Origin of the sequence: Tabrizicola oligotrophica (genome assembly GCF_011008935.1) — a bacterium.
Classification (GTDB): domain Bacteria; phylum Pseudomonadota; class Alphaproteobacteria; order Rhodobacterales; family Rhodobacteraceae; genus Tabrizicola_A; species Tabrizicola_A oligotrophica.
This window is the reverse complement of record NZ_JAAIVJ010000009.1, coordinates 1-55,831: the sequence shown is the minus strand read 5'-3', so window position 1 is coordinate 55,831 and position 55,831 is coordinate 1. Positions and strand designations below refer to the sequence as shown.

General features: G+C 65.1%; 54 protein-coding genes (1 of these 54 cut by a window edge). 18 read left to right on the top strand and 36 right to left on the bottom strand.

The window, feature by feature from the left end:
* From G4Z14_RS14350 to G4Z14_RS14335, 4 genes are all read right to left on the bottom strand, one after another.
* Positions 1 to 162, bottom strand: the 5' portion of a protein-coding gene (locus G4Z14_RS14350; RefSeq protein WP_164626907.1) for a biotin transporter BioY. It extends 381 nt beyond the left edge of the window; 162 of the gene's 543 nt are visible here — the first part of the coding sequence; its start codon is at positions 160 to 162; the stop codon falls past the left edge of the window.
* Positions 163 to 191: 29 nt separating this feature from the next.
* Entirely contained in the window at positions 192 to 794 is a 603-nt protein-coding gene (locus tag G4Z14_RS14345) for an energy-coupling factor transporter transmembrane component T (RefSeq protein ID WP_164626905.1), read from the bottom strand.
* 9 nt (positions 795 to 803) lie between these two features.
* A complete protein-coding gene (locus G4Z14_RS14340; RefSeq protein ID WP_164626903.1) occupies positions 804 to 1,523 on the bottom strand; it encodes an energy-coupling factor ABC transporter ATP-binding protein in 720 nt (239 codons plus the stop codon).
* A gap of 141 nt (positions 1,524 to 1,664) precedes the next feature.
* A complete protein-coding gene (locus tag G4Z14_RS14335; RefSeq protein ID WP_164626901.1) occupies positions 1,665 to 2,942 on the bottom strand; it encodes a 4-aminobutyrate--2-oxoglutarate transaminase in 1,278 nt (425 codons plus the stop codon).
* A 231-nt stretch (positions 2,943 to 3,173) separates the two neighbouring features.
* Between G4Z14_RS14335 and dprA the strand changes: the two genes are divergently transcribed.
* Positions 3,174 to 4,310 carry a DNA-processing protein DprA gene (gene dprA / locus G4Z14_RS14330; protein ID WP_407703837.1) on the top strand — a complete coding sequence of 379 codons (1,137 nt, stop codon included), beginning with the start codon at positions 3,174 to 3,176 and terminating at the stop codon, positions 4,308 to 4,310.
* Positions 4,311 to 4,451: 141 nt separating this feature from the next.
* Positions 4,452 to 7,064 carry a type I DNA topoisomerase gene (gene topA / locus G4Z14_RS14325; RefSeq protein WP_164626897.1) on the top strand — a complete coding sequence of 871 codons (2,613 nt, stop codon included), beginning with the start codon at positions 4,452 to 4,454 and terminating at the stop codon, positions 7,062 to 7,064.
* A gap of 51 nt (positions 7,065 to 7,115) precedes the next feature.
* On the opposite strand, the gene choV is transcribed toward topA, so the two are convergent.
* The 3 genes from choV to choX all read right to left on the bottom strand — a co-directional run bounded on the left by choV (position 7,116) and on the right by choX (position 10,008).
* Positions 7,116 to 8,144 (bottom strand): choline ABC transporter ATP-binding protein, encoded by a 1,029-nt coding sequence (choV, locus tag G4Z14_RS14320; protein ID WP_164626895.1) that lies wholly within the window; start codon positions 8,142 to 8,144, stop codon positions 7,116 to 7,118.
* Complete coding sequence (gene choW, locus G4Z14_RS14315) at positions 8,141 to 8,974, bottom strand: choline ABC transporter permease subunit (protein ID WP_164627083.1); 834 nt, start codon at positions 8,972 to 8,974, stop codon at positions 8,141 to 8,143. The genes choV and choW overlap by 4 nt, the downstream gene beginning before the upstream one ends.
* A gap of 92 nt (positions 8,975 to 9,066) precedes the next feature.
* Positions 9,067 to 10,008, bottom strand: a complete 942-nt coding sequence (choX, locus tag G4Z14_RS14310) for a choline ABC transporter substrate-binding protein (protein ID WP_164626893.1) — start codon at positions 10,006 to 10,008, stop codon at positions 9,067 to 9,069.
* A gap of 88 nt (positions 10,009 to 10,096) precedes the next feature.
* Here choX and betI point away from each other — a divergent pair, with 88 nt between their 5' ends.
* From betI to G4Z14_RS14290, 4 genes are all read left to right on the top strand, one after another.
* Positions 10,097 to 10,681 carry a transcriptional regulator BetI gene (gene betI, locus G4Z14_RS14305; protein ID WP_227751756.1) on the top strand — a complete coding sequence of 195 codons (585 nt, stop codon included), beginning with the start codon at positions 10,097 to 10,099 and terminating at the stop codon, positions 10,679 to 10,681.
* The gene (gene betB / locus G4Z14_RS14300) at positions 10,678 to 12,132 is read left to right on the top strand and encodes a betaine-aldehyde dehydrogenase (RefSeq protein WP_164626889.1); all 1,455 of its coding nucleotides are present in this window, start codon (positions 10,678 to 10,680) and stop codon (positions 12,130 to 12,132) included. The genes betI and betB overlap by 4 nt, the downstream gene beginning before the upstream one ends.
* Before the next feature lie 63 nt (positions 12,133 to 12,195).
* Positions 12,196 to 13,857, top strand: coding sequence for a choline dehydrogenase (betA, locus tag G4Z14_RS14295; RefSeq protein WP_164626888.1), 1,662 nt, complete (start codon positions 12,196 to 12,198; stop codon positions 13,855 to 13,857).
* Positions 13,858 to 13,940: 83 nt separating this feature from the next.
* Positions 13,941 to 14,174 carry a YdcH family protein gene (locus G4Z14_RS14290; RefSeq protein WP_164626886.1) on the top strand — a complete coding sequence of 78 codons (234 nt, stop codon included), beginning with the start codon at positions 13,941 to 13,943 and terminating at the stop codon, positions 14,172 to 14,174.
* Between the two features lie 61 nt (positions 14,175 to 14,235).
* Here the strand turns inward: G4Z14_RS14290 and G4Z14_RS14285 are convergent, their stop codons facing one another.
* From G4Z14_RS14285 to G4Z14_RS14275, 3 genes are read right to left on the bottom strand one after another with little or no spacing between them, the layout of a single operon-like run.
* The gene (locus G4Z14_RS14285; protein ID WP_164626884.1) at positions 14,236 to 15,633 is read right to left on the bottom strand and encodes a helix-turn-helix domain-containing protein; all 1,398 of its coding nucleotides are present in this window, start codon (positions 15,631 to 15,633) and stop codon (positions 14,236 to 14,238) included.
* 48 nt (positions 15,634 to 15,681) lie between these two features.
* Positions 15,682 to 16,899 carry a multidrug effflux MFS transporter gene (locus G4Z14_RS14280; RefSeq protein WP_164626882.1) on the bottom strand — a complete coding sequence of 406 codons (1,218 nt, stop codon included), beginning with the start codon at positions 16,897 to 16,899 and terminating at the stop codon, positions 15,682 to 15,684.
* A gap of 32 nt (positions 16,900 to 16,931) precedes the next feature.
* Entirely contained in the window at positions 16,932 to 17,285 is a 354-nt protein-coding gene (locus G4Z14_RS14275; protein WP_321573057.1) for a DMT family protein, read from the bottom strand.
* Positions 17,286 to 17,456: 171 nt separating this feature from the next.
* Here G4Z14_RS14275 and G4Z14_RS14270 point away from each other — a divergent pair, with 171 nt between their 5' ends.
* The 8 genes from G4Z14_RS14270 to scpA all read left to right on the top strand — a co-directional run bounded on the left by G4Z14_RS14270 (position 17,457) and on the right by scpA (position 25,410).
* A complete protein-coding gene (locus G4Z14_RS14270; protein WP_164626878.1) occupies positions 17,457 to 18,983 on the top strand; it encodes an acyl-CoA carboxylase subunit beta in 1,527 nt (508 codons plus the stop codon).
* 12 nt (positions 18,984 to 18,995) lie between these two features.
* Positions 18,996 to 19,400, top strand: coding sequence for a DUF6497 family protein (locus G4Z14_RS14265; RefSeq protein ID WP_164626876.1), 405 nt, complete (start codon positions 18,996 to 18,998; stop codon positions 19,398 to 19,400).
* 202 nt (positions 19,401 to 19,602) lie between these two features.
* Positions 19,603 to 19,740, top strand: coding sequence for a hypothetical protein (locus G4Z14_RS14260; protein ID WP_164626873.1), 138 nt, complete (start codon positions 19,603 to 19,605; stop codon positions 19,738 to 19,740).
* A 162-nt stretch (positions 19,741 to 19,902) separates the two neighbouring features.
* Positions 19,903 to 20,031, top strand: a complete 129-nt coding sequence (locus G4Z14_RS19110; RefSeq protein WP_265331860.1) for a hypothetical protein — start codon at positions 19,903 to 19,905, stop codon at positions 20,029 to 20,031.
* Between the two features lie 81 nt (positions 20,032 to 20,112).
* Complete coding sequence (locus G4Z14_RS14255; protein ID WP_164626871.1) at positions 20,113 to 20,505, top strand: hypothetical protein; 393 nt, start codon at positions 20,113 to 20,115, stop codon at positions 20,503 to 20,505.
* Positions 20,506 to 20,851: 346 nt separating this feature from the next.
* The gene (locus tag G4Z14_RS14250; protein ID WP_164626869.1) at positions 20,852 to 21,055 is read left to right on the top strand and encodes a hypothetical protein; all 204 of its coding nucleotides are present in this window, start codon (positions 20,852 to 20,854) and stop codon (positions 21,053 to 21,055) included.
* A 129-nt stretch (positions 21,056 to 21,184) separates the two neighbouring features.
* Positions 21,185 to 23,188, top strand: a complete 2,004-nt coding sequence (locus G4Z14_RS14245) for an acetyl-CoA carboxylase biotin carboxylase subunit (RefSeq protein WP_164626868.1) — start codon at positions 21,185 to 21,187, stop codon at positions 23,186 to 23,188.
* Between the two features lie 95 nt (positions 23,189 to 23,283).
* The gene (gene scpA / locus G4Z14_RS14240; RefSeq protein WP_164626866.1) at positions 23,284 to 25,410 is read left to right on the top strand and encodes a methylmalonyl-CoA mutase; all 2,127 of its coding nucleotides are present in this window, start codon (positions 23,284 to 23,286) and stop codon (positions 25,408 to 25,410) included.
* A gap of 365 nt (positions 25,411 to 25,775) precedes the next feature.
* On the opposite strand, the gene G4Z14_RS19105 is transcribed toward scpA, so the two are convergent.
* From G4Z14_RS19105 to G4Z14_RS19180, 12 genes are all read right to left on the bottom strand, one after another.
* Positions 25,776 to 25,901: a hypothetical protein gene (locus G4Z14_RS19105; protein ID WP_265331859.1), complete on the bottom strand. Its 126-nt coding sequence runs from the start codon at positions 25,899 to 25,901 to the stop codon at positions 25,776 to 25,778.
* Positions 25,902 to 25,961: 60 nt separating this feature from the next.
* A complete protein-coding gene (gene nhaA, locus G4Z14_RS14235) occupies positions 25,962 to 27,146 on the bottom strand; it encodes a Na+/H+ antiporter NhaA (RefSeq protein WP_227751755.1) in 1,185 nt (394 codons plus the stop codon).
* 19 nt (positions 27,147 to 27,165) lie between these two features.
* Positions 27,166 to 27,558, bottom strand: coding sequence for an AAA+ family ATPase (locus G4Z14_RS14230; RefSeq protein ID WP_164626864.1), 393 nt, complete (start codon positions 27,556 to 27,558; stop codon positions 27,166 to 27,168).
* A gap of 31 nt (positions 27,559 to 27,589) precedes the next feature.
* Complete coding sequence (locus tag G4Z14_RS14225; RefSeq protein ID WP_164626863.1) at positions 27,590 to 28,633, bottom strand: endonuclease/exonuclease/phosphatase family protein; 1,044 nt, start codon at positions 28,631 to 28,633, stop codon at positions 27,590 to 27,592.
* Positions 28,630 to 29,334, bottom strand: a complete 705-nt coding sequence (locus G4Z14_RS14220; protein ID WP_164626861.1) for a molecular chaperone DjiA — start codon at positions 29,332 to 29,334, stop codon at positions 28,630 to 28,632. Before G4Z14_RS14220 ends, G4Z14_RS14225 begins: the two co-directional genes overlap by 4 nt.
* A 31-nt stretch (positions 29,335 to 29,365) precedes the next feature.
* Positions 29,366 to 29,842 (bottom strand): GNAT family N-acetyltransferase, encoded by a 477-nt coding sequence (locus G4Z14_RS14215; protein WP_164626859.1) that lies wholly within the window; start codon positions 29,840 to 29,842, stop codon positions 29,366 to 29,368.
* Positions 29,839 to 30,453, bottom strand: coding sequence for a VOC family protein (locus tag G4Z14_RS14210; RefSeq protein ID WP_164626857.1), 615 nt, complete (start codon positions 30,451 to 30,453; stop codon positions 29,839 to 29,841). Before G4Z14_RS14210 ends, G4Z14_RS14215 begins: the two co-directional genes overlap by 4 nt.
* The gene (locus tag G4Z14_RS14205) at positions 30,453 to 31,997 is read right to left on the bottom strand and encodes a Ppx/GppA family phosphatase (RefSeq protein ID WP_164626855.1); all 1,545 of its coding nucleotides are present in this window, start codon (positions 31,995 to 31,997) and stop codon (positions 30,453 to 30,455) included. The genes G4Z14_RS14210 and G4Z14_RS14205 overlap by 1 nt, the downstream gene beginning before the upstream one ends.
* 7 nt (positions 31,998 to 32,004) lie before the next feature.
* Positions 32,005 to 34,167 (bottom strand): RNA degradosome polyphosphate kinase, encoded by a 2,163-nt coding sequence (locus G4Z14_RS14200; protein WP_164626854.1) that lies wholly within the window; start codon positions 34,165 to 34,167, stop codon positions 32,005 to 32,007.
* A 45-nt stretch (positions 34,168 to 34,212) separates the two neighbouring features.
* Entirely contained in the window at positions 34,213 to 34,875 is a 663-nt protein-coding gene (locus G4Z14_RS14195) for a P-loop NTPase family protein (RefSeq protein WP_164627079.1), read from the bottom strand.
* A gap of 11 nt (positions 34,876 to 34,886) precedes the next feature.
* On the bottom strand, positions 34,887 to 35,969 hold the full coding sequence (locus G4Z14_RS14190) for an AI-2E family transporter (protein WP_164626852.1): 1,083 nt from the start codon (positions 35,967 to 35,969) through the stop codon (positions 34,887 to 34,889).
* 120 nt (positions 35,970 to 36,089) lie between these two features.
* Positions 36,090 to 36,935, bottom strand: coding sequence for a calcium-binding protein (locus tag G4Z14_RS19180; RefSeq protein WP_321573053.1), 846 nt, complete (start codon positions 36,933 to 36,935; stop codon positions 36,090 to 36,092).
* A gap of 286 nt (positions 36,936 to 37,221) precedes the next feature.
* Here G4Z14_RS19180 and G4Z14_RS14180 point away from each other — a divergent pair, with 286 nt between their 5' ends.
* A complete protein-coding gene (locus tag G4Z14_RS14180) occupies positions 37,222 to 39,207 on the top strand; it encodes an AsmA family protein (protein ID WP_164626848.1) in 1,986 nt (661 codons plus the stop codon).
* Positions 39,208 to 39,281: 74 nt separating this feature from the next.
* Here the strand turns inward: G4Z14_RS14180 and G4Z14_RS14175 are convergent, their stop codons facing one another.
* Positions 39,282 to 39,914, bottom strand: a complete 633-nt coding sequence (locus G4Z14_RS14175; protein ID WP_164626846.1) for a GcrA family cell cycle regulator — start codon at positions 39,912 to 39,914, stop codon at positions 39,282 to 39,284.
* Between the two features lie 93 nt (positions 39,915 to 40,007).
* Here G4Z14_RS14175 and G4Z14_RS14170 point away from each other — a divergent pair, with 93 nt between their 5' ends.
* On the top strand, positions 40,008 to 40,325 hold the full coding sequence (locus G4Z14_RS14170) for a hypothetical protein (protein WP_164626844.1): 318 nt from the start codon (positions 40,008 to 40,010) through the stop codon (positions 40,323 to 40,325).
* A gap of 91 nt (positions 40,326 to 40,416) precedes the next feature.
* Here the strand turns inward: G4Z14_RS14170 and guaD are convergent, their stop codons facing one another.
* Complete coding sequence (guaD, locus tag G4Z14_RS14165; protein ID WP_164626842.1) at positions 40,417 to 41,703, bottom strand: guanine deaminase; 1,287 nt, start codon at positions 41,701 to 41,703, stop codon at positions 40,417 to 40,419.
* A gap of 117 nt (positions 41,704 to 41,820) precedes the next feature.
* On the opposite strand from guaD, the gene mgtE reads away from it, so the two are divergent.
* Together mgtE and G4Z14_RS14155 are read left to right on the top strand one after the other, a co-directional pair.
* Entirely contained in the window at positions 41,821 to 43,191 is a 1,371-nt protein-coding gene (gene mgtE, locus G4Z14_RS14160; RefSeq protein ID WP_164626840.1) for a magnesium transporter, read from the top strand.
* Positions 43,191 to 43,739, top strand: a complete 549-nt coding sequence (locus G4Z14_RS14155) for a 5-formyltetrahydrofolate cyclo-ligase (RefSeq protein WP_164627076.1) — start codon at positions 43,191 to 43,193, stop codon at positions 43,737 to 43,739. The genes mgtE and G4Z14_RS14155 overlap by 1 nt, the downstream gene beginning before the upstream one ends.
* An 82-nt stretch (positions 43,740 to 43,821) precedes the next feature.
* Here the strand turns inward: G4Z14_RS14155 and G4Z14_RS14150 are convergent, their stop codons facing one another.
* The 12 genes from G4Z14_RS14150 to G4Z14_RS14095 all read right to left on the bottom strand — a co-directional run bounded on the left by G4Z14_RS14150 (position 43,822) and on the right by G4Z14_RS14095 (position 55,522).
* A complete protein-coding gene (locus G4Z14_RS14150; protein WP_407703836.1) occupies positions 43,822 to 45,147 on the bottom strand; it encodes a P-loop NTPase family protein in 1,326 nt (441 codons plus the stop codon).
* A gap of 51 nt (positions 45,148 to 45,198) precedes the next feature.
* Positions 45,199 to 45,717 carry a prepilin peptidase gene (locus tag G4Z14_RS14145; protein ID WP_321573052.1) on the bottom strand — a complete coding sequence of 173 codons (519 nt, stop codon included), beginning with the start codon at positions 45,715 to 45,717 and terminating at the stop codon, positions 45,199 to 45,201.
* A 1-nt stretch (position 45,718) separates the two neighbouring features.
* Positions 45,719 to 46,567: a tetratricopeptide repeat protein gene (locus tag G4Z14_RS14140; RefSeq protein ID WP_164626839.1), complete on the bottom strand. Its 849-nt coding sequence runs from the start codon at positions 46,565 to 46,567 to the stop codon at positions 45,719 to 45,721.
* 44 nt (positions 46,568 to 46,611) lie between these two features.
* Positions 46,612 to 47,178 (bottom strand): tetratricopeptide repeat protein, encoded by a 567-nt coding sequence (locus G4Z14_RS14135; protein ID WP_321573051.1) that lies wholly within the window; start codon positions 47,176 to 47,178, stop codon positions 46,612 to 46,614.
* 15 nt (positions 47,179 to 47,193) lie between these two features.
* A complete protein-coding gene (locus G4Z14_RS14130) occupies positions 47,194 to 48,177 on the bottom strand; it encodes a type II secretion system F family protein (RefSeq protein WP_164626837.1) in 984 nt (327 codons plus the stop codon).
* Positions 48,178 to 48,186: 9 nt separating this feature from the next.
* Complete coding sequence (locus G4Z14_RS14125) at positions 48,187 to 49,158, bottom strand: type II secretion system F family protein (RefSeq protein WP_164626834.1); 972 nt, start codon at positions 49,156 to 49,158, stop codon at positions 48,187 to 48,189.
* Positions 49,159 to 49,170: 12 nt separating this feature from the next.
* Positions 49,171 to 50,634 carry a CpaF family protein gene (locus tag G4Z14_RS14120; RefSeq protein WP_164626832.1) on the bottom strand — a complete coding sequence of 488 codons (1,464 nt, stop codon included), beginning with the start codon at positions 50,632 to 50,634 and terminating at the stop codon, positions 49,171 to 49,173.
* Between the two features lie 23 nt (positions 50,635 to 50,657).
* A complete protein-coding gene (locus G4Z14_RS14115; protein WP_164626831.1) occupies positions 50,658 to 51,938 on the bottom strand; it encodes an AAA family ATPase in 1,281 nt (426 codons plus the stop codon).
* Between the two features lie 218 nt (positions 51,939 to 52,156).
* Complete coding sequence (locus G4Z14_RS14110; protein ID WP_164626829.1) at positions 52,157 to 52,834, bottom strand: OmpA family protein; 678 nt, start codon at positions 52,832 to 52,834, stop codon at positions 52,157 to 52,159.
* 5 nt (positions 52,835 to 52,839) lie between these two features.
* Entirely contained in the window at positions 52,840 to 54,246 is a 1,407-nt protein-coding gene (locus G4Z14_RS14105; RefSeq protein WP_164626827.1) for a type II and III secretion system protein family protein, read from the bottom strand.
* A gap of 206 nt (positions 54,247 to 54,452) precedes the next feature.
* Positions 54,453 to 55,289 carry a Flp pilus assembly protein CpaB gene (gene cpaB, locus G4Z14_RS14100; RefSeq protein ID WP_164626825.1) on the bottom strand — a complete coding sequence of 279 codons (837 nt, stop codon included), beginning with the start codon at positions 55,287 to 55,289 and terminating at the stop codon, positions 54,453 to 54,455.
* Positions 55,290 to 55,333: 44 nt separating this feature from the next.
* Complete coding sequence (locus G4Z14_RS14095) at positions 55,334 to 55,522, bottom strand: hypothetical protein (protein ID WP_164626824.1); 189 nt, start codon at positions 55,520 to 55,522, stop codon at positions 55,334 to 55,336.
* Positions 55,523 to 55,831 lie beyond the last annotated feature (309 nt).

The window sequence follows — 55,831 nt, the reverse complement described above, 5'->3', positions numbered from 1 at the left end:
GGCAAGTCCGCCCAGCCGCGCGCCAAGGATGGTGCCGCAGAGCATGACGCCCATGGATTGGGCGGTGATGCCAATGCCCGGCACGATTTCAAAGCGGGGAATCAGGCCAAGCGCCGCGATCATGGCAGCAAAAAGCGCGATGTGGGTCAGGTTGCGTTCCATAGGTCTCTCCTGTTTCTGCGCGGCGCACCCTATAGGGCGCCGCCGCGGGCGCGCAAGGCTTCTGCCACATGGTCTGCGTCGTCAAGCGCCGAGACGAGAAGCGGCGCCACGAGCCGCGCGCGGGGCCGGCGCGGCGAGCGGGCCGACCAGGCGGTGGAAAGCTGCGCCGCACGGTCGGCCATGACGGGGATGAAGCGGATCATCAGCGCAATCGCAAGGCTGAGCGGTTTCGCGGGCAGAAGCTTCGCCAGCGGGCTGAGCGCCCAAAGCACCAGCGCCTGCAGATCGGCAAGCCGCGTCGTCATCGTCATCAGGTTGGCTGCCCCCACGGCAGCAGCCATGCGGGCAAGGATCACCGCACCCTGCAGTGGCGTCGCGGTGACGGCGTGCCAGACGATCAGCAGCACCACAAAGGGCCAGAGCGGCCGGAAGAGCCGCGCCCAGGGGGAAAGGATGCCCCAGCCTCCGGCGGTGATTGCCGCCGCGGCCAGAAGCGCAAGCGCAAAGGCCAGCGCGGGCCAACCGGGTGCAGGCAGGAACAGCGCGAAGGTCAGGCCGGCCAGCGCCGCGAGCTTTGGCCCGGCACGCCAGCCATGGGCCGGGGTCTGGATCGGCGAGGTCAGGCTGAGCATGGCGGACGATCAGGGCTCATCTGCGGCCCCCATATCTTCGGCCCCCAGCCTGGCCATTTCGGCGCTGAAGGCGGGCAAGACCTGATCCGGCGGGCCAAAGCCTTGCACGCGGCCCTGGTCCAGCCACAGCACCTCGTCACAGCCGATCAGGTCGTCGGGGCGGTGCGCGATGGTGATGAGCCGCTGCGGCAGGGCGTCGAGATGCCGGCGCAGCCGGATTTCGGTCGGCAGGTCCAGCGCGGCAAAGGGCTCGTCCAGAAGCAGCGTCTCGGGCTGCATCAGCAGGATCGCCTGCAGGCACAGCCATTGCTTCTGCCCGTGGCTGAGGGTCCAGACGGCGGCCTTGGCCCAGTCGGCCCGGCCATGGGCGGCCAAGGCGTCACGGGCGCGGGCAAGGGCGGCGTGCTGCGGGTGGCCCATCTGGGTCAGCCCGAAGGCCAGCTCTTCTTCGACGGTTGGAAACAGGATCTGGTGGTCGGGGTTCTGAAACAGGATGCCGATCTTTGCCAGCGCCGCCTTGCGGTCGGTGAACGGGTCGGTTGCGCCAATCCGCAAGCGGCCCGAACTGGGCGCCACGAGCCCCGCGATCAGCCGCAGCAGCGTGGTCTTGCCCGACCCGTTGCGCCCGATCAGGCCGACGCGCCGGCCGCTCAGCGTGACCGTCAGCCCCTGCAAGAGCGTCTTGCCCGGCACGGCGTAGCTGAGGTCGGAAAGGCAGATCGGCTCCATGTCTTGCGGCTTAAGCCATGGCGGGCAGGAAGGGCAAGGGGCAGGGCAGTCCTGTACGGCCTTGCGCCGGGCATTGGCTGGAGCCGGCGGAATGGAAAAGGCCCCCGGAATACCGGAGGCCTTGTGCCGTAATCCCAGCAATCAGCCTTGGCGCGCGGCGGCGACCGAGGCTTCCAGAATGTCCATCGCCTCGGCGAAATGGGCGTCCGGGATGGTGATCGGGGCAAGGAAGCGCACCACGTTGCCATAGACGCCGCAGGTCAAGAGGATCAGGCCGCGCTTTTGCGCCTCGTTCTTGACGCGGTTGGTGAAGCCGGCATCGGGTTCCTTGTTCGACGGGTTGGCGAATTCCACCGCGACCATAAAGCCCGGGCCGCGGATGTCGCTGATTTCCGGCGTAGTGGCGCGGATCGATTCCAGCTTCTGCTTCAGACGCGAGCCAAGCTCATTGGCGCGGGCGCAGAGCTTTTCCTCTTCGATCACGTCCATGACCGCATGGGCCGCCGCAATCCCGATCGGGTTGCCGCCATAGGTGCCGCCAAGACCGCCGGGATTGGCCGCGTCCATCAAGCTGGCCTTGCCGGTCAGCGCCGCCAGCGGCAGGCCGCCAGCCAGACCCTTGGCCATGGTGGTGATGTCGGCGGCGACGCCGTATTGCTCCATCGCAAAAAGCGTGCCGGTGCGGGCAAAGCCGGTCTGCACCTCATCGGCGATCATCACGATGCCATGCTCGTCACAAAGCGCGCGGATGGCCTTCACCAGATCCTTCGGCGCCGGATAGAAGCCACCCTCGCCCTGCACGGGTTCAAAGATGATCGCGGCAACGCGGCCGGGGTCGATGTCGGCCTTGAAGAGCTTGGTCAGCCCGGCCATCGCCTCGGCGGTGGTGATGCCGTGGACTTCCTGCGGGAAGGGGACGTGGAACACATCGGGCATCATCGCGCCAAAGCCCTTCTTGTAGGGCTCGACCTTGCCGGTCAGGGTCATGCCCATGAAGGTGCGGCCGTGGAAGGCGCCGCCAAAGGCGATGATGGCCGAGCGGCCGGTGGCGATGCGGGCGACCTTGATGGCGTTTTCGACGGCTTCCGCGCCAGTGGTCACGAAGACGGTCTTTTTCGGGAAATCGCCCGGCACGGCGGCGTTCAGACGCTCGGCCAGACGGATGTAATGCTCATAGGGCAGCACCTGATGGCAGGTGTGGGTGAATTTCGCCATCTGCTTGGCCACCGCATCCATCACCTTGGGGTGGCAATGGCCGGTGTTGACCACGGCGATGCCGGCGGCGAAGTCGATGTAGCGGTTGCCCTCGATGTCCCAGACTTCCGAGTTCAGCGCGCGGTCGACGTAGATCTGGGTCTGCATGCCCACGCCACGGGAAATCGCCTCGTCACGGCGCTTGGCTACATCTGCGTTTTTCATGGTCAGCATCCTTCTTGCGCCGGGATGGCGCGGCTTTGGTTCGCTTGGCAATTGATCAAATCTGGCACGGGTTTCAATGGGCAGTGGCATGTTTTCGATAAGTCCAGTTTGGAAAACATAAGGCCAGAGAAAACGGCAGTTTGCCGGCCTGCTGCGATTCACCTTGCGTTAACTAATGCCGGGCAGAGTGGCGGCAAGAGGTTCGGGGGTTTCATGGCCGGGGCGGCACAGATGGCGGCACCAATGGCGGCAGGCGGCGCGGCGGAACGCGATGATCCGCTGGACTGGCTGCGGCTGATCCGCTCGCGCCGGGTGGGGGCGGTGACCTTTCACCGGCTGGTGGCGGAACACGGTTCGGCCCGCGCGGCCCTGGCGGCCTTGCCCGAGATTGCCCGCGCGGCAGGGGTGGAAGACTATGCAGTCTGTCCGGTCGAGGTGGCGCAGGCCGAACTGCGCAGCGGCCGCGCCTTTGGCGCGCAGCTCCTGCTGTGGGGCGGGCCGGACTATCCGGCCGCGCTGATGGACCTGCCCGACGCGCCACCTGTCCTGTGGGCACGGGGCCAGACGGCACTCTTGGCGCGGCCGATGGTGGCGATGGTGGGCGCGCGCAATGCCTCGTCCCTGGGCCTGCGCATGGCACGGCGGCTGGCCGAAGGGCTGGGGCAGGGCGGGCAGGTGGTGGTGTCGGGCCTTGCCCGCGGCATCGACACCGCGGCGCACGAGGCGGCGCTGGCCAGCGGCACGGTGGCGGTGATGGCGGGGGGCGTGGATGTGACCTACCCCGAGGAAAACGCCGACCTGGCCCGGTCGATTGCCGCCACGGGCTGCCTTGTGTCGGAGCAACCGATGGGCTGCGTGCCGCAGACCCGGCACTTTCCGCTGCGCAACCGCATCATCTCGGGGCTTTCCCGGGCGGTGGTGGTGGTTGAGGCCGCCGCGCGCTCGGGCAGTCTCATCACTGCGCGCGACGCGGCCGATCAGGGGCGCGAGGTGATGGCGGTGCCGGGCCATCCGTTCGATGCCCGCGCGGCCGGCTGCAACATGCTGTTGCGCGACGGGGCGACGCTGGTGCGCCATGCCGGCGACGTGGCCGAGGCGCTGGGGCTCTCGGCGCCGAACCTGCCCGAGACGGCGCAGCCGGAGACCGGGATTCTGCCCGGCCCCACGGCGCCGCGCCGTCCCTTGGGCGATATTGCCGCGGTGCATGGGCAAATCCTTGCCCGGCTTGGCCCCAGCCCGCTGGCCGAGGATCAGTTGATCCGCGATCTCGCCCTGCCGCCTTCGGTGCTGACGCCGGCGCTGGTATCGCTGGAACTTGAGGGCCGCATCACCCGCGCGCCGGGGGGGCTTTTGTCGCGGGCGGACTGAGGTCGATGCCCCTGGGGCCAGTGGCGCAAGGCCGGGTATTTGCAAAGGCGCAAGTTGCCGCGCCGTTCGCAGGTTGACAAGGCTCACCCTTGGCCCCCATGGTGCGGCCCCGTCCGAAAAGCTTGTCGAAAGTTCATTCCCATGCCCGTCGTCGTCGTCGAATCCCCCGCCAAGGCCAAGACGATCAACAAATATCTTGGCCCCGATTTCACGGTTCTGGCCAGCTATGGCCATGTCCGCGACCTACCGGCCAAGGACGGCTCGGTGAACCCCGAGGACGGGTTTGCGATGTCGTGGGAGGTGGCGACCGACAGCAAGAAGCACGTCCGCGCCATCGCCGAGGCGCTGAAGACCGACGACACGCTGATCCTGGCCACCGACCCCGACCGCGAGGGCGAGGCGATTTCCTGGCACCTGCAAGAGGCGCTGGCCTCATCCCTGAAGAAGGGCAAGAAGGTAGCCCGCGTCACCTTCAACGCCATCACCAAGGATGCGGTGACCAAAGCGATGAAGGAGCCGCGCGAGATCGACCGGCCCTTGGTCGAGGCCTATCTTGCCCGCCGCGCGCTGGATTATCTCGTCGGCTTCACCCTGTCGCCGGTCCTCTGGCGCAAGCTGCCGGGGGCGAAATCGGCGGGGCGGGTGCAGTCGGTCTGCCTGCGCCTGATCGTCGAGCGCGAGATGGAGATCGAGGCCTTCCGCGCCCGGGAATTCTGGACTGTGGGGGCGACGTTCAAGACGCCGAGGGGGCAGGAATTCGACGCCCGTCTCACCACGCTTGGCGGCAAGAAACTGGACAAATTCGATCTGCCGACTGCGACTTCGGCAGAAATGGCGGTGCAGGCTGTCACTTCTCGAACATTTGCGGTGCAAAGCGTCGAGGCCAAGCCGGCCAGTCGCAACCCCTATGCGCCCTTCATGACCTCGACCCTGCAACAAGAGGCCAGCCGCAAATTCGGCTTTGGCGCCAAGGCGACGATGAACGCGGCGCAGCGGCTTTATGAGGCCGGCCACATCACCTATATGCGGACCGACGGCATCGACATGGCGCCCGAAGCGGTGGCCGCCGCGCGGGCCGAGATCGGCAAGCGGTTCGGCGCGGCTTATGTTCCCGACAGCCCGCGCATCTACAAGAACAAGGCCAAGAACGCGCAGGAAGCCCACGAATGCATCCGCCCGACCGAGATGTCGGCCGACCCCGAAAGCCTGCGGCTGACCGATGCCGACCAGCGCAAGCTTTACGATCTGATCTGGAAGCGCACGATCGCCAGCCAGATGGCAGCGGCGCGGATGGAGCGGACGACGGTCGACATCGTCAGCCCCGATGCCCAGGTCGGCTTCCGCGCCACCGGTCAGGTGGTGCAGTTCGACGGCTTCCTCAAGGTCTATGACGAGGGCCGCGACGACGAGGAGGAAGACGACGCCCGCCTGCCGCAACTCGCCAGCGGCGAGGCGCTGGACAAGCGCAAGGTGACGCCCGACCAGCATTTCACCCAGGCGCCGCCGCGTTATACCGAGGCGACGCTGGTGAAGCGGATGGAGGAGCTTGGCATCGGGCGGCCCTCGACCTATGCCTCGGTGCTGACCACCATCGTTGACCGCGAATATGTGAAAAAGGACAAGAACCGCCTGATCCCCGAGGACAAGGGGCGACTGGTGACGGCCTTCCTTGCCAATTTCTTCCACAAATATGTGGAATATGACTTCACCGCCGATCTGGAGACCGAGCTTGACGATGTCTCGGCCGGCGAGCGGGATTACAAGGACGTTCTGGCCCGGTTCTGGCGCGATTTTTCCGCAGCCGTTGCGGAAACCGCTGATCTGCGCATTGGCGAAGTGCTGGAAAAGATTGACGACTTTCTGGCGCCGCATCTTTACCCGCTGCGCGCCGATGGTTCGGACCCGCGGGTCTGCCCGACCTGCGGCTCGGGCCGGCTGCATCTGAAGACCGCGCGTTCGGGCGGCGCCTTCATCGGCTGCGGCAATTACCCCGAATGCCGCTACACCCGCCCGATTTCCACCGGTGACGAGGCCGCGGCGGCGGTGGATGGCAAGGTGCTGGGGCAGGACGCCGCTGGCAATGACATCAGCCTGCGCGCCGGGCGCTTCGGCCCCTATGTCCAGCGCGGCGAGGCCACCGAGGCGCAGCCGAAGCCCGACCGCGCCAGCCTGCCCAAGGGCTGGGACGCGGGCAGCCTGACGCTGGAGCGGGCGCTGGAGCTTCTCAGCCTGCCGCGCATCCTTGGTCCGCACCCCGCGGATGGCGAGACCATCGAGGCGGCGATCGGCCGCTTCGGGCCCTACGTCAAGCATGGCAAGACCTATGCCAACCTGCCCGATGTCGAAGAGGTTTTCACCATCGGCATGAACCGCGCCGTCGAGGTTCTGGCGCAAAAGCTGGCCCGGGGTCCGGGCCGTGGAGCTGCGGCAGAGCCCTTGCGGGTGCTGGGCGATCATCCCGATGGCGGCCCGGTGCAGGTGATGCCGGGCAAGTTCGGGCCCTACGTCAAATGGGAAAAGGTCAACGCGACGCTGCCCAAGGACATCACGCCCGAGGCGGTGACGATGGAACAGGCCTTGGCGCTGATTGCCGAAAAGGCCGGCAAGTCGGGGGGCAAGACGAAGGCCGCCCCGAAGAAGGCGGCCGCCAAGACGGCGGCCGAGAAGAAGGCCCCGGCCAAGACGGCAACCAAGACGGCCGCCAAATCGGCGGCGAAAAAGCCTGCAACGAAGAAGGTGGCGGCCAAGGCCTGAGCGGCCAAGGGCCGTCTCGGGGCAGGGCGCTTGCACGCCCCGCTCGCGCCCTCAGGCCGCGCCGCGCGGGTTCAGCAGTTTCGACAGCACATCGGTCGCCTGAACCCGGCCGATGGCCTGGCCGTTCTCGGTCACGGTCACATCCGACGCCCCGCCCTGCAGCATCTGCATCAGCGCCTTGACCGGGGTTTCGGCATCCACCGCCAGCCCGTTGCCGCCCGCCCCCGTGACCATCACATCGCGCGCGGTCAAGACACCCAGCGGGTTCATATGGGCGACAAATTCGGCGACGTAATCGCTGACCGGATTGGCGATGATCTCGCGCGCGGTGCCGACCTGCACCAGACGCCCGCCCTCCATCAGGGCAATGCGGTTGCCGATCTTGAAGGCCTCATCAAGGTCATGGCTGACGAAAACGATGGTGCGCTTCAGGCGCTTTTGCAGGTCCAGAAGCTCGTCCTGCAACTTGGCGCGGATCAGCGGGTCAAGCGCCGAGAACGGCTCGTCCATCAGAAGGATCGGCGCTTCGGTGGCAAAGGCGCGGGCCAGCCCGACGCGCTGCTGCATGCCGCCGGACAATTCGCCCACCTTGCGCTCGGCCCATTGCGTCAGGTTCACCAGCGCCAACTGCTGGTCCACCTTCTCGCGCCGCTGCGCCGGGGTCTGGCCGGCAAGCTCCAGCCCGAGACCGACATTCTCGCGCACGGTGCGCCAGGGCAGAAGGCCGAACTGCTGGAACACCATGGCGATGGTCGACAGCCGGAGGCCGCGTAGCGTTTCGGGATTGGCATGCGTGACCGACACCATCTCGCCGCCGGCGCGCACCCGTACCTCGCCGCGCACCACCGGGTTCAAGGCATTCACCCCGCGCAGGAGCGTCGACTTGCCCGAGCCGGAAAGCCCCATAAGAACAAGGATTTCGCCCTCGCCCACAGTCAGCGAGCAATCATGCACGCCAAGGATCTGGCCGGTCTTTTCCTGAATCTCGCCCCGGCTCAGCCCCTGATCCATCAAGGGCAGGGCGGCGGCAGGGTTGTCGCCGAAGACGATGGAGACCTTGTCAAACTCGACAGCATTCATTTGGTGTTCACCCTCAGCGAGCGGTCCAGAAGGATGGCCACAACGACGATGATGAAGCCAGATTCAAAGCCAAGCGCGGTGTTCACCGAGTTCAGCGCCCGGATCACCGGCACGCCAAGGCCATTGGCACCGACCAGCGCCGCGATCACCACCATCGACAAGGACAGCATGATGGTCTGGTTCAGCCCGGCCATGATCTGCGGCAGGGCATAGGGCAATTCCACCTTCCACAGCCGCTGCTTCGGTGTCGCGCCAAAGGCGGTGGCCGCCTCCAGAAGCGCAGTCGGGGTCGAGGACACGCCAAGATAGGTCAGGCGGATCGGGGCGGGCAGCACGAAGATCACGGTCGCAATCAGGCCCGGCACCATGCCGAGGCCAAAGAACACGATGGCCGGGATCAGGTAGACGAAGGTCGGCAGGGTCTGCATCAGGTCGAGAACCGGCACCATCGCGGCGTAAAGCCGGGGGCGGTGGGCGGCGGCGATGCCGATCGGCACGCCGACCCCCATGCACACCACGCAGGCCGACAGGATCAGCGTCAGGCTTTCGGTCGTCTCCTCCCAATAGCCCTGGTTCAGGATGAACAGGAACCCCAGAAACACCCCGAGGCAGACCTTCCACGAGCGCTGCAGATACCAGGCCAGCGCCATGAAAATCGCCACGATCACCAGTGGATGCGGCGTCTGCAAGAGCCACAGGATCGCTTCGATCAGGCTTTCCATCACCAGCGCAATGGCGTCAAACAGGCCGCCCAGATTGTCGCTCATCCAGTCGTTGATGGTCTTTGCCACCTTCCCGACCGGGATCTTGTTATCGGTCAGCCACTCCAAAGGCGTTCCTCCCCCGTTCATCTGTTCTCAAATATCCCACGGGGGTCCGGGGGTGTGAAACCCCCGGAGGCCGTCCGCAGGCGCGCGGCCGGTTATTGCAGCGCAGCGGTCACCGCCGCCTTGGCATCGCTGCCGTCCTTGGCCGTCACGCCGTCCAGCCAGGCTTCCCAGGTGCCGGGGTTGGCAGCGAGCCAGGCCTTGGCGGCCTCGCGCGGGTCGGCGCCGTCATTCAGGATCGCGCCCATGATCTCGTTCTCCATCTGCAGCGAGAACACGAGGTTCTGCAAGAGCTTGCCCTGGTTCGGGCATTCCGCCGCATAGCCCTTGCGGGTGTTGGTGTCCACCACCGCGCCGCCGAAGTTCGGCCCGAAGATGTCATCGCCGCCCGACAGATAGGTCATCTTGAAGTTGGCGTTCATCGGGTGGGGTTCCCAGCCGAGGAAGACGATGGGCGTGCCGGCGTCGGATTTGTTCTTCACTTCGGCCAGCATGCCGGCTTCCGAGCTTTCCACCACTTCAAAGCCATCCAGACCGAAGGGGCCGCCGGCGATCATGTCGATGATCAGGCGGTTGCCGTCATTGCCCGGCTCGATGCCGTAGATCTTGCCTTCCAGCGCGTCCTTGTGGTCCTTGATGTTGCCGAAATCGCTGATCCCCAGCGCGGCGCCCGCCTCGTTGGTGGCCAGCGTGTATTTCGCGCCTTCAAGGTTGGTGCGGATCACTTCGACAGTGCCGGCGTCGCGGTAAGGCGCAATGTCGGCCTCCATCGTGGGCATCCAGTTGCCAAGGAACACGTCGATATCGCCTTCGGCAAGGCCGGTATAGGTCACCGGAACCGACAGCACCTTGGTTTCGGTCTCATAGCCCAAGGCCTCGGCGACAAGGCTGGTCGCGGCGGTGGTGGCGGTGATGTCGGTCCAGCCCACATCCGAGAAGACGATCTTGTCGCAGCCTTCGGCAAAGGCCGAACCCGCAAGGGCGAAGGTGACGGCGGTGCCCAGCAGGGCGGTGCGGAGGTTCAGTCGGGGGGTCATCAGGAGGCTCCCTGTTTTTGTTGATTGACGAGTCAATAAACTTCACGCTTTATCGGTTTGGCAAGCAGAATCTTGGAGCCAGACCGAAATGCCCAAAGTTGGGATGGAGCCTATCCGAAAGGCGGCCCTCGTCAAAGCTACGATCGTCGAGATCGGGCGGGCGGGGTCTTTGGACGTGACGGTCAGCCAGATCGCCAAACGGGCCGGCATGTCGAGCGCGCTGGCGCATCATTACTTCGGCTCGAAAGAAGAAATTTTCCTTGCGGCAATGCGACATATCCTGTCGCTCTACGGTGCCGAGGTGCGCGGCGCGCTGCATCTGGCGCAAGGCCCGGAGGCGCGGCTGAAGGCCATTCTGTCGGCCAGTTTCAGCGCCGCGAACTTCCGGCGCGAGGCGGTCGGGGCCTGGCTGAACTTCTGGGTCCTGTCGCAGACCGTGCCCGAAGCCAAGCGGCTTCTGGCGGTCTATCAGCGCCGGTTGCGGTCGAATCTCCTCGCCGCGCTGCGCCCGCTCGCCGGCGAAAGGGCCGATTCTGTGGCCGAGGGTCTGGGGGCGCTGATCGACGGGCTTTACCTGCGAGAGGTGCTGAAATCGGGCGCGCCCGACGGCGCGGCGGCGGTGGCCACCGCGATGAACTATCTCAATTCGCAACTTGAAGGCAGTGACGCATGAAGGCGCAACCCAAGGCCAGCCATTTCGTCGATGGCGCCTATCTGGAGGACAAGGCCGGCGCGGCCATCGAGGTGATCTACCCGGCCACCGGCGAGGTGATCGCCGTCGTGCATGAGGCGACGCCTGCCGTGGTGGAAGCCGCCCTTGCCAGCGCCACCCGCGCGCAAGGGGCTTGGGCCGCGCTGCGCCCGGTGGAGCGCGCCCGCATCCTGCGCCGCGCCGCCGACCTGATCCGCGAGCGCAACCCCGACCTCGCGCGGCTGGAGACGCTGGATACCGGCAAGCCGGTGCAGGAAACGCTGGTCGCCGACTGGCCCTCGGGCGCCGATGCGCTGGAATATTTCGCCGGGCTGGCCCCGACGATCACCGGCGAAACCATCCCGCTGGGTCGCGATTTCGTCTACACCATCCGCGAGGCGCTGGGCGTCTGCGTCGGCATCGGCGCGTGGAACTATCCCAGCCAGATCGCCTGCTGGAAATCGGCGCCGGCGCTGGCCCTCGGCAATGCCATGGTGTTCAAGCCCTCGGAAGTCACCCCCTTGGGCGCGCTGCAACTGGCTGAAATCTATATCGAGGCCGGCCTGCCGCCGGGTCTGTTCAATGTCGTGCAGGGCCGCGGCGCCGTGGGCGGCGCCCTGGTGACCGATCCGCGTGTCGCCAAGGTCTCGCTCACCGGCTCGGTGCCGACCGGGCAAAAGGTTTACGCCGCCGCCGCCGCGGGCGTGCGGCATGTGACGATGGAACTTGGCGGCAAGTCGCCCCTGGTGGTGTTCGACGATGCCTCGGTCGAGGATGCCGTCGGCGCCGCGATGCTGGGCAATTTCTATTCCGCCGGGCAGGTCTGCTCGAACGGCACGCGGGTCTTCGTGCAGAAGGGCATCAAGGCCAGGTTCCTGAAATCGCTCGCGGCGCGGACGGCGAAGATCACGCTCGGCGACCCGCTGGACGAGGCGACGCAGATGGGGCCGCTCGTCTCGGCCGCGCAACTCGACAAGGTGCTGGGCTATATCGAAACCGCCAAGGCCGAAGGCGCAACGCTGGTCTGCGGCGGCGAGCGGGCGGCGCTGAACAGCGGGTTTTACGTCCAGCCCACGGTCTTTGCCGATGTCACCGACGCCATGACGCTGGCGCGCGAGGAAGTTTTCGGCCCGGTGATGGCGGTTCTCGACTTCGATACCGAGGACGAGGCGATTGCCCGCGCCAATGCCACCGAATTTGGCCTCGCGGCGGGGGTGTTCACCGCCGACATGGCGCGGGCGCACCGGGTGGTGGGCCAGTTGCAGGCCGGCACCACCTGGATCAACGCCTATAACCTCACCCCGGTCGAGGCGCCCTTCGGCGGCGCGAAATCGTCGGGCGTGGGGCGCGAGAATGGGCACGCGGCGGTGGAACACTACAGCCAGATCAAGAGCGTCTACGTCGGCATGGGGCCGGTGGACGCGCCTTACTGAAACGCCGCGCCGAACCGGCCGCAGCACAAGATCAAGGGGCCGCCCGGCGGGCGGGAGGGGAAGATGCAGGCAGATTATGTGATCATCGGGTCGGGCTCGGCGGGGGCAACCATGGCCTACCGGCTGTCGGAGGCGGGCAAGCGCGTGGTGGTGATCGAGCAGGGCGGCAGCGATGCCGGGCCGTTCATCCAGATGCCGGCGGCGCTCAGCTATCCGATGAACATGGGGATCTACGACTGGGGCTTCCAGTCGGAGCCCGAGCCGCATCTGGGCGGTCGGCGTCTGGCCACGCCGCGCGGCAAGGTGATCGGCGGGTCCTCCTCTATCAACGGCATGGTCTATGTCCGCGGCCATGCCAAGGACTTCGACACCTGGGAGGAGATGGGCGCGCAGGGCTGGTCCTATGCCGATGTGCTGCCCTATTTCCAGCGCATGGAAACCTGGCATGGCGGCGGCGATGCCAATGGGGCCGACGCCAGCTATCGCGGCACCAGCGGGCCCCTGCACATCAGCCGCGGGCCGCGCCACAACCCCTTGTTCGACGCCTTCATCGCGGCGGGCAAAGAGGCCGGCTATCCGACCACCGCCGACTATAACGGCGCGCAGCAGGAAGGCTTTGGCGCCATGGAGGCGACCATCTACAAGGGCCGCCGTTGGTCTGCGGCCAATGCCTATCTGCGCCCGGCGCTGAAGACCGGCCGGGTGGAGCTGGTGCGCGCCTTCGCCAAGCGCGTGGTGATCGAGAACGGCCGCGCCGTCGGGGTGGAAATCCGCCGCGGCGGGCAGGATGAGGTGATCCGCGCCAGCGCCGAGGTGATTGTCGCCGCCTCTTCGATCAACAGCCCGAAGATCCTGATGCTGTCGGGGATCGGCGATGCTGCACATCTGTCCGAACATGGGATTCCGGTGGTGGCCCACCGCCCCGGTGTCGGGCAAAACCTGCAGGATCACCTTGAAATCTATATGCAATTTGCAGCGGCCCAGCCGGTGACGCTGTATAAATACTGGAACCTCTGGGGCAAGGCGATTATCGGGGCGCAGTGGCTGTTCACCAAGACTGGCCTTGGCGCGAGCAATCAGTTCGAGGCCTGCGCCTTCATCCGCACCCGCGAGGGCATCGAATATCCCGATATCGAATACCACTTCCTGCCGATTGCCGTGCGCTATGACGGCAAGGCGGCGGCGGGCGGGCATGGCTTTCAGGTCCATGTCGGGCCGATGCGGTCAAAGTCGCGCGGCGCGGTCAGCTTGCGCTCGGCCAATCCGATGGACGCGCCGAAGATCCTGTTCAACTACATGTCGCACCCCGACGACTGGGACGAATTCCGCCGCTGCATCCGCCTCACGCGCGAGGTTTTCGACCAGCCGGCGATGAAGCCCTTCGTGAAATCCGAAATCCAGCCCGGTCTGGCGCTGCAATCGGATGCCGAACTGGATGCCTTCCTGAAAGAGCATGTCGAATCGGCCTATCACCCCTGCGGCACCTGCCGGATGGGCCGGGCCGATGATCCGATGGCGGTGGTCGATCCGGAATGCCGGGTGATCGGGGTGGAAGGTCTGCGCGTCGCCGACAGCTCGATCTTCCCGCAGGTGACGAACGGCAACCTCAACGGCCCGTCGATCATGACCGGCGAGAAGGCGGCCGATCATATCCTTGGCCGCCGGTTGCCGAAATCGAACCTGCAACCGGTGATGGCGGAGAATTGGCAGACCCGGCAGCGCTGAAAAGGCAGGTGTTTTGATCCGTGTCAAAGTCAGCTTTTGCGCTCCTGATAAAGTCGGGGGCGACAAGACAGAAGGAGACACGCATGTCGCATACGCCCCACGCCCTCGCTGAGGAATTTCCGGAAAAGTCCCAGAAGATCAGCGCCTTGAAAGAGGCCGACGCCCATTTCGCCAAGCTGGTGGCGGAATATGACGCGGTGAATGACAAGGTACACCGGGCCGAAAGCCGGCTTGACCTGCTGTCCGAGGAGGCCGAGGAGCATCTGCGCAAGCAGCGCAGCCATCTGAAGGACCATATCTGGCAGCATCTGAAGTGACCAGGTGACGGAACGGGAAAAGGGGGCCTTCGCGGCCCCCTTTTTCAATCGGCCGATCTCTTCAATCGGCGATGTCGTAGGGCAACAGGCCCCGCGTGTCGGGATCAACCCGCAACCGGCGCTCCAGCGGCGGGACCGAGCGTTGGTGGCAGTCCTTGCGCTCGCAGATCCGGCAGGAAATGCCGATCGGCTCGAACCGGCCCTTCAGGTCCAGCCCGTCGGAATAGACAAGGCTGGCGGCATGGGTGATCTCGCAACCAAGGCTGATGGCATAGCGCCGCACCGGAGCAAGGAAGGCCCCGCCCGGCTTTGACACATCGCGCGACAGGCAAAGATAGCGCACCCCGTCCGGGGTTTCGGCCAGTTGCCGCAGGAAATGCCCCGGCGTCTCGAACGCGCGGTGGGCGTTCCACAGGGGGCAGGCGCCGCCGAAGCGGGCGAATTGCAGCCGCGTCGCCGAATGGCGCTTCGTGATGGTGCCGGCCTGATCGACGCGGACAAAGAAGAACGGAATGCCCTTGGCGCCGGGCCGTTGCAGGGTGGAGAGCCGGTGCGCCACCTGTTCGATCGAGGCGCCGAAGATGTCGGCGAGGCGCTCCAGATCGTGCCGGGTCTTTTGCGCGGCGTCGAGAAAGGCGCGGTAGGGCATCAGCGCGGCGCCGGCAAAATAGTTGGCCAGCCCGATCTTGGCGATGTCGCGCGCCTCGGGCGTGGTGAACCGGGCGAGGTCGAGCGTGGCTTCCAGCAGCTCGTTCTGGGTTTGCAGCGCGACCTGATAGAGCATCTGAAAGCGCTGGGTCGGGGCGGCGGCGCGGGCCGAAAGCTCCAGCCGCCGGGCCGAGCCGTCGAAGTGGCGCAAGGGGCCATTGTCGGAAAACTGCACATCGACACCGCGCTTTCGCAGCGCTTCGGCCGCGGTAATAAGCACGTCTTTTCCGGCACCTGCGGCGGTTATGAAATGTTCGGCGGCCCGGTCGATGGCATCGACGTAATTGTCGCAATAGTGAAAGAAGTCGCGAACCTCTTCCCAAGGGCTTGCGCGCAATCCGGCGTCATCTCGGCCCAAAGCCTCATCGAGTGAGGCCAGCCGCTCATGGCTTTGCCGGTAGGCGCGGTGCAGGTCGAGAAAGGCACGGGCAAGCGCCGGGGCGTTGGAGGCAGCCAGCCGCAGGTCGGCCAAAGGCGGGGCGGATTTGGCAAAGACCGGATCGGCCAAGGCCTCACGCATGTCGCTCACCAGTCGCTCGCCCTCACCGACCGTTAGCTCGGTCACGTCCAGCCCGAACTCCTGCGCCAAGGCCAGCACCACGGCGGCCGAGACCGGGCGGTGGTTGTTCTCCATCTGGTTCAGATAGGGCAGCGACACCCCGAGCTTGTCGGCAAAAATGCGCTGGGTCAGGCCAAGGCGTGCCCGCAACTCGCGCAGTTTCGCGCCTGCATACAGTTTCTGTGTCGCCATGGCCGGCCCCCTTTGCAAAGCCAGCATGGGCTTTGCAAACCTGCGCCGTCAAGTGCCGGAAAGCCCCAGTTTGCGCGCGCGCGCCATGACCAGAAGAATGGCCAGCACCGAGCCGACCGAGCTTGCCAGCATTAACAGGACCAAGGGCAACTCGCTGGACCCCGGGCCGAGGAGATGCCCGGCCAGCGCCGCCAGCCCCGCGCCGCCGCCGATCATGATCGCCCCGCCAAGACCCGAGGCGGTGCCGGCAAGCTCGGGCCGCACCGACAGGATACCCGCATTGGCATTCGGCAGGCAGAGCCCGTTGCCAATGCCCATCGGCACGGTCAGCGCGAAGAACACGATCGGCCCGGACAGGCCCGCAACCGTGGCCAGCACCAGCAGCAAAAGCCCGCCCGTCGTGGTCAGCGTGCCCAGAAGCACCATCCGGTTCATGCCGACGCGCACCGAGTAGCGCCCGGCAAGGAAGTTGCCGATCAGATAACCGATTGCCGTCAGCGAAAAAAGCAGCCCGATTTCCTTGGACGACAGCCGGAACACCTCGGTTCCGACATAGGGCGCACCGCCGAGATAGGCGAAAAAGCAGCCCGAGGAAAACGCTGCCGCCATGCAATACCCCCAGAACCGGCGCGAGGCCAGAAGTCCGGGGTATTGCCGCAGCTGGTCGGCAAAGCGGGTGTCCTTCGGGGCTGCGGTCTCGCCCAGATCGGCCCAGACAAGGGCGGTGACGGCAAGCCCGGTCAGCAAGAGCAGCGTGAAATTCGCCTGCCAGCCAAAGGCCTCGTCCAGAAAGCCGCCGATCGCCGGGCCGATCATCGGCACAAGGCTCATCCCCATGGTGACATAACCGATCATCGAGGCGGCTTCGGCATCGGCCACCATGTCGCGCACGATGGCGCGGCTCAGCACCATGCCGGCGGCGACCACGGCCTGCGCCATGCGGAAGAACAGGAAGGTTTCGGCATTGGGGGCCAGCAGCGTGCCGAGGGTGGCGATCAGGAACAGCACCAGCGCGCCCAGCACCACCTTGCGCCGCCCGTAACGGTCGGAAATCGGGCCGATCACGATCTGCAAGGCCGCCGACAGCGCCAGATACAGCGCGACCGACAGCTGCATCAGCGAATAGGGCACCTCGAACCACTTCGCCATGCCGGGCAGCGAGGGCAGGAAGATGTTCATCGTCAGCGCCGACAGCCCCGCCAGAAGAACCAGGGTAACGACTTTTGGCGGTGTGCTGCGATTCAGGAAAAGGGATTTTTCGCGCATCCCACAGGGCTACGCCTGTGGCCGGGGGGAGTCTAGGCCCATTTGTGGAAGATGAAGAACGCCCCCGCAGCGATGAAGCCAAAGCCGACGAAATGGTTCCATGTCAGCGGCTCTTTCAGGTAAAGCACCGAAAACACGGCGAAAACAGAAAGCGTGATGACCTCTTGAATGGTCTTGAGTTCAGCGGCCGAATAGTGGCCGTGGCCGATCCGGTTGGCGGGCACCATCAGGATGTATTCAAAGAAGGCGATGCCCCAGGAGATCAGGATCACGGTCACGATCCCCGAGGTCTTGAACTTCAGATGGCCATACCAGGCGAAGGTCATGAAGATGTTGGAGGCCATGAGAAGGCCGATGGTGAGAAAGGGAATTGGCAGGGACATGATGGCTCCGGTTGGCGGCCGGTGCAGCATAGGGCGAAGGCGCGGGAAGGGAAAGATTTTGCAGATTTGCAATTCGCAAAACGCTATCTTCCAAAGTTATGCAAATTTACGGGATTCCGCTTTGTTCCCCGTCTGCCCGGCGATATGGTGCCGTCGATTTTGGGGAGGCCTGCCATGAAAGACATTCTCGACCAGCTGGAACAGCGCCGCGCCGTGGCCCGTCAGGGCGGCGGCCAGCGCCGCATCGAGGCGCAGCATGCCAAGGGCAAACTGACCGCGCGCGAGCGGATCGAGCTGTTGCTGGACGAGGGGTCGTTCGAGGAATTCGACATGTTCGTCGCCCACCGCTGTGTCGATTTCGCCATGGAAGAAGATCGCCCGGCCGGCGACGGGGTGGTGACGGGCTGGGGCACGGTCAATGGCCGGATGGTCTATGTGTTTTCACAGGATTTCACCGTGTTCGGCGGCTCGCTGTCCGAGACGCACGCGCAGAAGATCTGCAAGATCATGGACATGGCGCTGCAAAATGGCGCGCCGGTGATCGGGTTGAACGACTCTGGCGGGGCGCGGATTCAGGAAGGCGTGGCCTCGCTGGCGGGCTATGCCGAGGTGTTCCAGCGCAACATCATGGCCTCGGGCGTGGTGCCGCAGATTTCCGTCATCATGGGGCCTTGCGCCGGCGGCGCGGTCTATTCGCCGGCGATGACCGACTTCATCTTCATGGTGAAGGACAGCTCCTACATGTTTGTCACCGGCCCCGATGTGGTGAAGACCGTGACGAACGAAGTGGTGACGGCCGAGGAGCTGGGCGGGGCGTCGACCCATACCAGGAAATCCAGCGTCGCCGACGGCGCCTTTGAAAACGATGTGGAGGCGCTGGCCGAAATCCGGCGCCTGGTCGACTTCCTGCCCTTGAACAACCGCGAGAAGGCCCCGGTGCGGCCCTTCTTCGACGATCCGAAGCGGCTGGAGGCCAGCCTTGACACGCTGATCCCCGACAACCCGAACCAGCCCTATGACATGAAGGAACTGATCCTGAAGATCGCCGACGAGAGCGACTTCTTCGAGATCCAGAAGGACTTCGCGGCCAATATCATCACCGGCTTTGTCCGCATTGAAGGCCAGACCACGGGCGTTGTCGCCAATCAGCCGATGGTGCTGGCGGGTTGTCTGGATATCGACGCCAGCCGCAAGGCGGCGCGGTTCGTGCGGTTCTGCGATGCCTTCGAAATTCCGATCCTGACGCTGGTCGACGTGCCCGGCTTCCTGCCCGGCACGGCGCAGGAATATGGCGGCGTCATCAAGCACGGCGCGAAGCTGTTGTTTGCCTATGGCGAGGCGACGGTGCCGAAAGTTACGGTGATTACCCGCAAGGCCTATGGCGGGGCTTATGACGTGATGGCCTCCAAGCATTTGCGCGGCGATTTCAACTATGCCTGGCCCACGGCCGAGATCGCGGTGATGGGGGCCAAGGGCGCGACCGAGATCATCCATCGCGGCAAGTCGCCCGAGGAAATTGCACGTTTGACCAAAGTCTACGAAGACCGCTTCGCCAACCCCTTCGTGGCGGCGGAAAAGGGCTTTATCGACGAGGTCATCATGCCGCATTCGACGCGCCGCCGGGTGGCGCGGGCCTTTGCCTCGCTGCGGGGCAAGAAGCTCGTCAACCCGTGGAAAAAGCACGACAACATTCCGCTGTAAGGGCTGCGTGCGATGGGCGATCAGGGGCAGATCTGGCAGGTTCAGAGCGGGGGCGGGCAGACCGTTCCCGGTGATGGGCTGGCCGTTTCCCTGCCCTCGGGGCAGACGGTGACGCTGGTGGAATCCATCTGGAACGCCCCCGGCCCGATGGGGCTGGTGACGCGCTTCCGCTTTCTGGCGCCCGAGATCAACCCGGCCACCGGCTCGGTCGGGTTTGACCTGGCCGCGCAGGACATCGCGTGGCTCTGCCAGAACTACGCGCTGGAGCGGGTGATGACCAATGGCCCGCTGCCGGCGCAGGTGATCGTCTCGCTCGAGGATCGCCCGGTGGCCTTTGGCGAAGCCGACCCCGAAGCGACCCAGTTCTTCGAAGCCTTCCGCATCGAAGACGGCTCCTGCATCTGGGAGGTGTTCTGATGGCTGCGCTACATCTTGTGGTCCTGGCCCCGGCGCTGCGTGGCTTTGATGCGGCTGTGCCACAGCCGGGGGCGATGGGCAGAAAACCGTGTCAATCCGGTCAGTTGTCGGCTATTGTTCATGCGGACCGAACCCAAGCGGTCCGCACATTGAAAAGGGGGTTCGCCGGTTGCGAAACCCTCCAAGAACACAGGAGTCGAGAATGTCGAGCACCAAGATCCTTCTGTCGCTTTGCCTCGTTGCCTTCGTGGCAGCCTGCGCCGCCGCACAGGATGACGTTGTCTATGTTGAAGAGCCGGCCGTCACGGTCGAGCCGACCTACACCGGCAAGTACAAGTAAGACCAACGGGCGGGCCGCAGGGGCGTCTTGCGCCCGGCCCGCCCTTTTTCTGTCCGCCGGACTGTCGGCGGATGCCCCCGTCCTTCCCATCGAACGGTTTGCCACCATGCCGCGCCGCAGCTATGCTGCCGGCACTGCAACCCTTTGTCCTTGGAGATTCTCATGCGGACTTCTGCGATCCTCGCAATGCTGGCCCTTGCCACCCTCGCTGCCTGCGCCCAGCCCGCGCCCGAACCCGAACCGGTTCCCGTCACGGTTGAGCCCGCGCCGACCGGCAAGTACGGCTCCTGATTTCCCGGAACGGGCGTGCCGGGGAAGCCGGCCTGCGCCCGTTCCCTCCCCGCCGCGCGCCCCTCAACAAGAGGTGCGCCCATGCTGAAGCATCGCGGTTTCCCCAGCCGGCTGACCGGCACAGATTTCCAGTTCACCATTCGCCGCGCCAACGTCAAGGAAGGCGCCACGAAGATCATCCGGCGCGAACGGTTCAAGGACCGCAAGGCGCCCGATCGCAAGGCCGACATCGCCTTCATGGCGGCGCTGTGGAACCACTTTGGCGAAGACCCGTTCGAGCGCGGCAATCTTGACGCCGGCCGCCTGTCCTGGCTCTTTGGCCGCGAAGTGGTGCCCGCCGAGGACCCGTTCGATCCGGCCTCCTACGAGGCGCTGCTGAAGATCGACCGCAAACGCGCCGAAGCCGCCTTCCCCGAAGTTTTCGCCCCCGAGGCCGAGGAGTTCCTCTGGGACGACGAGGACGAGGACGAATAGGCATGAATCCGCGCAAGCCCTTGTTCCTTTGGCAGGTTTTCGCGCAAGCCCCCGGGGCTGCGAAATCGGGCTTTGCGCCGACTCACTTCGCTATGCAGGATAAGGAAATTGGCGGACCCGGTCCTTGCGGCCCTGCCCCCCACTGTTACCCTTTCCCTATGATCTGGCTCAGCCCCGCCGGGGTTGAGCCTTTTTTTTCGACCGGCGATTGCTTGCTGCTGGATCGGCAAGGTTCCGCTTCCGCGGCGGGGCAAGGGGCCACGTCGCGCCGCATTTCCGCTTTCAACACCCAAGATGACGCGCTAGACTTCGGGTTCATAACAACATCTGCCCGAGGCACAGCATCATGCGGAAATTCATCGCCCTTCTCATCATCGCCACCCCCCTTGCGGCCTGCATGCAGGACCCCGGCTCGCGCGGGCTTGCCGGTGCGGCTCTTGGCGCGGCCATTGCCGATTCCAACGATGACAACCTGCTCACCGGCGCCGCGATCGGCGGCCTTGCCGGCGTCGCATCCTGCCAGATCCCGGGCACGCTCGGCTGCCCGTAACGCTGTTTCCCGTGACCTGACCGCGCAAGCGGCGGCACGACCCACGACACCAGCCACCCGAGGGGGATGCCCTTCGGGTGGCTTTTTCATTTCCCGCCCCATGGCGGCGCTGACCTGAGGGAGAGACCGATGTTCCAGAAAATCCTGATCGCCAACCGGGGCGAAATCGCCTGCCGCGTCATCAAGTCGGCGCGCAAGATGGGGATCAAGACGGTGGCGGTCTATTCCGATGCCGACCGCAACGCGCTGCATGTGCAGATGGCGGATGAAGCTGTGCATATCGGTCCGCCCCCGGCCGCGCAGTCCTATATCGTGATCGACAAGATCATGGCGGCCATCCGCCAGACCGGGGCGCAGGCCGTGCATCCGGGCTATGGCTTTCTGTCGGAAAACATGAACTTCGCCGCCGCGCTGGAGGCCGAAGGCGTGGTGTTCGTCGGCCCGCCCTCGCCGGCGATCGAAGCGATGGGCGACAAGATCACCTCGAAGAAGATCGCCATGGAGGCCGGGGTCTCCACCGTGCCGGGCTACATGGGCCTGATCGCCGACGCGGACGAGGCGGTGAAGATCAGCCAGCAGATCGGCTATCCGGTGATGATCAAGGCCTCCGCTGGCGGCGGCGGCAAGGGCATGCGCATTGCCTGGAACGACCAGGAGGCGCGCGAAGGTTTCCAGTCCTCGAAGAACGAGGCGGCAGCGAGCTTTGGCGATGACCGCATCTTCATCGAAAAGTTCGTCACCCAGCCGCGCCACATCGAAATTCAGGTTCTGGCCGACAAGCACGGCAACTGCGTCTACCTGCACGAGCGCGAATGCTCGATCCAGCGCCGCAACCAGAAGGTCATCGAAGAGGCGCCCTCGCCCTTCCTTGACGCCGCGACGCGCAAGGCGATGGGCGAGCAGGCCTGTGCGCTGGCCAAGGCCGTGGGCTATACCAGCGCCGGGACGGTGGAATTCATCGTCGACGGCAACCGCAACTTCTATTTCCTCGAAATGAACACCCGGCTTCAGGTGGAACATCCGGTGACCGAACTCATCACCGGCGTTGACCTTGTCGAGCAGATGATCCGCGTGGCGAATGGCGAGCCGCTGCCGTTCCGGCAGGAGGATCTGAAGATCAACGGCTGGGCGATGGAAAGCCGGCTTTACGCCGAAGACCCCTACCGCAACTTCCTGCCCTCGATCGGCCGCCTGACCCGCTACCGCCCGCCAGTCGAAGGCCCGACGCTCGGGGGCGGTATCGTCCGCAACGACACCGGCGTCTATGAGGGCGGCGAGATTTCGATGTTCTACGACCCGATGATTGCCAAGCTCTGCACCTGGGGGCCGAGCCGGGCCGAAGCCATCGAGGAAATGCGGCTGGCGCTCGACACGTTCGAAGTCGAAGGTATCGGCCACAACCTGCCGTTCTGCTCGGCGGTGATGGATCACCCGCGCTTCACCTCCGGTAACATCACCACCGCCTTCATCGCCGAGGAATACGAAGGGGGCTTTACCGGCGCGACGCTGGACGCCGAAACCATTGCCCGGGTGGCGGCCTCTGCCGCGGCCATGAACCGGGTTGCCGAAATCCGCCGCACCAAGATTTCCGGCACGCTCGACAATCACGAACGCCGCGTCGGCGACGACTGGGTGGTCACGCTGCAAGGCGTTGAACATGCCGTGAAAATCGCCGCCGATCCCGAAGGCTCCACAGTCAGCTTCGCCGATGGCACCTCCCGCCGCGTGACGTCAGACTGGGCGCCGGGCCAGCCGCTCGCCCGCCTGATGGTCGACGGCAAGCCTCTGGTCATGAAGGTCGGCAAGATCTCGGGCGGCTTCCGCCTGCGGCTGCGTGGCGCCGATCTGAAGGTGCATGTCCGCACGCCCCGCCAGGCCGAACTGGCCAAGCTGATGCTGGAAAAGCTGCCGCCCGACACCTCGCGTTTCCTGCTCTGCCCGATGCCGGGCCTTGTGACCCGCATCATGGTCGAGGTCGGCCAGGAGGTGCAGGAGGGGCAGGCGCTGGCCACGGTCGAGGCGATGAAGATGGAAAACATCCTCAAGGCCGAACGCAAGGGCGTGGTCCGGGCCGTCAAGGCGGCCGCCGGCGCCAGCCTCAAGGTTGACGACGTGATCCTCGAATTCGAATGACCGCCCCGGTCTTTCATACTGGCTCAAATATCCTGCGGGGGGCCGGGGGTGCAAAACCCCCGGGGCCTGCCGCCAGAACCACGACAGGACATACCATGCCGACCCGCGCCGATTGGGAAAAGACCGCCGCCAAGGAACTTCGTGACAAGCCGCTGGACAGCCTGACCTGGGCGACGCTTGAAGGCATCGCCGTCAAGCCGCTTTATACCGCCGAAGATGTGGCGGGCCTGCCGCAGATGGGCGAGATGCCGGGCATCGCGCCCTTCACCCGCGGCGTGCGCGCCACGATGTATGCCGGCCGTCCCTGGACGATCCGGCAATATGCCGGCTTTTCCACCGCCGAGGAATCCAACGCCTTTTACCGCAAGGCGCTGGCCGCCGGGCAGCAGGGGGTTTCGGTGGCCTTCGATCTGGCGACCCACCGCGGTTATGACTCGGATCACCCGCGCGTTGTCGGCGATGTCGGCAAGGCCGGGGTGGCGATCGACAGCGTCGAGGACATGAAGATCCTGTTTGACGGCATCCCGCTGGAAAAGGTCTCGGTGTCCATGACGATGAACGGCGCGGTGATCCCGATCCTCGCCAATTTCATTGTCACCGGCGAGGAGCAGGGGGTGCCCCGCGCCGAGCTTTCCGGCACCATCCAGAATGACATCCTGAAAGAGTTCATGGTGCGGAACACCTATGTCTATCCGCCCGAACCCTCGATGCGGATCATCGCCGACATCATCGAATACACCAGCGCCGAAATGCCGAAGTTCAACTCGATCTCGATCTCCGGCTATCACATGCAGGAGGCGGGCGCGAACCTTGTGCAGGAACTGGCCTTCACCCTGGCGGACGGGCGCGAATATGTCCGCGCCGCGCTGGCGCGGGGGATGAACGTCGACGATTTCGCCGGGCGCCTGTCGTTCTTCTTCGCCATCGGCATGAATTTCTTCATGGAGGCGGCCAAGCTGCGCGCCGCCCGGATGCTCTGGCACCGCATCATGTCCGAGTTCGCGCCGAAAAAGACCGCCAGCCTGATGCTGCGCACCCATTGCCAGACCTCGGGCGTCAGCTTGCAGGAGCAGGACCCCTACAACAACGTCATCCGCACCGCCTATGAGGCGATGGCGGCGGCCTTGGGCGGCACGCAAAGCCTGCACACCAATGCGCTGGACGAGGCGATTGCCCTGCCGACCGAATTCTCGGCCCGCATCGCCCGCAACACCCAGCTGATCCTGCAGGAAGAAACCGGCATCACCAATGTCATCGACCCGCTGGCGGGCAGCTATTACGTCGAAAGCCTGACGCATGAGCTGGCGGAAAAAGCCTGGGCGCTGATCGAGGAAGTCGAGGCGATGGGCGGCATGACCAAGGCGGTGGCCTCGGGCATGCCGAAGCTCAGGATCGAGGAATCCGCGGCCAAACGGCAGGCGGCGATCGACCGCGGCGACGAGGTGATCGTCGGGGTCAACAAGTACAAGCTGGCCAAGCAGGACCCGATCGACATTCTCGACATCGACAATGTCGCGGTGCGCGAGGCGCAGGTGGCGCGGCTGAAGACCACGCGGGCGGGGCGCGACGAGGCGGCCTGTCAGGCGGCGCTGGCGGAACTGACCGCCCGCGCCGAACAGGGCGGCAACCTCTTGGACGCCGCCGTTGAAGCCGCCCGCGCGCGGGCCTCGGTCGGGGAGATTTCGGACGCCATGGAAAAGGTCTTTGGCCGCCACCGCGCGGAAGTGAAAACGCTGGCCGGGGTCTATGGCGCGGCCTATGAGGGCGACGAAGGCTTTGAAGCCATTCAGAAAGATGTCGAGACCTTCGCCGCCGAGGAAGGCCGCCGCCCGCGGATGCTGGTGGTGAAGATGGGGCAGGACGGCCATGATCGCGGCGCCAAGGTGATCGCCACTGCCTTTGCCGACATCGGCTTTGACGTCGATGTCGGCCCGCTGTTCCAGACCCCGGAAGAGGCGGCGCAGGACGCCATCGACAACGATGTGCATGTCATCGGCATCTCGAGCCAGGCCGCCGGTCACAAGACGCTGGCGCCGAAGCTGGTCGAGGCGCTGCGGGCCAGAGGGGCCGGCGACATTCTGGTGATCTGCGGCGGGGTCATTCCGCAGCAGGATTACGAGTTCCTGATGGGCGCGGGGGTGAAGGCGATCTTCGGTCCCGGCACCAACATTCCCGAGGCAGCGAAGAACATCCTCGCCCTGATCCGCGCCGCGCGCGGCTGATCGGACGCCGGCCCCACCCCAACCCTCCCCATGCGGGGGAGGGAGCGGCCTTTGCTCTTGCGGTCACGACAAGGAGAAGGAGGCCGGGGAACCTCGCCTTTACTCGTCGGAGGGGGAACCTTCAGGCTGCGCGCCGGGCGCGATTCCCTGGGTTGGCAGGTGGGGCACTCCCTCCCCCGCATGGGGAGGGCCGGGGTGGGGCCCAGCCCGCACTGCGGGTTGCCGTGCGCTGCACGCCATAACCTGCGACAGCCGCCTGCCCGCCGCTATCCCGTCCCCAAGATGTCAGACCCGGACACGGCGCTCGGGCGGGCAGGTGGGGGCGCTCCCTCCCCCTCGTGGGGAGGGCCGGGGTGGGGGGCTTGTCAGGCCGCGCGCGGCACGCCCAGCCGCATCATGTTCCTCATCTGCTCGCCCCGAGACCTCAGCGAGCCGGTGAACCGCGACAAGGGAACGCCAGTCCCGGCCAGCGTCGGCGGGCTGCTGACCATCACCAAAGCCGGCAGGTGGGGGCGCTCCCTCCCCCTCGTGGGGAGGGCCGGGGTGGGGGGCTAGTCAGGCCGCGCGCGGGGCGCGGTCGTGCGCAGCACGGCATAGCCCGCCACTGCCGCCACGGCCGAACCGAGCAGCACGCCGAGCCGGACCATGTTCATCATCTGGTCGCCCTCATAGCTCAGCGAGCCGATGAACAGCGACATGGTAAAGCCGATCCCGGCCAGCATCGACAGACCCCAGACCATCGCCCAGGTCGTGCCCTGCGGCAGTCGGCCAAGGCCGAGTTTCACCATGGCGAAGGTCGCGCCGAACACCCCAATCTGCTTGCCCAGAAACAGGCCGGCCGCGATCCCAAGCGGCAGCGGTGCGATCAGGTCCGAAAGCGCCAGACCCGACAGGTTCACCCCGGCATTGGCCAGCGCAAAGACCGGCGCGATGCCGAAGTTCACATAGGGGTGCAGCCCGTGTTCCAGCGCGTGCAGGGGGGATTTGCCGAACCGGTCGGTCAGTGGAATGCAGAAGGCTGTCACCACCCCGGCAATCGTCGGATGGATGCCGGATTTCAGCACGAAAAACCACATCACCGCCCCCAGAAGCAGGAAAGGGGCGATGCGGTGCGAGCCGCGCAGGTTCAGCGCGATCAGCCCGGCCAGCGGCACGGCGGCCAGCGCCAGAGACCCCAGATCCACCCCCGAGCCGTAGAACAGCGCGATGATCACGATCGCGCCCATGTCGTCGAGAATGGCCAGCGTCAGCAGGAAGATCTTCAGGCCCGGCGGTACGCGTTTCCCCAAAAGCGCCAGCACCCCCACGGCAAAGGCGATGTCGGTCGCCGCCGGAATCGCCCAGCCGGCGTGCAGCTCGGGATGCGCCCGGGTGACGGCCAGGAACACCAGCATCGGCGCCAGCATGCCGCCCAGGGCGGCTACGCCCGGCAGCATCACGTCGCGCGGGTTCTTCAGCCGGCCCTCGACCATCTCGCGCTTCAGCTCCAGCCCGATCAGGAAGAAGAACACCGCCATCAGCCCGTCATTGATCCACAGGATCAGCGGCTTGGACAGCCCGGCCTCGCCCAGGGCAATGGTGAATTTTGTATTCAGAACAGCATGATAGCCATCAGCCAGCCCGGAATTGGCCAGCGCCAGCGCGATGGCGGCGGCGAGCATCATCAGCACGCCGGCAAAGGCCTCGTGCTGGATCAGGCGGGACAGCAACCCGGAGGGCTGGGGCGCATAGGGCAAGGGCTGGCTCCTTCAGGGGTCAGAGATCAATCTGCGGCGCAGGCTCTGGCGCGCTTTCCGGCAGGGGAGGGGCCGGCAGGGGCGGGGCGGGCGGGGCCTCCGGCTTGCGGCGGATCAGGATGTCGCCGTTTTCCAGCCGCTCCGGCGCCTGATAATTCGTCAGGTCATCCACCAGTGCCAACAATTCCAGCATCTTTGGCTGCAGGTCCTTCAGCGCCGGTTCCACCTCGGACAGGGCCTTGCCCATCTCGTCCAGCGCCGGCTCCATCTCGGACATCAGCCCTTTCAAAAGCAGCTTTGCCCCCTCTTCCATCAGGCTGAACCCCTCTTCCACCTCTTCGTTTTCCGAAGGGGTCTGGGCCATCGCAGGCCCGGTGGCGGCAAGCGCAAGTGCAAGGATGAGATGCTTCATGCCCCGAATATGGGGCGCAACGCCCGCCATTTCAATCAAGGGCAAGGTCCAGCGTCACCGGAAAATGGTCCGAGGCGGTCAGGATCGCGTCGCGCAGCTCGGGGACGGCCATGACGCCGGGGTCGTTGAACGGATGCCAGATGCGCCAGTCGGGCCGGCGGGCGGCGAGATCGGGCGAGACCATGATAAAGTCAAGCAGCGCCTCGAAATAGCGCTTTCTCGGCGCCAGCCAGAACCGCGCGGTGGTCGGGGTGATGCCGGTGCGCCGGGCCAGCGCCATACAGGCGTGCGGATCGAAAAGCTGGTGTTCGGGTGCGGAGTCCAGCCCCATGGCGATTTCCACCCCGGAATGGCCGAAGAGCTTTTCGTATTCGTCCAGCCCCGGACCATCGTTGAAATCGCCCAGCACGATCAGGCTGTCCCGGGCGTCCAGATGCGCATCGATCCGGCGGCGCAGCCATTGGCATTCGGCCAGTTGCTTGCGGCGGTTCTCGATGGAGATCCGGGTGAACTGCGCCTCGGTCATCTGGCCATGCGGCGCCTTGGACTTGGCATGCACCCCGATCAGCCGCAGGTGGCGGCCGCCGGCGCTGATCGCCAGCTCCAGCGGCGGCTTGGAAAACCGGACCTGCTCGGCCACGCCGTCAAGGTCAAGATCGGCGCGCAGGCTGGTGTCAAAGCGCGGCGCACCGGGCGCCCCGGCCGACGGCGCTGGGTCCCCCAAGGGGGCATGGGCCGCCGTGATACGGTCGGGGTCGTAGAGAAAGGCGATTTCCTGCTCGGTCTCCGAGGCAAAGCCATGCAGCGCCTTGCGGGTGCGCAGGCCGAAATGGCGGGCAAAGGCCTCCAGCGCCCGCACGGTCGATCGCTTCGAGCCCTCGTCCGGGCCCTCGATCACCATGATGCCGTCGGCATTGAGCGCCGTCAGCACAATGGCAATCGCGCCAAGCTGGTCGCGGCGGCTGGTCTGATAACGGGCCGAAAGCTCGCCGTCTTCCAAAAGCCGGCCACGGTCATCAAACAGCGCATTGAACCACTCGATGTTGTAGGTTGCAATGCGCAGGGCGTTGCTCATGCCGCGGCCCGTTCGCGCAAATCCTCCCAGGCGGCGTTGATGGCGATGAGCCGGCGTTCGGCCAGCACCACCGCCTCGGGCGGCACGCCGCGGGCGATCATCGCGTCGGGATGGTTTTCGCGGACCGCCTGTTTCCAGGCGGCGCGGATTTCCTCAAGGCTGGCGTCATGGCCGACGCCCAGAAGGTCATAGGGATCGCGCTCGGTGCCATCGACCAGACGGGCGCGGATGGCGCGATAGCAGCGCTCGTCCAGCCCGAAGATCTCGGCGGTATGGGCTAGGAAGGTGTCCTCATCCTCATGCAGGATGTCGTCGGCCAGCGCGATATGAAACAGCCCCTCGATCAGGTCGATGAACAGTGCGCGGTTGTCGGGGTGGTCCTTGTCGGTGAACATGGCCACGATCTTGCGGGCATAGGCATCAAAGCCGGCGACGTCCTGTCGGGCCAGGTTGAAGACGCGGGCGGCGTTGCGCTCTTCGCCGCGGGGCAGGGTAAAGACCCGGCGGAAGGCCGAAACCTCGTCTTTGCTCACCTGCCCGTCGGCCTTGGCAAGCTTGGCGCCAAGCGCAATGACGGCGATGGTGAAGCCGACCGAGCGTTCCGGGTCGGGCGCGCTGCGCAGGTGGTCGAACACCACCGAAAGCGGCTCGCCCTTGGCGAGGGAAGACAGGGCAGCGCTGATGCGGGTCCAGATCGACATGGGCACAATCTAGCGGGGTCCGGCGGGATTGTCAGGTCAGGATTTTCTGCATCAGCACAAGATCGAGCCAGCGCCCCCACTTGTGCCCGGCCTGCAGGATGCGGCCGCATTCGGCATAGCCAAGGCGGGCGTGAAAGGCCTGCCCTTCCGGATTTTCCGAGGAGACCCCCGCCACCATGACATGCACGCCCTGGGCGCGGGCATGGGATTCAAGCGCCGCCATCAGGGCGCGGCCCATGCCCATGCCCTTGGCCGAGTTGGACAGATGTATTGAATGTTCCATGCTGTAGACGTAGCCCGGCCCGCCGCGAAATTGTCCATAGGTCGCATGACCTTGCACCGCATCATTCACACAGGCCACCCACCAGGGCGTGCCGGTTGCGATCTGGGCGGCAAGCGTGGCCGGGTCTTTTTCAAGAGTGGTGAAGGTGGCCAGGCTGTCCCGGATCACCGCATTCCAGATCGCGGCAATGGCCGGGGCGTCGGCGGGGGTGGCGGGGCGGATCATTCCAGAACCCGCACCCCATGCGGGGTCTGGAAAGTTGCGCGCAGCGCCCTGACGGGGCCATAGAGGAGTTCCACTCGCGGGTCACGGAACAGCGGGGCGAGGGCTGCCTGCAGGGCGTCGGCGCCGGGGTGGGCAATCTCCAGCCGGGTCAGACGGACCCCGCTTTCGGGCAGGGCGCGGGCGGGGTGCAGGCTGCCCTGCCACTGGATCACCGCCGGAAAGCAGCCGTCAAAGGGCAGCTTGCCATCGGCGGGAACCGCCATCTGCCAGCGATAGTCGCCGCGCTGCAGGGCCAGCGGAATGCCGGTGCCGGGCGGAGCAAGCGTCAGATCGGCGTTTATACTTTCCGAACGTGCAACCCAGTTCGTCAGCCTCGGTCTGCCGGAAAAATTGTCCAAATCAAACCACCGCGGGAAGGCGGGGCGCGGCGCGGCCGGGTTTGCGGCAATGACCTCCAGATAAAGATCGCCAAGGCCAAGCAGCCGGTTGTGGGTGGCCATGTAGGGGTGTTCCCCGCCGCCCGCCATCGCCACGCCCAGGGCGGCTTCGACCATTTCGACACCCTCGCCCAGCGTTTCGGCCGAGATCGCGATATGGTCGAAGGTCAGCATCAGGCGTCCACCACCTTTGTCGCGGCTTTCAGGGCCAGCGCGAGCGAGGCAAACCGGGCCTGCGCCACCTCGCCATAAAGGCCGCGGCCGGTTTCGGTCAGGCAGAGTTCCAGAAGCCGCTTCTTCGGCTGCCAGTCGATCGAACCGGCCTGCGCCGGGTCGCCCATGGCGAACATCGCGCCGAACCGCATGGCCTTGCCCAGCACCTCGGCATCGCGGATGTCGTCCTCGGACAAGAGGCGGAACATCGGCTCCAGCCGCGACCCGGCCCGGCTGTTCTTGTAGCGGTGCAAAAGCGCCAGCCCAAGGAAAACCCGGCCCGGATGGTCCAACCCGCCAAGGTTGGCGCGGGTGGCATTGTCGAAACAGGCCTCGGCGCGGAAATCGGGGTGCGCGCGCCAGGTGGTGTCATGCAGGAGGCAAGCGGCCTTGATCAGCCGCTGCCGGTCAGCGGTGGCGTCCTTGAACAGGGGCTCAAGGAAGGCAAACAGCTTCTTGCCAAAGCCGGGCATGCGGGCCTGCGTTTGTTCGGACATCCGTGCAGCTTCGATCAGCGGATCGCGCCGCCGCAGCTTTTCCGGCATCTGTTCGTAAAGCAGCCCCTCGCGGATGCCGTAGGAGGACACGTCGATTTCCGCAGGCTTCAGCAGGCGGATCAGTTCGCGCAACACCTCGCAGGCCAGAGGAACCAGCTCCATCCGCTCGGGGCTGGTGCCGGTGCGGGCGCGCAAAATGGCAAGGTCGGCGGCCTCGATCCAGTCGATCGTGTCCAGCAAGCCATTGGGCGTCATGCGATATTCGTGAAGGACGGTGAGCGGGTAGTTGCGCCGCTCCATGTCGAGACGGGCGATGACGCGCCATGACCCGCCCACCAGATAGATGCGCTCACCCTCGGATTTGATCTGGCCCTGCGCGTCTTTCAGGATGCGGACGATATGGCTGGCACGCTTTTTGGCGGTATCTGCCACCTGTTGCAGCCGGAAAGGACCAAGCGGCGTTGACACCCGCTTGCCGACCTTGCCGTCGCCGATGCGGGCCAGTTCCATCGAGTTGCCGCCGATGTCGCAGACCACGCCCATGGCATCTGGCCAGCCCAGAAGCACGCCCTGCGCCGAAAGCCGGGCCTCTTCGCCGCCGTCGATCACCCACATCTTCAGCCCGGTGTCCTGCAACACCTGCAACTGGAAGGCCGGGCCGTCCTCGGCCTCGCGCACTGCTGCCGTGGCCACCACGGTCAGGCTTTCGATGCCCATCCCCTTGGCCAGAAGCGAGAACCGCTTCAGCGCCGCCAGCGCCCGCAGCCGGCCTTCGGGCGAGAGTTTCCCGGTCTGCGCCAGCCCCTTGCCAAGGCCGCACATGATCTTTTCGTTGTAGAAATAGGCCGGGCTGCGCGCGGCGCCGTCAAACACCACCATCCGGACCGAGTTCGACCCCACGTCGACCACCCCCACGCGCGACAGCGCCCGGGCGGAGGGGTCATCAAACAGCGGGCGGCCAAAGGGGCCGTGGTCTTCGTCGGCGTCGGGAAGGGCAGCGTCGGTCATTTCGGCCTCAGGTCAGTTTCGGCACATCCTTCGCCCCCGCCGTGCCACGGCCCGAGAGCGAAGGATTTTCCATGAAGAAGCGATGGCAGTTGAAGGCAGAGCCATCCGTCGGAGCAAGGTCGCGGCTGTAGCGGCCATCAGGGCCTAGGATCCAGCTTTGCGCCTCGTCGGCGAGGTTTGCAGCCATGATCTGCCCGACGATCTGGGCTTTCACGGTGTCGTTCATGATTTCCACAAGGGTTTCGACCCGGCGCGTCAGGTTGCGGCCCATCCAGTCGGCCGAGGAGATGAACACCCGCGCCTGCCGGCCCGGCAGGCCTGCGCCATTGCCGAAACAGACGATGCGGGAATGTTCCAGAAAGCGCCCGACGATCGACTTGACGCGGATGTTGTCGGAAAGCCCCTTCACGCCGGGCCGCACGCCGCAGATGCCGCGCACGACGAGGCTGATCTTCACCCCGGCCTGCGAGGCGGCATAAAGCGCGTCGATCACCTCGGGCTCGATCAGCGAGTTCATCTTGGCCCAGATTTCCGCAGGCCGCCCGGCGCGGGCGTGGTCGGCCTCGCGCGCGATCATCTCCAGCAGCCGGGGCTTCAGGGTGATCGGAGAAAATGCAATGTTTTCAAGATCTTGCGGCTGAACATAGCCCGACAGGTAGTTGAACACCTTGGTCGCGTCGCGCCCGAGCGCGGCATCGCAGGTGAAGAAGGAAAGGTCGGTGTAGATGCGGGCGGTGATCGGGTGATAATTGCCGGTGCCGTAATGGGTATAGGTCACCAGATGGTCGCCCTCGCGGCGCACCACAGTCGAGATCTTGGCATGGGTCTTGTAGTTGATGAAGCCGTAGACCACATGCGCGCCCGAGCGTTCCAGTCGCCGCGACTGGCGGATGTTGGCGGCCTCGTCGAACCGCGCCTTGAGTTCCACCAGCGCGGTCACCGATTTGCCGGCTTCGGCCGCCTCGCAGAGCGCCGAGACGACGGGGCTGTCCCATGACGTGCGGTAAAGCGTCTGCTTGATTGCCAGCACGTTCGGATCACGCGCCGCCTGTTCCAGAAACCGGATCACCAGATCGAAGGTTTCATAGGGGTGATGCAGCAGGATGTCCTTCTGCTTGATGGCAGCGAACATGTCGCCCTCGTGGTCCTGCACCCGCTCCGGCACGCGGGGGGTGAAGGGCGGCCAGAGAAGATCGGGGCGCGAGGACAGCACCAGTTCCTTGAGGTCGGCGATGCCCAGCATGCCGCGCACCTCGACGGCCTCGTCATCCTTGACGCCAAGCTCTTCCATGATGAGCGCGCGCAGGTCGTCGGGGGCGCCGGCGGACAGTTTCAGCCGGATCACCTCGCCGCGGCGGCGGCGTTTCAGCGCGGTTTCAAATTCGCGCACCAGATCTTCGGCCTCGTCCTCGACTTCCAGATCGCTGTCGCGCAGCACGCGGAACAGGCAGTGGCCGCGGTCGGTATAGCCCGGAAACAGCATGTCGAGATGCAGCAGCAGCAGTTCTTCCAGCGGCAGGAAGCGGTGTTCGCCCTCGCGGCCGGGCAGTGGCACGAAGCGGGCAATCTGCTGCGGGATCGGCAAAAGCGCCTTCAGCGTGCGCAGGTCGCTTTCGCGCTCCAGCTCCAGCGCCAGCGAAAAGCCGGTGTTGGGGATGAAGGGGAAGGGGTGCGCCGGGTCGATCGCCAAGGGCGACAGCACCGGAAAGACGTTGCGCAGGAAGTGATCTTCCAGAAACTTCAGATCGCGCCCGGTCAGTTTTGACCTTGTGGCAAGGATGATGCCCTGCGTCTCCATCTCGCGGCGCAGGCGCTTGAACACCGATTGCTGCATCTGCATCAGCTCGCGCGCGTCGGCGTGGATCTGGGCCAGCTGTTCGGCCGGGCTGCGGCCATCCTCGGAGGGCGTGGAGTTGCCGGCCTTCACCAGCGCCCTGAGGCCCGCGACGCGGACGGTGTAGAATTCGTCAAGGTTGGTCGCCGAGATCGACAGGAAGCGCAGCCGTTCCAGAAGCGGCACGGCGGGGTTCGACGCCTCGTCCAGCACCCGCCAATTGAACGCCAGCCACGAGATTTCCCGGTTGAAGAACCGGCGGGGGCCGGCGATTTCGGCCTCGGGCAGGGCGACGGGCTCGGGGAAGGGGGCTTTGAGGAAATCGGCGAAGGTCATGGCAGGGGGGATACCGGGTCAGTATGTCATTCACATGACAGTGTTTCACCCGTTCCCGGTGCTGTCCAGCAATTCGGCGGCCAGCGCACGGGTGACCGGACGGCCAAGCGCCAGAGCGCGGGCATCGAGCGCGGCAACCAGCGCGCGCGCGGCGGCGATGGAGCGGTCCATGCGGGCGGCAAGATAGGGGATCAGGTTCGGGGCCACGGCGATCTGGCGATCGGCGAAAAGCTTGACGAGAACGGCAGAAAGCAGCGCGTCGTCCGGGGCATCGAGCCGGGCAATGGCGAGGGATTGCAGGCGGCTGAGAAGATCGGGCAACCCGAGACCCCAGTCGCGCGGCGCCCGCCGCGCCGTGAGCAGCAGGTGGCCGCCCGAATGGGCCTGATGGTTCAGCAGGTGAAACAGCGCCTCCTCATGGGCGGGCCGGCCCGCCACTGCATCGGCCTCCTCCACCACCAGCCGCGGGGGCAGGCTGGTCGGGTCAAGGCCGGGCAGGGCAGCCGCCATCAGGAGCGTCGCGCCGGCCTCCTGGGCCCAGATATGGGCGAGATGGGTCTTTCCCGCACCTTCGGGTCCGGTCAGCAGCAGTCGGTTCTGCGGCCAATGCGCCCAATCGGCCAGCACCGCCTGCGCTTCGGCATTGGCGGGCGAGGCAAAGAAGCCCGCGCGCGAGAAATCCTCGGCCGCGCCAAGGTCAAAGGTCATCTGGCGCGGTGTCACGCCTGATCCTCGTCTTCGGGGATGCGGCCGGCGATGCCCTGATACAAGAGACTGCCGTGATACTGGCCAATGGCAAAGCGGGTCAGCACGCCAAGGGCTGCGGCCACCGGCACGGCGACAAGCATGCCGACAAAGCCGAACAGCGTGCCAAAGGCCGACAGTGCGAACAACAGCCAGACCGGGTGCAGGCCGACGGATTTGCCGACCAGTTTCGGGGTCAGGACGTTGCCTTCAAGGAATTGCCCGACGGCGAAGATCGCCCCGACAATACCGATCTGCACCCAGTCGCCCCAGAACTGGAACAGCGCAAGGCCAATGGCCAAGGCGCCGCCGATGATGGCGCCGACATAGGGAATGAAAGTGATCGCCCCCGCTGTCGCCCCGACGACGAGGCCGAATTGCAGCCCCGCCAGCATCAGCGCCGCCGAATAGTACAGCCCCAGCACAAGGCAGACCGACAATTGCCCGCGCACAAAGGCCGAAAGCGCGCCGTCGATCTCGCGGCCAAGGCGGCGGATGGTCGGGGCATGGTCGCGCGGCAGAAGCTGGTCGAGGCGGGCAACCATGTGATCCCAGTCGAGGAGCAGGTAGAAGGCCACCACCGGCACGACCAGCAGGAAGACCACGATGGAAATCGCGCTGGCAAGCGAGGTCAGCAGACCCTCGGCCAGAGCCGCGCCCTTGGACTGGATGGTCTGGCCGATCTGCGCCAGACTTTGCCGGATGGTCGAGGTGCCGTCGGCCAGTTCGGGGAAGCGTTCCAGAAGGAAGGTTTGCAGCCGCAGGGCGATGTCGGGGGCAGCATTGACCAGCGCCGTCAGCTGGTTGACCAGAGTCGGGATGACCGCCAGCACCAGCGCCACGACGATCAGGAGCGCCCCGGCAGTGATGACCGAGGTGGCGGCGACGCGGGAAAGCCCGGCGCGCTCCAGCCGGTCGGCGACAGGATCAAGGAAATAGGCCACGGCGCCGCCCACAAGGAACGGCAGGATCACCCCGCCAAGCACCCAGAGCGCCACGAAGAACACCGCAAGCGCGATGCTCCAGTATTTGACCTGTTCGCGGATCGGAAGTGCCATGCGCCTGCCCCTTGCGGTTTGTGTCTCACATTGCCCATCGGGGACGGGGTTTCAAGGGGCAGGGTCATGGGCAAGGGGCAGGGCGGCCGCGGCCCCTTGGGTGCGGCCCCCGCAGTCCGGTCAGTAGAGAAAGATATCCGCCGCGCTCAGCGCCGTGCCGTCGGTCAGCTCCGCCACCAGCACCTTGGCCCCGTCGCCGCTGCCGTCGGCGTCATACCAGAGGTTTCCGGTCACGCGCCGGTAAAGGAAGCGGTCGTCCGGGTCCAGGGCCGCCGCGCCGGCCACAAATTCGATACCGTTCAGCTGGCCAGTGTAGGAAAAGCCGGTGAAGGTCGCAGTGTCGAAGCGCAGCGCATCATCGGTGGCGTTGAAATCGGTTATGATCTCGCGGTTGGCGGCACCCCTGTGGGTGAAGATGAAGGCATCGGAACCGGCCCCGCCCGTCAGGTTGTCGACCCCCGCGCCGCCGGTCAGCCTGTCGGCCCCGATGCCACCAAGCAGGGTGTCCGCGCCGGCGTCCCCGATCAGCCGGTCGGCGCCGGCAAAGCCGCGCATCAGGTCATCACCGCCAAAACCCCGCACGGCGTCCCGGCCTGCCGACAGGCTGTAGGTGTCACTTGTATTGAACAGAAGCGCATTCAGCGCCCCCCAGTTGCTGGTCGTCAGATAGTCGGAGAACGCGGCGGCCGACAGGTTGAGACCGGACCAGTCAAGATAGACCGTTGTGCCCTCGGCATCGGTGATGGCTATCCGGGTCACAGTACCCCCGATGAGGCCGACGATTTCGCCTCCGTTCATCTGGTAATCGAAACCGGAGCCATAGAAGGTGAACGTCTGCTGGTCACTCGCGAGGCTCAACTGGGTATCCGTAATGGTCGTCGCGGTGAGCGTGAGAAGTCCCGCGAAGCCAGACGACGACAGGAGGTGAACACCAAGAATGTCCTGCATTACTGTAATGCTTGCCACGGTATGCATCCTTTCATGGCTGAAAAACCTATTGCCGCAGGGATCATATTGCGTAAATTTTTCATGATCCTAGCACGGCGACGCCTCCCGCGCCACCTGCGTTCGGCACGGAAATGCGGCCAGACAGCCGCCCCCTTGCGCGGACCAACGGCCACTCTTGCACCGCCCGCCCGGATTGCCGCCCGCCCGGCAAAAGCCTGCCGCTCGCGCCGATGTGGCTTGTCTCGCAGGGTGGGGCGCGTAGAGTCCGGTCCATGGTGTTTGGAGGTTGCTCATGCGTTGGCCCATGCGTTGGATTGTCCGCTCGGTTTTCGCGCTTTTGACCTTGGCCGTTCTGGCCATGGGCGCGCTGTTTCTCATCCCGGCGGAGCGGATTGCCGGGCTGGTCGTAGGACAGTTCAACAGCCTGACCGGGCGGCAACTGGTGATCGAAGGTTCGATCCGCCCGACGATCTGGCCGGTTCTCGGAGTGAAGACCGGCAAGGTCACGATGTCGAATGCCGACTGGTCGGACGAAGGCCCGATGTTTCAGGCGGAAGGGCTGGAAATTGCCGTGGACATGGCGGCGCTGATCGGGGGGCAGGCGCGCATCACCGCGGTCGAGGCGGTGGCGCCGGTGCTGATCCTTGAACGCGCCAGGGACGGCCGGGAAAACTGGATCTTCGGGGGGGAAAGCGGCGGCACGGTGTCAACCGCGACCCCCGGCGTCGGCAAGGCGTTCACGCTGGACAGGGCGGTGATCTCGAACGGCCGGCTGGTGTTTCTCGACCATGGCAGCGGCACCCGGCTGGACCTGACGGCGCTGGATCTGGAAACCGCGATTGCCGAATTCGACGGACCGGTGACAGTGCAGATGTCGGCGGAAAAGGAAGGTCAGCCGTTCCAGCTTGACCTGACGCTTGGGGTGTTCCGTGACTTTCTGGATGGCAAGCTTGGCCCGGTGGAGGCCAGCTTCGCGGCGGGCAAGGCCGAGGGAACCTTCAGCGGCAAGGCTGGCTGGAACCCGATGGCGGCCAAGGGTGAGCTGGAGGCCGATCTCGGCACGCTGGCCGAGGTCGCGGCGCTGGCCGGCGCCAGCGCCCCGGCACTGCCCGAGGGGCTTGGCGCGGGGGGCGTCCGCGTCAAGGGCGGCGTGACGCTGACCGACAAGGGGACGGTCCATCTGCGCGGCGGCACGGTGGTTCTGGATGGCACGGTGCTGGCCGTTGATGCCGATCTGACCCAGGGTGAGGCGCGGCCGAAGCTTGCGGCCAAGGTGGTGGCGGGGGTGCTGAACCTTGCGGCGGTCTCGGGGGGCAAGGGCGGGGGCGCACAGGGCGGCATGAAGGCCGATGGCTGGCCCAAGGACAAGATCGACGTCTCGGCGCTGGCAATGCTGGATGCCGATGTCTCGCTCAGGGCCGACGGGATTGATCTTGGCATGGCCAAGCTCGGGGCCAGCGCGGTGAAGCTGACGCTCGACCGGGCGCGCGCGGTTTTCGAGCTGTCCCGCGTGCAGGCCTATGGCGGGGCGGTATCCGGGCAATTCGTGGTCAACGGCCGCAAGGGCCTGTCGGTGGGCGGCGATCTTGGCTTTGCCGGGATGGCGCTGCAACCGCTGATGACCGACCTTGCGGGCTATGAGCGACTGGTCGGCACCGGCGATCTGCGGCTGAAATTCCTTGGCTCGGGCAATTCGGTGGAGGCGATCATGCAGGGGCTGGAAGGTTCGGGGACATTGGCCTTGGGCAAGGGCGAGATTCTGGGGCTCGACATCGGCGGCATGTTGCGGACGCTGGACACCGGATATGCCGGCGAGGGGCAGAAGACCATCTTCGACAGCCTGACCGCCGGGTTCACCATCGCGGGCGGCGTGCTGCAGAACGACGATCTGGTGATGCAGGCGCCCTTTGCCACGGTGCGGGGGGCGGGCCGGCTTGGCCTTGGCGCCCGCACGATCAACTATCGCCTGCGGGCCGAGGCCGCGGTGGGCGACAAGACCCTGACCGCACCGATCCTTATCAAGGGCCCGTGGGCCGACCCGTCGATCAGCCTTGATCTGGAGGCGCTGGCCAAGGAAAAGCTGGACCTTGAAAAGGCCGAGCTGGAGGCCGCCGCGAAGGAAAAAGCCAAGGCACTGGAGGCGGAGGCGAAGGCCAAGGTGCAAGAGGAGCTGGGCATCGTGCCGCAGGACGGCGAAAGCCTGGAGGACGCGGTAAAGCGGCAGGGCGAGGAATTCATCACCGACGAGGCGGCAAAGGCACTGGAAAAGCTGCTGAACGGCGGGAATTAGGCCACCGGCCCGCCGGGCAGAGAAAAAGGGCCAGCCCTTGTGGGCTGGCCCTCTTTGCAATCGGGGAAAGGCGGTCAGCGGCGGCGGTCGCGCCGGGCGCTCATCGGCTGGAAGGCAACGCCGACATGGGCTTCGCAATAGGGCTTGCCTGCGACCGATGGCAGGCCGCAGAACCAGAAGTCATCGGTCGCCGGATCGCCGATCGGCCATTTGCAGGTGCGCTCGGTCAATTCCATCAGCGTCAGCTTGCGGGCGCGCTTTTCCACTTCGCGGACCGAGGCCAGCGCCTCGGGGCTGATCTCGTTGGCCGAGGGCTGCGGCGGCAGCGGCTGGCCGGCCGGGATGATCGCCTTGCGGATCGGCAGCGGCGTGACATTCGACGGCGCCGCCGGCGCGGCGGCGGGGGCTGCGGCCGGGGCCGGACGTTCGGCTGCGGGCTTGGCCGCGGGCGCGACAGCCGGTTTCTGGGCGGCAGGCTCGGCCGGTTTCGCCGCAGCCTCGGGGCGCGGCGGCGGGGCCGGGGCCACGTCGACCTCATCGGCCGTCGAGGCGCCTTCGCCTGCGCGGTTCGACAGGCCCAGCCGGTGGACCTTGCCGATCACGGCATTGCGGGTGACCCCGCCCAGCTCTTTCGCGATCTGGCTGGCGGACTGGCCTTCGGCCCACATCCGTTTCAGCGTTTCGACGCGTTCGTCGGTCCAGGACATCATCACCTCGCCAAGGCCATTTCGGCCATTCTATTCGGGACGGTATCCGATACAAGGCGAAGGGCGGGGAATCAAGCGCCGAGAGGGCATCCGATGGCACATGACTGGCAAACGCAGAAGGCCGAGACCTTCGCCACCTTCAAAGAGGGCGCGCGCGGGGTGAAATTGCCGAAAGAGGCGGTGGTGGTGTTCTATTTCCTCGCCGAGGAGGTAAAGCCGCAATGGGCGGCGGCCGAAACGGCGCTGCGCGAGCGCGGCTTTGTCACCCGCCACGATGCCGACCAGATCGAGGCGCGCACTCCAACGGCCATTCCGATCACCGCCGAGGCGATCTGGGAATGGGAAAAGGCCGGCACCGAGGAGGTGATCGGCTTTGATTTCTGGCCCGACGGCTGGGAAATCGAGGACTGAGGCCGGCTCATCGTCGCCGTTCCGGCGCTTTTCGCGGCAGCGTGGCGCGCGTGCGGTCTTGCGTCTTGCGAAATGCCTGCAACCCGCCCTGTCACCGGGCGGTCGGTTTGCCGCCCACCCAAGTCGCATGGATCGCCCGGTCGTCGCCCATCATGATGGTCGGGAAGATCGCCTGCCAGATGTCGTCGGCCCGGCGGGTAGCCTGTTCGATGGCGGCGGTGGAGGCAAGGTCGATCACCACCAGATCGGCCTCCATCCCGGGCGCAATGGTGCCAATGCAGTCGGCGGCGTGCAGCGCCTGCGCTGAACCGGCGGTGGCCAGCCACCACAGTTCCGCCGGATGCAGCGCGCGACCCCGCAGCTGACCGACCTCATAGGCCGCCGCCATGGTGCGCAGCATGGAAAACGACGAGCCGCCGCCGGTGTCGGTGGCCAGCCCGATGCGATGACCTGCCGCTTTCAGACCGCCCATGTCAAAAAGCCCCGAGCCGATGAAAGTGTTGGAGGTCGGGCAATGGATCAGGCTGGCATCCACCTCGGCCAGCCGGGCTTTCTCGCGCTCGGTCAGGTGGATCGCGTGGCCGTAAAGGCCGCCCTTGCCCAGAAGTCCGTGCGCCTCATAGGTGTCGAGATAGTCGCGCGCGGCGGGAAACAGCGATTTGACCCAGTCGATTTCGTCGGTCTGTTCGGACAGGTGGGTTTGCATCAGGCAGGATGGATTCTCGGCCCAGAGCGCGCCGAGGGCCGCCAGCTGATCGGGTGTCGAGGTGGGCGAGAAGCGCGGCGTGATGACGTAGGACAGCCGCCCCACCCCGTGCCAGCGCGCCAGAAGCCGCTTGCTGTCGTCATAGGCGGTCTGCGCGGTGTCGCGCAGGCCTTCGGGGGCGTTGCGGTCCATGCAGGTCTTGCCGGCCCAGACCCGTTGGCCCTGGGCCTGCGCAGCGGTGAAGATGGCGTCGACGCTTTCGGGATGGATGGTGGCATAGCTGCAAAAGCTGGTGGTGCCATTGGCCAGCGTCAGCTCGCAGTAACGCTCCGCCACTGCGCCGGCATAGGCCGGATCGGCAAAGCGCATTTCCTCGGGGAAGGTGTAGCTGTTCAGCCAGTCGATCAGCCGCTTGCCCCATGAGGCGATGATCGCGGTCTGCGGGTAATGCACATGGGCGTCGATGAACCCCGCCGAGATCAGGTGCTGGCCGTAATCGGTGACACGCGCGGCCGGGTGGGTCGCGCGCAGGACGGCCGATTCCCCTATGGCGGCAATGCGGCCATGCTCGACCAGCACGGCGCCGTGACGAAGATGCCGGGCCGCGGCCAGCCCTTCGGCAAAGGGATCGCCGGTGAAGGTCAGGACTTGTCCAAGGATGAGATCGGCCATGACGCCCCCCGCTGCAATCCTCATGACACTAGAGCCTTATGACAATTCGGTAAATTTCCAAGGCCCCCCTGTTTTGCCCGAAACAGTTTCGCTAAGGATGAAAAGGCGGGGGTGCCGATGGACGAGAATCTGGCCGTGATGGACGAGGACGAGGTGCACGCCGATCGCGTGGCGGCCATCCTTGAGGCTGTCGAGACGGGCGACACGCCGCGCCTGACCGCCCTGATGGAGCCGCTGCACGCCGCCGACATCGCCGACCTGCTGGAACAGATCGGCCCCGCCGAACGCGGCGCGCTTTTGGCGTTGTGGTCGGGCGAGATTGACGGCGAAGTGCTGTCGGAAATCGACGAGGCCATCCGCGAAGAGGTGATCGAGGCCCTGCCGCCCGAGGTCGTCGCCGAGGCGATGCGCGAGCTGGATACCGATGATGTTGTTGATATCCTTGAAAATCTTGAACCGGAAGAGCAGGGCAAGATCCTTGATGCGCTGGAAGATGCCGACCGGGTGGCGGTGGAACAGGCGCTGGCCTATCCCGAGGAATCCGCCGGCCGCCTGATGCAGCGCGAGGTGGTGGTCGCGCCGGAACACTGGACGGTGGGCGAGGCGATCGACTTCCTGCGTGGGGCCGACAGCCTGCCGGACCAGTTCTACCACGTCATCCTGATTGACCCCCGGATGAAGCCGGTGGGCTATGTCACCCTTGGCCGCGTCCTGTCGGCGCGGCGCGAGGTGGGGCTGAAATCCATCACCGAGGACAGCTTCCGCACCGTCGCGGCCACCGATCTGGAAGGCGACGTGGCCTATATCTTCAACCAGTATCACCTGATCTCCTGCCCCGTGGTCGATCAGGGCGGGCGGCTGGTCGGGGTCATCACCATTGATGACGCGATGAATGTGCTGGACGAGGAACACGAGGAAGACATGCTGCGCCTTGCCGGTGTCGGCGACGAGGCCTCGGTCAGCGATGGCGCGGTGGAGACCGTGCGCCAGCGCCTGCCCTGGCTGGCGATCAACCTCTTGACGGCCTCGCTGTCGGCCATTGTCATCAGCCAGTTCCAGGACACCATTGCGACCCTGGTGGCGCTGGCGGCGCTGATGCCGATTGTCGCCTCGACCGGGGGCATTGCCGGGACGCAGTCGCTGGCCGTCGCAGTGCGGGCCTTGGCAACGCGCGACCTGACGCAGGCCAACGCGGCGCGGGTGGTGCGGCGCGAGGTGCTGGCGGGATTGATGAACGGGCTGGCGCTGGCGGCCATTCTCGGGCTGGCGGGCAGCCTGATCTTTGCCGACTGGCATCTGGGGCTGGTTCTGGGACTGGCGATGATCGTCAATCAGGTCGTCGCTTCGCTGGGCGGCGTGCTGGTTCCGCTTGGCCTGTCGAAAATGGGTCTTGATCCGGCGCTGGCGAGCGGGACTTTCGTCACCACCCTGACAGATGTGATGGGGTTCTTTGCCTTTCTGGGGCTGGCGACGGTGGTGCTGACATGATGGATCTGGCGGAATTGAAGGCCGAGGCGCGCACCGCGGCCTTTGCGGCGCGAAAGGCGGCCTTTGCCCGTGGTCAGGGGCAAGCGGCGGAAATCCTTGCAGATTTCCTTGCCGGGCAAAGCGGCAAGGTGCTGGCCGGCTATATGCCGATGCGCACCGAGATTGACCCCATGTCCGCCATGGCCGCGCATCAGGGCCCGGTGGGCGTGCCGGTGATCCTTGGCCCCGGTCAGGCGCTGAAGTTCCGCGAATGGAGCCCGGGCTGCGCGATGCAGGAAGGCGCCTTCAAGGCCTATATCCCGGTCGAGGGGGCCTGGGTCGAGCCGCAGGTGGTGATCGTGCCGTTGGTCGCCTTTGACGCGCGGGGGTTCCGGCTGGGCTATGGCGGCGGGTTCTATGACCGCACGCTGGAGGGCCTGCGCGCGAAACACCCGGTGATTGCGGTGGGCTTTGCCTTTGACGCGCAGGAAATGCCGGAGGTTCCGATCGAAGAAACCGATCAGAAGCTGGATTTCATCGTCACCGAAAGCGGTGTTCGCGCGTTCTGAACGCGCCTCCTCGGGCGCCTTCGGCTTCTCGTCGTGACGACGAGCGACGAAGTCGACGAGGAGGTCTGATCGAATTTTCCGATCACCTTGCGATCGTTTCGTCCCGCACGAACATGTTGCCCCAGGCCCGGTCGATCAGCTCGGGCGTCATCTGATAGGGGATGCGCTCGAACTCGCAGACCGCGATCATCTGGTCGATCAGGAAGGTCGGCTGATAGTTGGCGAAATTGTTGTCGATGGTGGGGTATTTGACCTTCAGGAGATGCACCAGCGAGCGCTCGTCCAGCGCCATCTTCTTCTTGCGCGCCACCATGGCGAAGATCTTCAGGAACATGTCCTGCGTCGGCCCGTCGATCTTGATCTTGAAGAAGATCCGGCGCAGTGCGGCGCCGTCGAAGATCTCGTTGGGGTGGAAGTTGGTCGAGAAGATCACCAGCGTGTCGAACGGTACGGTGAATTTCTCGCCCGATTGCAGTTGCAAGATGTCGCGGCCCTCTTCCAGCGGCACGATCCAGCGGTTGACCAGCTTTTGCGGCGGTTCGGCCTGACGACCAAGGTCGTCGACGATGAAGATCCCGCCCGAGGCCTTGAGCTGCAACGGCGCGGTATAGGTGCGCGCGGTGGGATTGTATTTCAGATCGAGCATGTCGAGCGTCAGTTCCCCGCCGGTAATCACCGTGGGGCGTTCGCAATAGACATAGCGGTTGTCAAAGCGGTTGCCGGTGCGGCGCAGCGACGTCGGGTCGTCCACCGCGGCCTCGGCGGCGGAATGCACGATCGGGTCATAGACGGTGATGACCTGGCCTGCATATTCGATGGCGCGCGGCACATAGATCTTGTCGCCCAGTGCGGCGCGGATGCCGTTCGAGATACTGGATTTGCCGTTGCCGGGCGGGCCATACATCAGGATTGATCGACCGCTTGAAACAGCAGGACCGAGATTGTCGATCAGATCGTCGGGAAGGATCAGGTGCCCCATGCCCTTCATCAGATCGGGGCGGGTCATCTTGATGTCGCGCACCGACTGGCGTTTCATCTGCAGCGCATAGTCCGGCAGCGGCACCGGCAGCGCGCCGTAATATTCCGACTGGCTGAGCGCATCGAGCGCGCGCGACTTGCCCGCGTCGGTCAGCTGATAGCCCATCTCGTTGCCCGAGGTGGCATGCAGCGTGCCGGTCGCCTCCAACAGCTTCTGCTGGCGGGCCATGTCGACCAGCTCTTGCGTCAGCTGCACCGGCAGGCAGATGGCCACGGCGATCTGCGACACCAGATCGACGTTGGTGCGGAACATGGTTTTCAGCAGGATGTCGCGCATCATCACCAGCGACAGGCCGGTTTCCGCCAGCGACTTCGGCTGGGGCGGGGCCTGAACGCCAGAGGGCGGTGGCGACGTCACTTGCATGTTCATGGACAGACCTCGTGCAACGATTCCCCTGTCGGGCAGGGGGTTTGTTGACACTTAGCCTTGGAAAAGCGGCATCAGTGCGGCCAAAAGATAGAAGATCAGTGTCCCTGCCAACGCGAGACCCATGGGGAAATCCTTGTGGGTCCAGCTGGCCCATTCCGCCGTGGCGCGGCGGAAGGCCGGGACGCGCCCCATCAGCCGGTGGCTGGCAAAGGCGGCAAGCAGGCAGGCGGAAAACAGGCCCAGAACGAAGCGCAGGTCGGCGCCAATGAAGAAGGGCGCCATGACGGCGGCGAACTTGGCGTCGCCGGCGCCGATGAGGCCGGTGGCATTGCCGACAAAGCCCAGCAGCAGCACGATGGCGCCAAGCCCCAGCGCCCAGAGAAACGCCGTGAAGGGCAGGAGGTTGAATGCGATCGCCAGCAGGCCCGCGACCAGAAAGCTGCTGGCAAGCGCGATCACAGCCTTGTTCGGGATCTTCATCGACTTCATGTCGGACCAGGCCACCCAGATGCCGATGGGCAGGGCAGGGACCAGCAACAGGAGAGCGGCGAGGGGGGGAAGTGCTGTCACGTCAGCTTTCCAGCGCTTCCAGACTGCGGACCGCGGCCTCGAAATGCTGCGGGTGGGTGTCGATGGCGTTCTGCAACAGGCCCTTGCCCACCGTCACATCCCCCTGTTTCACCGCCGTAAGCCCCAGCGTGTACAGCAGTTCGGCGCGTTCGACCTGCGTCATCTCGATCACCGGCATGTCATACTTGCGCTGCGCCCCGCGCGCCATGACAAGGTTGTTCTTGGCGGTGAACAGCGCGGGATCATAGGTCAGCGCCTGGGTGAACAGCTTTTCCGCCGCGCCGTATTCCTGACGGGTGAGCTTCGAAAAGCCCCAGTTGTTCAGCACGCCGGCGGGTTTGGTGGTCAGGCCGGCCGCGATTTCATAGAAACTGTCGGCCTTCTTCCAGTCCTTCTTGCTGTCAGCGACCATCGCCTCCAGCCGATAGCGCTCATAGGTTTCATGCGTCGGCGGGATCTGGTTCAACTCGGTCTCGGCCCGCGCCCAATCGTTCGACCGGATCAGCGCATCGGCCAGCGCCACGCGGTCATCGAGCGTCGCTTCGGGATGGGCCTTCACCTCCTCCCAGACCGTGACGCCCTGCGCCGTCTGGCCGGCGCGGATCAGCGATTTCGCCAGGCCCCGTTTCAGGTCAAGCCGGTCGGGGTTTTCGCTGCTGGATTTCTGGAAATAGGCCACCGCCTCGTTCGGGTCGCCCACGGTCAGCATGATGTCCGAGAGATTGGATTCGTCGATCACGTTGACCGACTTGATCGCGCGCTGCACTTCGGCGTCGGAACGCGGCTGGTTGCAGGCGGCAAGGCCAAGGCTGGCCGCAAGGGCGGCCGTCAGGAAAACCGGGTGGCGCATTTTGCGTCCTTTTGACTGCTCGTCTCGTGTCGTCCCGGTGCCGCCTAAAGCTGCGTCAGAAGCACATATTCACCGGTGCCGCGCCGCATCAGGTTGTATTTCGGTTCTTCCGGGCCGTCTTGCGGATCAGAATATACGTCGGTTTCGGTTCGCGCGATAGCCAGTTTCAGATTTTCGCGGATCGAGTCCGTTTGGCCACTGTCCAGCGCGAAGGCTTGCTGAAACACCACCCGCGCCTCGCCGACCTTGCCGCGCTCCATCAGGACGACGCCAAGGTTGTTCTGCGCCGGCACGAAACTCGGGTCCAGTTCCACCGCGCGGCGCAGAAGCTGTTCGGCCTGCCCCAGCCGGTCAAGCTTCAGATTGGCCGAGCCGAGTGCGGACAGGACGTCGACATTGATGCCCTCTTCGGCAGCGGCGCGCAGATAGGCCTTGAGCGCCAGATCGAATTCGCCCGCCTCCATCAGCCGGTGGCCGACCAACAGCCCGTCCACCCCGGTTTCGCTGGCGTCGGCGGCGGGGGGGCGGTTGGCGTTCTGCGAAAACCCAAGGCCGCCCGAAGAACAGGCGGCCAGGGACAGGATGACGGCAAGCGCCGGAAGTGATCGCACGCGGCAGACCCTTGTTTACTGGCCAGCCCCCATCGAAAGGGTCGTGGCGATGCCATGCACCGAAGGCCCGATCAGGATGATCATCAGGGGCGGGACGGTGAACATCATTGTGCCCAGCGTCAGCTTCGTCGGCAAGGTGTTTGCCTTCTCTTCGGCGCGCATCACGCGCTTGTCACGCATTTCGTTGGAATAGACCCGGAGCGCCTCGGCAATCGAGGTGCCGAAGGTGGCCGATTGCACCAGCGTGGTGACAAAGGACGACACATCGGGAATGCCGACGCGGTCGGACATGTCCTTCAGCACCTGCACCCGTTCCTTGCCGGCCTTGACCTCATGCGCGACCATCTCGAATTCGTCGGCCAGTGCGGGATAGCCCGCCCGGCTTTCCTTGGCGACCCGGTTGATCGACTGGTCGAGCGACTGGCCGGCCTCGACGCAGACCAGCATCATGTCCAGCGCATCGGGAAAGCCCGAGACGATTTCCTGCTGGCGCGATTGCAGCCGGCGCTGCACCCAGTATTGCGGCAGGTAATAGCCCGCCGCACCGGGAATGACTGTCGCAAGGATCATGAACTGGGTCGAGACTTCTTGCTGCGATTTCATCAGCAGGGCGTAAAGCACGCCAAAGGCCAGAAGCCCCAGCCCCAGCGCGAACTGGGCAAAGTGAAACAGGCGCACCGCGTTCTTGGCGCGATAGCCGGCGCGCAAGAGCTTCATCCGCGAGGCCGACATCTGTTCGGCATCCTGCGGTTCCAGGAAATGCGCGAACTTCTCCAGCTTGTCGGTCTTGTCGCCGCGCCGCAGGTCCTGGCCATCGCTGCGCTTGCTGGCCCTGGCGGTCTTGGTCTGCTCCTTGAGCTTTGAAAATCCGTCGCTTTCCTTTTTCAGAAGCGAGGGCAGGGCGATCAGGATCAGGATCGCGCCCAGGAAACCCAGCGCGAAAAGCGGCCCAAGCGGCCCCAGCGCGTCGGTCAGCATCTGGTTGATATTGCTCAGCATCTTGAACCCTTACACCTTGATGTTGACCATGATCTTCATGAAGATCACGTTGATGATGAGGAAAACCGCGACGACAAGCGCGGCCGGAATGAAGGCCGCGGTTTCCTTCACGTCGTCGTAATAGTTCGGCTGGATGACGTTGATCATGATCAGCGCCCCGATCGGGAAGGCCGACAGGAACATGCCCGACCACTTGGCTTCGGCGGTGATTGCCTTGACGCGGCGGAACAGCTTGAAGCGGGCGCGGATCACCTTGGCCAGACCGTCCAGGATCTCGGCCAGGTTGCCGCCCGATTGCTGCTGGATCGCCACCGCCACCGCAAGGAAGCGCAAATCCTGGCTGTCCATGCGTTCGGCAAAGGCCTTCAGGCTTTCGGCCACGTCGCGGCCATAGGCGGCCTCGTCGGCGATCAGCCCGAATTCAGTGCCCAGGGGATCGGGGATTTCCTTCGACACGATGCCGATGGCCGACGAGAACGGATGGCCGACACGCAGGCTGCGCACCATCAGTTCCACCGCATCGGGCAGCTGTTCCTCCAGCAGCGCCATGCGCTTCTTGGCCTTGTTGTTCACCCAGACATAGACGCCGCCCACCCCCATCGCGAGGGCGACAAGCATGCGGATCGGGGTTGCGGCCTCGGTCCCGATGGTGAGGGCGAGGTAGGAAAACACCGTCAACCCGCCCATGATCATGACAAGCTGCTTGGGCGAGAAGGCGATGTTGGCCTTCTGCGCCTTGGTCGCCAGCATGGAATAGAGCGGAATCCCGCGCGAGGCCATGTGCTGCGACATTTCCTTGCGCAGCTGTTCCAGCACTTCTTCGCGGTTGTTGTTGCTCTTTTCCAGAAGCGCCAGGCGGCGCGACATGCGGCTGTTGAGGCTGATCGACTTGCCGAAAACCGTCAGGTAGACGCCTTCGACCAGCGCCACCACGGCGACGAAGATCAGGATGTAAATCAGCGGCGCGGCTGAGATCTGCATGGGTCTGCCCCGTTAGATGATCGGTTCATAGATCGAGGCCGGCAGGTCATAACCCCATTGCCGGAAACGATCGGAAAAATGGCTGCGGACGCCGGTGGCGTTGAAGCGGCCGATGATCTTGCCGTTTGGTTCCACGCCAAGGCGTTCATAGCGGAACACTTCCTGCATCGAGATCACCTCGCCTTCCATGCCGGTGATTTCGGTGATCGACACCATCCGGCGCGAGCCGTCCTGCAGGCGCGAGGCCTGCACGATCAGGTTGACGGCCGATGCGATCTGGCTGCGCACGGCCTTCAAGGGCATCTCGATGCCGGCCATGGCGACCATGTTTTCCAGACGCGAGATGCCGTCGCGGGCGTTGTTGGCGTGGATCGTGGTCATCGAACCGTCGTGGCCGGTGTTCATCGCCTGCAGCATGTCGATCACTTCCTCGCCGCGGGTTTCGCCGACGATGATGCGGTCGGGACGCATCCGCAGCGCGTTCCGCAGGCAGTCGCGCTGCGTGACCGCGCCCTTGCCTTCGACGTTCGGCGGGCGGCTTTCCATCCGGCCGACATGCACCTGTTGCAGTTGCAATTCGGCCGTGTCCTCGATGGTCAGCACGCGCTCCTTGTTGTCGATGAACGACGACAGCGCGTTGAGCGTGGTGGTTTTCCCCGACCCCGTGCCGCCCGACACGATGATGTTCAGGCGGGTGGAAACGGCGGCCTGCAGGTAAAGCGCCATTTCCTCGGTGAAGGCGCCAAAGCGCACAAGGTCATGAACCCCGAGCTTTTCCTTCTTGAACTTGCGGATCGATACCAGCGAGCCGTCGACGGCCACCGGCGGCACCATGCAGTTGAAGCGCGAGCCATCGGCCAGACGCGCGTCGCAATAGGGATTGCTCTCGTCGACGCGGCGGCCCACGGCGGACACGATCTTGTCGATGATGCGCAAGAGGTGGCGCTCATCCTTGAAGGTGATGTCGGTCAGTTCCAGCTTGCCCGCGCGTTCAACGAAGATGCGCTGCGGCCCGTTCACCAGAATGTCGTTGACGGATTCGTCCTTGAGCAGGGGCTCCAGCGGACCAAGGCCCATCACCTCATCGTAAAGTTCCTGGAACAGGATGGCGCGATCGTCTTTCGGCAGGACGACGGCCATTTCGTCCAGCGCCTCGCCCCCGATCGAGGCGATTTCCTGTTTCAGGCTGGCCTCGGAGGCGTGTTCCAGCGCGGCAAGGTTCAGGTTGTCCAAGAGCCGCTTGTGCAGTTCGACCTTCAGCTCCTGCAACCTTTGCTTGCGCTTCTTCTCCTTGTCGAGGGCGGCCGCCTCGGCGGGCGGGCGCGGCGGCGGAGCAGACGGCAGCGGACGGGCCGCGAGGGCGGCCTGCGTTGCCGAGATCGGCGTGGGCCGGGCGGCGGCGGCCTGCGCGGCAGATCCAGCGGTGGCGGCGGGGCGCGCAGAGGGCGCCTCGGGCTTCTTGAAACGTGAAAACATCTTTTCCCCCAGGCGTAGCGAGGTCAACTTCTGCCGGCTTCGGCAGCCTTGTTCAGATCAACCAGTGACTTGGCGAGTTTTGCGATTTCCTTGCGCAGCGGGTTCTTCCCGGCATTCTCCTGCAACGGCAGGCCATGGTCATTGGCCTGCGTCACCTGCGCGCCGCCGTCCGGCAGCTGGACTTCAAGCGAGATGTCAAGGCTTTCCGCCATGCGCTTCACCCGGCTTTTCGCCGAGAGATCGGTGAATTTCGGCGCGCGGTTCAGCACATAGCGCAGCTTTTCATGCGGCAGCCCTTCGGCCTTGAGCGCGCGCAGCATCCGCAGCACGTTCTGCGCCGAGCGCAGGTCCAGCTCCAGCAGTGCGAAATAGACATGCGCCGCGTTCAGCACGGTTTCGGTCCAGGCCACGATGGTTTTCGGCATGTCGATGATGACAAAGTCGAAATTCGCGCGGGCCATGTCGAGCAGCCGGCCGATTTCCTCCGGCCCGAGAAAATCGAGCGGCAGCATGTCGGACGGCGCGGTCATGACGTGCAAGCGGTCGTTGAAGGTCAGCATCGATTGCAGCAGCGCGTCGCTGTCGGCGTGCGCGATGTCGGAGTAGAATTCGTAGACCGTTTCCTTGCGCGGCAGGTCGAGATAGGTCGCCGCCGAGCCATACTGGAAATCCAGATCAATGAGGCAGACCCGCGGCGCGTCGGTTTTCGACACCGTGGCCAGTTCCCAGGCGAGGTTGGCGGCAAAGGTCGACGCGCCGCAGCCGCCGGCAAAGCCATGCACCGGCAGGATCACCGCGTCCCGATCGCCCTTGGCCTTGAAGCCCGGATGGCGCGAGGGCTCTTCCGGGGCTGCAGCTGCGGGTTCGGGCGCGGTGGCGGGTTCCGGCGTCTCGGCCGGTTTCGGCTGCCGGGCAATGGCCTCGTGCAGCGCGCCTTCGGGCAGGGGGTAGGGCACGAAGTCATCGGCGCCCTGACGCAGCAGCTGATGCAGGGCAATCGGGCTGACCTGATCGGCAATCAGGATCACCTTGATCGACTTTTCCGTCGCCGTGCGGATGATGTCGCCGATCCGTGCCAGATCGGCCTCGTCCTGACTGTCTACGGCGATGGCGACGAATTGCAGATGGGCCGCTTCCGGTTGGCCAAGAAAGATCAGGGCATCGTCAAAACCCAGATCCCCCCAGTTCTCTCCCAGCTCCTGCTCCATGTCGTCGATCAAAAGATCGAAGTTCTGCACATCGCGCGAGATGGTACAGGCCAGGATCGGCGCGGGATCCGGTTGCAGGTTGGCGACACTCGACATCACATCAGTCCTTCCAAAGACAGCTTGCGTGACCTTTCAGGCCACATGCCCGTCGCGCGACCCAAGAGTCGCTCTGCGGGCTTTGATCTGCATTGAAGGTGCCGGTGGAGTTTGGCGAGATTGGGGCCAAAAAATCGTCAATCTGCGGTTTTTGGCATTTTGTTTCCAGAAGCAGGAAACGAAGAGGCCCGCCGGACGGGCGGGCCTGAGGGGCTGGATCAGTTTCCGGCGGAAGGGTCGACTTGCGTCACGACCACCGTGTTGCGGGGATGCGGTCGTTCGGCAAGGCTGTTGGTCTGGCCCTTGTTGACATAGGTGCGCCAGACGATTTCGGCATATTTGCCGTTCATCACAGTGGGGTTGCCCTTCACGAAGCCGGTGACTTCGGTCACGGTGCGGCGGTTGCGCTGTTCGGGGCCGGGGGTCGGGATGACGGGCTGGGTCTTGCCAAAGGACACCACGGCCTCCAGCCGGGCGGTGCCGATGCCCTGCGAGGCAAGATAGGCCACTGCGGCCCGGGCGCGACGCATCCCCAGCGCCTTGTTGTAGCTGTCGGAGCCGACAAGGTCGGTGTGGCCATAGACGCGGAACCGCACTTCGGGGAACTGGCGGATGAAATCGGCCTGCTGGTTCAGAATGGCCATCGCCTCGGGGCTGAGCTGGGACGAGTTGAAGGCGAAGGTGATGGTGGTGGGAACTTCCTGCGCAAAGCGGTTGCCAAGCGCCATGGTGGCATCCCATTCGCCCATCATTACCATGGTGTTCTGCATGGTGGCATTGCCGAAACTGCCCTGATCCACCTGATAGCCCGCCTCGCGGGTGACGAAGTTGACCGGGTTGCAGGCCGTCAGGGCGACAAAGGCGGCACCGGCCATCAGAGAGGTCTTTGCGTGCATCGTCCTCACTCCATCACATAGCCGTAAGAGCCGGTGAAGTCCTGCCGGGCAACCTCGCCCGCGGCCCCCTTCTGCTTGCCGGCCACGTCGCCGAACAGGAACAGCTCCTTTTCGGTCGGCAGGCGCACCCGGTCGGTCGGCAGCGCCAGGGCCTCGCCGCGGGTCGGGGTGACAAGATGCGGCGTCACGATGATGACCAGTTCGGACTGCGCGCGCTGATACTCCGCCGAGCGGAACAGCGCACCGATGATCGGAATGTCGCCCAGCCACGGCACCTGGCCGTTCAGGTCGCGGAAGTCGTCCTGCAGCAGGCCCGCGATGGCAAAGCTTTCGCCGTCGCGCATCTCGACCGTGGTCGAGGTTTCGCGCCGCTTGAAGGCGTTGATGTTGAAGCCGCCCGATTGCAGCGTCGTCGTGGAGTCGATCGAGGACACCGCGGCATTGATGGTCAGGTTGACGATGTCGCCATCAACCACCATCGGCGTGAAGTTCAGTTCGACCCCGAAGGGCTTGTATTCCACCGTGATCGTGCCATCGCCCGAGGCCACCGGGATCGGATATTCGCCACCGGCGAGGAACCGCGCCTCCTGCCCCGAAAGGGCGGTCAGGTTCGGTTCGGCCAGCGTGCGAACGACGCCTTTGGATTCAAGGGCTTCCAACAGCACGGCGAATTCCAGCGCCCCGGCCGAGAAGCCAAGGCCAAGCCGGCCCTCGGCCTCGTTCGACGAGGTGACGGTGCCGGTGTTCAGCATCGTGGTCAGCTTGGAACCGTCGGCCAGCTGGCCCGAACCGGCCGCCACGCCCACGGTATTGCCGCCCATCACCCCGAGCGAGGCCGACAGGCTTTTCGACACCGAGCGCTGCATCTCGGCAAAGCGCACTTTCAGCATCACCTGCTGGGTGCCGCCGACGCTCATCAGGTTGGAGACCCGTTCGGGCGCATAGCGGTTGGCCAGATCAAGCGCGCGGTCCAGCTTGGCAATCGACGACACCGTGCCCGAAAGCACGATGCCGTCATTGGCGGTGCGAACTTCGATATTTTCGCCGGGCAGGATCTGGCGCAGGCGTTCCTTGAATTCGGCGATGTCGGGGGTGACATGCACCTCGACGTTGGAGATCAGCTTGCCCTCGGGCGACAGCAGCGTCAGCGTCGTGCGCCCAGGCGTCTTGCCCAGCACATAGATCGACTTGTCCGACAGGGTCGAGATATCGGCGATGCCGGGGTTGGCGATCGACAGCTCGGCGAAGGGCGTGTCGCTTTCAACCACGACCGCGCGGTTCATCGGAACGTTCAGCGGCGCGCTTTCCGAACCTTTCAGAACGTGCAATTCCTGCGCCGCAAGCGGAGTCATGGCCGTTGACGCCAGGGCAAAGCCCAGCATCCCAGCCGCGATAAGCCATTGCAGTCTCATGTGACCTGCCCTTTCGATCACGCCTCTGCCGGGTCTTTTGCTGCCCGTTCAGGTGCGAAGAATGCCTTGTTTGCCTTTTGTTTGCAAGAATCAAACGCTTATCGCGCGTTCTGTATGTGGATAACTTGCAACAGCACACCATGGATGGAAAAAGCTGCGGGCGCGACCCCCATGGAAGGTGCCGCGCCCCAAGATTTCATGCCCTGTCAGTTGGTGCAGGGGATCGGAATTTCCACCACATCGGCGCCTTTGCGGGTGCGGATGGTGCAGATCTGCGCTGCCGGGGCGGTGACGGGGGCCGCCGCCGCGGTGATGCCCAGCATCGAGCCGGTATCCACCTCGACCTTGCCGACCTCGGTGTCATCGCCGACACCGACCAGCGACATCACCAGCCGCCCGGTGGCCTGGGCCTGAGCCAGCCGCGCGACCTGTTCGGGGGTGGCCGCGACCGTCATGGTGCGGTTCTGGATCGAGCCGTCGGAGGTGGCCGACTTGCCGTTGCGATCGACCGCGATGATCTTCATCGTGCTTTCGATCAGCCGGGTGATCTCTCCGGTCGAGTTTTCGGTCGCGCCGGTCCAGTAGATGTCGACGCTCTGGCCGGGTTGCAGGTAATCCGCCGCCTCGACCTTGATCGAGAAGGCCCGCATGCCCTTTTCAAGCTCGCCCGTCAGCCCGGCCTGTTCGCCCGGTTCCGTCACCTTTGCGGCAAGGATCGGCTCGAACTTTTCCATCTGGCGCAGCACATAGCGCGGCTCGGTGTTGTCCTCGGGAAAGAGGATGGCAATGTCGGAGAAGGTGTTTTCCGGCAGGGTGTTCTTCGGCAGATAGCTTTTCTGCACGTCGTCCTTGGTCAGCGGCTCGCCATAGTTGACGGCTTTGGTCACCACATAGACCTCGACCAGGCCGCCGGTCTGGGCCTTGATCGCCAGTTCTTTCTGCAATGCGGTTTCCGTTTTCGAAATGTAGCCTTTGGCCATATAGACAGCGGCCCCGGCAAGCCCGACCCCCGCCACAAGAACCAGTCCGAACATTGCGCGCATAATCTTTCCCCTTGGCTTGGGCCGCGGGGCGGCCCTGTTCAGATTCAGTTGTCGCCGTAGCCAACGCTGCGGCTTTGAATGTCATCCGCGATCATCTGCGTCGTGCTTTCGGTCGAAAAGGCGACGGGGATCAGCACCACCATGCCAAGCCCGATGACCGCCGCCGACAGCACGACCCAGTCCACGGTGATCGCCCCGCCCTCCTGGCGCAGGAACTTGAAGATCCATTTCATTCGCCACGCTCCCGGATGTCCTGAACTCGGTGATGACACGGTTACATAAGACGGTTCTGCCGGGGTATTGTGGCTGAAAACGGAACGATCGCAGGGCGGAATTGCGGCTTCTGCATCAAAATTGAAACAGGCCGCGCAAGAAGCGCGGCCTGCCAGATCGAAAGTGTCGATCAGATTACTGGTTTTCGTAGCCAGCGGCGCGGCCTTCCAGGTCCGACACGATGGCGGTGCCGAGGCCTTCGATGCCGCCGCCGACGGTGGTCATCACCACCATGCCGAGGCCGACGATGGCGGCGGTCAGCACGACCC

Bases quoted from the DNA above. Each gene is read 5' to 3' on its own strand.
- G4Z14_RS14345 (WP_164626905.1), bottom strand. From the start codon at position 794: ATGCTCAGCCTGACCTCGCCGATCCAGACCCCGGCCCATGGCTGGCGT.
- G4Z14_RS14340 (WP_164626903.1), bottom strand. From the start codon at position 1,523: ATGGAGCCGATCTGCCTTTCCGACCTCAGCTACGCCGTGCCGGGCAAG.
- G4Z14_RS14335 (WP_164626901.1), bottom strand. From the start codon at position 2,942: ATGAAAAACGCAGATGTAGCCAAGCGCCGTGACGAGGCGATTTCCCGT.
- dprA (WP_407703837.1), top strand. From the start codon at position 3,174: ATGGCGGCACCAATGGCGGCAGGCGGCGCGGCGGAACGCGATGATCCG.
- topA (WP_164626897.1), top strand. From the start codon at position 4,452: ATGCCCGTCGTCGTCGTCGAATCCCCCGCCAAGGCCAAGACGATCAAC.
- choV (WP_164626895.1), bottom strand. From the start codon at position 8,144: ATGAATGCTGTCGAGTTTGACAAGGTCTCCATCGTCTTCGGCGACAAC.
- choX (WP_164626893.1), bottom strand. From the start codon at position 10,008: ATGACCCCCCGACTGAACCTCCGCACCGCCCTGCTGGGCACCGCCGTC.
- betI (WP_227751756.1), top strand. From the start codon at position 10,097: ATGCCCAAAGTTGGGATGGAGCCTATCCGAAAGGCGGCCCTCGTCAAA.
- betB (WP_164626889.1), top strand. From the start codon at position 10,678: ATGAAGGCGCAACCCAAGGCCAGCCATTTCGTCGATGGCGCCTATCTG.
- betA (WP_164626888.1), top strand. From the start codon at position 12,196: ATGCAGGCAGATTATGTGATCATCGGGTCGGGCTCGGCGGGGGCAACC.
- G4Z14_RS14290 (WP_164626886.1), top strand. From the start codon at position 13,941: ATGTCGCATACGCCCCACGCCCTCGCTGAGGAATTTCCGGAAAAGTCC.
- G4Z14_RS14285 (WP_164626884.1), bottom strand. From the start codon at position 15,633: ATGGCGACACAGAAACTGTATGCAGGCGCGAAACTGCGCGAGTTGCGG.
- G4Z14_RS14280 (WP_164626882.1), bottom strand. From the start codon at position 16,899: ATGCGCGAAAAATCCCTTTTCCTGAATCGCAGCACACCGCCAAAAGTC.
- G4Z14_RS14270 (WP_164626878.1), top strand. From the start codon at position 17,457: ATGAAAGACATTCTCGACCAGCTGGAACAGCGCCGCGCCGTGGCCCGT.
- G4Z14_RS14265 (WP_164626876.1), top strand. From the start codon at position 18,996: ATGGGCGATCAGGGGCAGATCTGGCAGGTTCAGAGCGGGGGCGGGCAG.
- G4Z14_RS14260 (WP_164626873.1), top strand. From the start codon at position 19,603: ATGTCGAGCACCAAGATCCTTCTGTCGCTTTGCCTCGTTGCCTTCGTG.
- G4Z14_RS19110 (WP_265331860.1), top strand. From the start codon at position 19,903: ATGCGGACTTCTGCGATCCTCGCAATGCTGGCCCTTGCCACCCTCGCT.
- G4Z14_RS14255 (WP_164626871.1), top strand. From the start codon at position 20,113: ATGCTGAAGCATCGCGGTTTCCCCAGCCGGCTGACCGGCACAGATTTC.
- G4Z14_RS14250 (WP_164626869.1), top strand. From the start codon at position 20,852: ATGCGGAAATTCATCGCCCTTCTCATCATCGCCACCCCCCTTGCGGCC.
- G4Z14_RS14245 (WP_164626868.1), top strand. From the start codon at position 21,185: ATGTTCCAGAAAATCCTGATCGCCAACCGGGGCGAAATCGCCTGCCGC.
- scpA (WP_164626866.1), top strand. From the start codon at position 23,284: ATGCCGACCCGCGCCGATTGGGAAAAGACCGCCGCCAAGGAACTTCGT.
- G4Z14_RS19105 (WP_265331859.1), bottom strand. From the start codon at position 25,901: ATGGTCAGCAGCCCGCCGACGCTGGCCGGGACTGGCGTTCCCTTGTCG.
- G4Z14_RS14230 (WP_164626864.1), bottom strand. From the start codon at position 27,558: ATGAAGCATCTCATCCTTGCACTTGCGCTTGCCGCCACCGGGCCTGCG.
- G4Z14_RS14225 (WP_164626863.1), bottom strand. From the start codon at position 28,633: ATGAGCAACGCCCTGCGCATTGCAACCTACAACATCGAGTGGTTCAAT.
- G4Z14_RS14220 (WP_164626861.1), bottom strand. From the start codon at position 29,334: ATGTCGATCTGGACCCGCATCAGCGCTGCCCTGTCTTCCCTCGCCAAG.
- G4Z14_RS14215 (WP_164626859.1), bottom strand. From the start codon at position 29,842: ATGATCCGCCCCGCCACCCCCGCCGACGCCCCGGCCATTGCCGCGATC.
- G4Z14_RS14210 (WP_164626857.1), bottom strand. From the start codon at position 30,453: ATGCTGACCTTCGACCATATCGCGATCTCGGCCGAAACGCTGGGCGAG.
- G4Z14_RS14205 (WP_164626855.1), bottom strand. From the start codon at position 31,997: ATGACCGACGCTGCCCTTCCCGACGCCGACGAAGACCACGGCCCCTTT.
- G4Z14_RS14200 (WP_164626854.1), bottom strand. From the start codon at position 34,167: ATGACCTTCGCCGATTTCCTCAAAGCCCCCTTCCCCGAGCCCGTCGCC.
- G4Z14_RS14195 (WP_164627079.1), bottom strand. From the start codon at position 34,875: ATGACCTTTGACCTTGGCGCGGCCGAGGATTTCTCGCGCGCGGGCTTC.
- G4Z14_RS14190 (WP_164626852.1), bottom strand. From the start codon at position 35,969: ATGGCACTTCCGATCCGCGAACAGGTCAAATACTGGAGCATCGCGCTT.
- G4Z14_RS14180 (WP_164626848.1), top strand. From the start codon at position 37,222: ATGCGTTGGATTGTCCGCTCGGTTTTCGCGCTTTTGACCTTGGCCGTT.
- G4Z14_RS14175 (WP_164626846.1), bottom strand. From the start codon at position 39,914: ATGTCCTGGACCGACGAACGCGTCGAAACGCTGAAACGGATGTGGGCC.
- G4Z14_RS14170 (WP_164626844.1), top strand. From the start codon at position 40,008: ATGGCACATGACTGGCAAACGCAGAAGGCCGAGACCTTCGCCACCTTC.
- guaD (WP_164626842.1), bottom strand. From the start codon at position 41,703: ATGGCCGATCTCATCCTTGGACAAGTCCTGACCTTCACCGGCGATCCC.
- mgtE (WP_164626840.1), top strand. From the start codon at position 41,821: ATGGACGAGAATCTGGCCGTGATGGACGAGGACGAGGTGCACGCCGAT.
- G4Z14_RS14155 (WP_164627076.1), top strand. From the start codon at position 43,191: ATGGATCTGGCGGAATTGAAGGCCGAGGCGCGCACCGCGGCCTTTGCG.
- G4Z14_RS14150 (WP_407703836.1), bottom strand. From the start codon at position 45,147: ATGAACATGCAAGTGACGTCGCCACCGCCCTCTGGCGTTCAGGCCCCG.
- G4Z14_RS14140 (WP_164626839.1), bottom strand. From the start codon at position 46,567: ATGCGCCACCCGGTTTTCCTGACGGCCGCCCTTGCGGCCAGCCTTGGC.
- G4Z14_RS14130 (WP_164626837.1), bottom strand. From the start codon at position 48,177: ATGCTGAGCAATATCAACCAGATGCTGACCGACGCGCTGGGGCCGCTT.
- G4Z14_RS14125 (WP_164626834.1), bottom strand. From the start codon at position 49,158: ATGCAGATCTCAGCCGCGCCGCTGATTTACATCCTGATCTTCGTCGCC.
- G4Z14_RS14120 (WP_164626832.1), bottom strand. From the start codon at position 50,634: ATGTTTTCACGTTTCAAGAAGCCCGAGGCGCCCTCTGCGCGCCCCGCC.
- G4Z14_RS14115 (WP_164626831.1), bottom strand. From the start codon at position 51,938: ATGTCGAGTGTCGCCAACCTGCAACCGGATCCCGCGCCGATCCTGGCC.
- G4Z14_RS14110 (WP_164626829.1), bottom strand. From the start codon at position 52,834: ATGCACGCAAAGACCTCTCTGATGGCCGGTGCCGCCTTTGTCGCCCTG.
- G4Z14_RS14105 (WP_164626827.1), bottom strand. From the start codon at position 54,246: ATGAGACTGCAATGGCTTATCGCGGCTGGGATGCTGGGCTTTGCCCTG.
- cpaB (WP_164626825.1), bottom strand. From the start codon at position 55,289: ATGCGCGCAATGTTCGGACTGGTTCTTGTGGCGGGGGTCGGGCTTGCC.
- G4Z14_RS14095 (WP_164626824.1), bottom strand. From the start codon at position 55,522: ATGAAATGGATCTTCAAGTTCCTGCGCCAGGAGGGCGGGGCGATCACC.